Annotated in this window: 56 protein-coding genes (2 of these 56 only partly in view); 30 read left to right on the top strand and 26 right to left on the bottom strand. The window is 67.3% G+C overall.

Going from position 1 to position 56,438, the window contains the following annotated elements; all coding sequences use genetic code 11:
* Nucleotides 1–436, top strand: the 3' portion of a protein-coding gene (locus CPY97_RS07465) for a DUF1206 domain-containing protein (protein ID WP_096421518.1). The gene continues 386 nt to the left of window position 1, outside the view; 436 of the gene's 822 nt are visible here — the last part of the coding sequence; its start codon lies beyond the left edge, outside the window; its stop codon occupies nt 434–436.
* 69 nt (nt 437–505) lie between these two features.
* Nucleotides 506–1,207, top strand: a complete 702-nt coding sequence (locus tag CPY97_RS07460) for a type 1 glutamine amidotransferase (protein WP_096421516.1) — start codon at nt 506–508, stop codon at nt 1,205–1,207.
* Here CPY97_RS07460 and CPY97_RS07455 read toward each other — a convergent pair.
* From CPY97_RS07455 to CPY97_RS07445, 3 genes are read right to left on the bottom strand one after another with little or no spacing between them, the layout of a single operon-like run.
* Nucleotides 1,204–2,319 carry an alanine racemase gene (locus CPY97_RS07455; protein WP_096421514.1) on the bottom strand — a complete coding sequence of 372 codons (1,116 nt, stop codon included), beginning with the start codon at nt 2,317–2,319 and terminating at the stop codon, nt 1,204–1,206. The genes CPY97_RS07460 and CPY97_RS07455 overlap by 4 nt on opposite strands.
* Before the next feature lie 60 nt (nt 2,320–2,379).
* Complete coding sequence (locus tag CPY97_RS07450; protein WP_096421512.1) at nt 2,380–4,161, bottom strand: DEAD/DEAH box helicase; 1,782 nt, start codon at nt 4,159–4,161, stop codon at nt 2,380–2,382.
* Nucleotides 4,162–4,173: 12 nt separating this feature from the next.
* Nucleotides 4,174–5,436 (bottom strand): DNA polymerase IV, encoded by a 1,263-nt coding sequence (locus CPY97_RS07445; RefSeq protein WP_096421510.1) that lies wholly within the window; start codon nt 5,434–5,436, stop codon nt 4,174–4,176.
* A 126-nt stretch (nt 5,437–5,562) separates the two neighbouring features.
* On the opposite strand from CPY97_RS07445, the gene CPY97_RS07440 reads away from it, so the two are divergent.
* The gene (locus CPY97_RS07440) at nt 5,563–6,354 is read left to right on the top strand and encodes an SGNH/GDSL hydrolase family protein (protein WP_096421508.1); all 792 of its coding nucleotides are present in this window, start codon (nt 5,563–5,565) and stop codon (nt 6,352–6,354) included.
* A 6-nt stretch (nt 6,355–6,360) separates the two neighbouring features.
* On the opposite strand, the gene CPY97_RS07435 is transcribed toward CPY97_RS07440, so the two are convergent.
* Complete coding sequence (locus CPY97_RS07435) at nt 6,361–7,383, bottom strand: LacI family DNA-binding transcriptional regulator (protein ID WP_096421506.1); 1,023 nt, start codon at nt 7,381–7,383, stop codon at nt 6,361–6,363.
* 201 nt (nt 7,384–7,584) lie between these two features.
* Here CPY97_RS07435 and CPY97_RS07430 point away from each other — a divergent pair, with 201 nt between their 5' ends.
* The 5 genes from CPY97_RS07430 (at nt 7,585) to CPY97_RS07410 (ending at nt 14,951) form a co-directional block, all read left to right on the top strand.
* Nucleotides 7,585–9,633 (top strand): beta-galactosidase, encoded by a 2,049-nt coding sequence (locus tag CPY97_RS07430; protein ID WP_197702214.1) that lies wholly within the window; start codon nt 7,585–7,587, stop codon nt 9,631–9,633.
* Nucleotides 9,633–10,538 carry a carbohydrate ABC transporter permease gene (locus tag CPY97_RS07425; RefSeq protein ID WP_096421504.1) on the top strand — a complete coding sequence of 302 codons (906 nt, stop codon included), beginning with the start codon at nt 9,633–9,635 and terminating at the stop codon, nt 10,536–10,538. The genes CPY97_RS07430 and CPY97_RS07425 overlap by 1 nt, the downstream gene beginning before the upstream one ends.
* Nucleotides 10,535–11,419 (top strand): carbohydrate ABC transporter permease, encoded by an 885-nt coding sequence (locus tag CPY97_RS07420; protein WP_197702213.1) that lies wholly within the window; start codon nt 10,535–10,537, stop codon nt 11,417–11,419. The genes CPY97_RS07425 and CPY97_RS07420 overlap by 4 nt, the downstream gene beginning before the upstream one ends.
* Nucleotides 11,420–11,496: 77 nt before the next feature.
* On the top strand, nt 11,497–12,822 hold the full coding sequence (locus CPY97_RS07415; RefSeq protein WP_096421502.1) for an ABC transporter substrate-binding protein: 1,326 nt from the start codon (nt 11,497–11,499) through the stop codon (nt 12,820–12,822).
* 68 nt (nt 12,823–12,890) lie between these two features.
* Nucleotides 12,891–14,951 carry an alpha-galactosidase gene (locus CPY97_RS07410; protein WP_231923876.1) on the top strand — a complete coding sequence of 687 codons (2,061 nt, stop codon included), beginning with the start codon at nt 12,891–12,893 and terminating at the stop codon, nt 14,949–14,951.
* 48 nt (nt 14,952–14,999) lie between these two features.
* Here the strand turns inward: CPY97_RS07410 and CPY97_RS13275 are convergent, their stop codons facing one another.
* From CPY97_RS13275 to CPY97_RS13265, 3 genes are read right to left on the bottom strand one after another with little or no spacing between them, the layout of a single operon-like run.
* Entirely contained in the window at nt 15,000–16,250 is a 1,251-nt protein-coding gene (locus CPY97_RS13275) for a hypothetical protein (protein WP_150129222.1), read from the bottom strand.
* Nucleotides 16,247–17,218, bottom strand: coding sequence for an aminotransferase class I/II-fold pyridoxal phosphate-dependent enzyme (locus CPY97_RS13270; RefSeq protein WP_150129221.1), 972 nt, complete (start codon nt 17,216–17,218; stop codon nt 16,247–16,249). Before CPY97_RS13270 ends, CPY97_RS13275 begins: the two co-directional genes overlap by 4 nt.
* Entirely contained in the window at nt 17,215–17,490 is a 276-nt protein-coding gene (locus CPY97_RS13265; RefSeq protein ID WP_150129220.1) for a hypothetical protein, read from the bottom strand. The genes CPY97_RS13270 and CPY97_RS13265 overlap by 4 nt, the downstream gene beginning before the upstream one ends.
* Before the next feature lie 81 nt (nt 17,491–17,571).
* On the opposite strand from CPY97_RS13265, the gene CPY97_RS13450 reads away from it, so the two are divergent.
* Entirely contained in the window at nt 17,572–17,724 is a 153-nt protein-coding gene (locus CPY97_RS13450; protein WP_161494096.1) for a hypothetical protein, read from the top strand.
* 1,310 nt (nt 17,725–19,034) lie between these two features.
* The gene (locus CPY97_RS07405) at nt 19,035–20,258 is read left to right on the top strand and encodes an IS256 family transposase (RefSeq protein WP_096420758.1); all 1,224 of its coding nucleotides are present in this window, start codon (nt 19,035–19,037) and stop codon (nt 20,256–20,258) included.
* A 451-nt stretch (nt 20,259–20,709) separates the two neighbouring features.
* Here the strand turns inward: CPY97_RS07405 and CPY97_RS07400 are convergent, their stop codons facing one another.
* Nucleotides 20,710–21,510, bottom strand: a complete 801-nt coding sequence (locus CPY97_RS07400; protein WP_231923875.1) for a TrmH family RNA methyltransferase — start codon at nt 21,508–21,510, stop codon at nt 20,710–20,712.
* A gap of 135 nt (nt 21,511–21,645) precedes the next feature.
* On the opposite strand from CPY97_RS07400, the gene CPY97_RS07395 reads away from it, so the two are divergent.
* From CPY97_RS07395 to CPY97_RS07375, 5 genes are all read left to right on the top strand, one after another.
* Nucleotides 21,646–22,500 (top strand): Sir2 family NAD-dependent protein deacetylase, encoded by an 855-nt coding sequence (locus tag CPY97_RS07395; RefSeq protein WP_231923874.1) that lies wholly within the window; start codon nt 21,646–21,648, stop codon nt 22,498–22,500.
* Nucleotides 22,501–22,537: 37 nt separating this feature from the next.
* Nucleotides 22,538–23,179 (top strand): histidine phosphatase family protein, encoded by a 642-nt coding sequence (locus tag CPY97_RS07390; RefSeq protein ID WP_096421496.1) that lies wholly within the window; start codon nt 22,538–22,540, stop codon nt 23,177–23,179.
* Entirely contained in the window at nt 23,179–23,670 is a 492-nt protein-coding gene (locus tag CPY97_RS07385) for a YbaK/EbsC family protein (RefSeq protein WP_096421494.1), read from the top strand. The genes CPY97_RS07390 and CPY97_RS07385 overlap by 1 nt, the downstream gene beginning before the upstream one ends.
* Before the next feature lie 22 nt (nt 23,671–23,692).
* Nucleotides 23,693–24,175 carry a hypothetical protein gene (locus tag CPY97_RS07380; RefSeq protein ID WP_096421492.1) on the top strand — a complete coding sequence of 161 codons (483 nt, stop codon included), beginning with the start codon at nt 23,693–23,695 and terminating at the stop codon, nt 24,173–24,175.
* A gap of 87 nt (nt 24,176–24,262) precedes the next feature.
* A complete protein-coding gene (locus CPY97_RS07375) occupies nt 24,263–24,730 on the top strand; it encodes a hypothetical protein (protein ID WP_096421490.1) in 468 nt (155 codons plus the stop codon).
* Between the two features lie 12 nt (nt 24,731–24,742).
* On the opposite strand, the gene CPY97_RS07370 is transcribed toward CPY97_RS07375, so the two are convergent.
* Nucleotides 24,743–25,822 carry a glycosyltransferase family 4 protein gene (locus tag CPY97_RS07370; protein WP_096421488.1) on the bottom strand — a complete coding sequence of 360 codons (1,080 nt, stop codon included), beginning with the start codon at nt 25,820–25,822 and terminating at the stop codon, nt 24,743–24,745.
* Nucleotides 25,819–26,703: an alpha/beta fold hydrolase gene (locus CPY97_RS07365; protein ID WP_096421486.1), complete on the bottom strand. Its 885-nt coding sequence runs from the start codon at nt 26,701–26,703 to the stop codon at nt 25,819–25,821. Before CPY97_RS07365 ends, CPY97_RS07370 begins: the two co-directional genes overlap by 4 nt.
* Nucleotides 26,704–26,833: 130 nt before the next feature.
* On the opposite strand from CPY97_RS07365, the gene treS reads away from it, so the two are divergent.
* A complete protein-coding gene (gene treS, locus CPY97_RS07360) occupies nt 26,834–28,585 on the top strand; it encodes a maltose alpha-D-glucosyltransferase (protein WP_096421484.1) in 1,752 nt (583 codons plus the stop codon).
* Between the two features lie 9 nt (nt 28,586–28,594).
* Nucleotides 28,595–29,290, top strand: a complete 696-nt coding sequence (locus tag CPY97_RS07355; protein WP_096421482.1) for a 3'-5' exonuclease — start codon at nt 28,595–28,597, stop codon at nt 29,288–29,290.
* Between the two features lie 74 nt (nt 29,291–29,364).
* On the opposite strand, the gene CPY97_RS07350 is transcribed toward CPY97_RS07355, so the two are convergent.
* The 3 genes from CPY97_RS07350 to glgA all read right to left on the bottom strand — a co-directional run bounded on the left by CPY97_RS07350 (nt 29,365) and on the right by glgA (nt 31,707).
* Nucleotides 29,365–29,613 (bottom strand): type B 50S ribosomal protein L31, encoded by a 249-nt coding sequence (locus CPY97_RS07350; RefSeq protein ID WP_096421480.1) that lies wholly within the window; start codon nt 29,611–29,613, stop codon nt 29,365–29,367.
* Nucleotides 29,614–29,713: 100 nt separating this feature from the next.
* Nucleotides 29,714–30,496, bottom strand: a complete 783-nt coding sequence (locus tag CPY97_RS07345; RefSeq protein ID WP_096421478.1) for an ABC transporter ATP-binding protein — start codon at nt 30,494–30,496, stop codon at nt 29,714–29,716.
* Between the two features lie 29 nt (nt 30,497–30,525).
* Nucleotides 30,526–31,707, bottom strand: a complete 1,182-nt coding sequence (glgA, locus tag CPY97_RS07340) for a glycogen synthase (protein ID WP_096421476.1) — start codon at nt 31,705–31,707, stop codon at nt 30,526–30,528.
* A 47-nt stretch (nt 31,708–31,754) separates the two neighbouring features.
* On the opposite strand from glgA, the gene glgC reads away from it, so the two are divergent.
* Nucleotides 31,755–32,990, top strand: a complete 1,236-nt coding sequence (glgC, locus tag CPY97_RS07335; protein WP_096423482.1) for a glucose-1-phosphate adenylyltransferase — start codon at nt 31,755–31,757, stop codon at nt 32,988–32,990.
* A 43-nt stretch (nt 32,991–33,033) separates the two neighbouring features.
* Nucleotides 33,034–33,672 carry a phosphoserine phosphatase SerB gene (gene serB, locus CPY97_RS07330; protein WP_096421474.1) on the top strand — a complete coding sequence of 213 codons (639 nt, stop codon included), beginning with the start codon at nt 33,034–33,036 and terminating at the stop codon, nt 33,670–33,672.
* On the opposite strand, the gene CPY97_RS07325 is transcribed toward serB, so the two are convergent.
* Entirely contained in the window at nt 33,669–34,379 is a 711-nt protein-coding gene (locus CPY97_RS07325; protein WP_096421472.1) for a beta-ketoacyl-ACP reductase, read from the bottom strand. The genes serB and CPY97_RS07325 overlap by 4 nt on opposite strands.
* A gap of 47 nt (nt 34,380–34,426) precedes the next feature.
* Here CPY97_RS07325 and CPY97_RS07320 point away from each other — a divergent pair, with 47 nt between their 5' ends.
* From CPY97_RS07320 to CPY97_RS07310, 3 genes are read left to right on the top strand one after another with little or no spacing between them, the layout of a single operon-like run.
* Complete coding sequence (locus CPY97_RS07320) at nt 34,427–34,714, top strand: DUF3099 domain-containing protein (protein ID WP_096421470.1); 288 nt, start codon at nt 34,427–34,429, stop codon at nt 34,712–34,714.
* Nucleotides 34,711–34,968 (top strand): hypothetical protein, encoded by a 258-nt coding sequence (locus CPY97_RS07315; protein WP_096421468.1) that lies wholly within the window; start codon nt 34,711–34,713, stop codon nt 34,966–34,968. Before CPY97_RS07320 ends, CPY97_RS07315 begins: the two co-directional genes overlap by 4 nt.
* Nucleotides 34,965–35,798: an SURF1 family protein gene (locus tag CPY97_RS07310; protein ID WP_096421466.1), complete on the top strand. Its 834-nt coding sequence runs from the start codon at nt 34,965–34,967 to the stop codon at nt 35,796–35,798. The genes CPY97_RS07315 and CPY97_RS07310 overlap by 4 nt, the downstream gene beginning before the upstream one ends.
* A 20-nt stretch (nt 35,799–35,818) precedes the next feature.
* On the opposite strand, the gene CPY97_RS07305 is transcribed toward CPY97_RS07310, so the two are convergent.
* Nucleotides 35,819–37,417, bottom strand: a complete 1,599-nt coding sequence (locus tag CPY97_RS07305; protein ID WP_096421464.1) for an ABC-F family ATP-binding cassette domain-containing protein — start codon at nt 37,415–37,417, stop codon at nt 35,819–35,821.
* Between the two features lie 128 nt (nt 37,418–37,545).
* On the opposite strand from CPY97_RS07305, the gene CPY97_RS07300 reads away from it, so the two are divergent.
* The gene (locus tag CPY97_RS07300) at nt 37,546–38,154 is read left to right on the top strand and encodes a biotin transporter BioY (RefSeq protein ID WP_096421462.1); all 609 of its coding nucleotides are present in this window, start codon (nt 37,546–37,548) and stop codon (nt 38,152–38,154) included.
* A gap of 66 nt (nt 38,155–38,220) precedes the next feature.
* On the opposite strand, the gene CPY97_RS07295 is transcribed toward CPY97_RS07300, so the two are convergent.
* The 5 genes from CPY97_RS07295 to sufB all read right to left on the bottom strand — a co-directional run bounded on the left by CPY97_RS07295 (nt 38,221) and on the right by sufB (nt 42,314).
* Entirely contained in the window at nt 38,221–38,550 is a 330-nt protein-coding gene (locus CPY97_RS07295) for a metal-sulfur cluster assembly factor (protein ID WP_096421460.1), read from the bottom strand.
* Between the two features lie 9 nt (nt 38,551–38,559).
* Nucleotides 38,560–39,318, bottom strand: coding sequence for a Fe-S cluster assembly ATPase SufC (gene sufC / locus CPY97_RS07290; protein ID WP_096421458.1), 759 nt, complete (start codon nt 39,316–39,318; stop codon nt 38,560–38,562).
* A 69-nt stretch (nt 39,319–39,387) separates the two neighbouring features.
* Nucleotides 39,388–39,714 (bottom strand): Rieske (2Fe-2S) protein, encoded by a 327-nt coding sequence (locus CPY97_RS07285; protein ID WP_096421456.1) that lies wholly within the window; start codon nt 39,712–39,714, stop codon nt 39,388–39,390.
* Nucleotides 39,714–40,895, bottom strand: coding sequence for a Fe-S cluster assembly protein SufD (gene sufD, locus CPY97_RS07280; RefSeq protein ID WP_096421454.1), 1,182 nt, complete (start codon nt 40,893–40,895; stop codon nt 39,714–39,716). Before sufD ends, CPY97_RS07285 begins: the two co-directional genes overlap by 1 nt.
* Nucleotides 40,896–42,314 carry a Fe-S cluster assembly protein SufB gene (gene sufB / locus CPY97_RS07275; RefSeq protein ID WP_096421452.1) on the bottom strand — a complete coding sequence of 473 codons (1,419 nt, stop codon included), beginning with the start codon at nt 42,312–42,314 and terminating at the stop codon, nt 40,896–40,898.
* A 223-nt stretch (nt 42,315–42,537) separates the two neighbouring features.
* On the opposite strand from sufB, the gene CPY97_RS07270 reads away from it, so the two are divergent.
* Nucleotides 42,538–43,554, top strand: a complete 1,017-nt coding sequence (locus CPY97_RS07270) for a COX15/CtaA family protein (protein WP_231923873.1) — start codon at nt 42,538–42,540, stop codon at nt 43,552–43,554.
* Here CPY97_RS07270 and CPY97_RS07265 read toward each other — a convergent pair.
* Nucleotides 43,468–44,391, bottom strand: coding sequence for a heme o synthase (locus CPY97_RS07265; protein ID WP_096421448.1), 924 nt, complete (start codon nt 44,389–44,391; stop codon nt 43,468–43,470). The genes CPY97_RS07270 and CPY97_RS07265 overlap by 87 nt on opposite strands.
* Nucleotides 44,392–44,663: 272 nt before the next feature.
* Between CPY97_RS07265 and tkt the strand changes: the two genes are divergently transcribed.
* From tkt to pgl, 6 genes are read left to right on the top strand one after another with little or no spacing between them, the layout of a single operon-like run.
* Nucleotides 44,664–46,757, top strand: a complete 2,094-nt coding sequence (gene tkt / locus CPY97_RS07260) for a transketolase (RefSeq protein WP_096421446.1) — start codon at nt 44,664–44,666, stop codon at nt 46,755–46,757.
* Between the two features lie 50 nt (nt 46,758–46,807).
* The gene (gene tal / locus CPY97_RS07255; protein ID WP_096421444.1) at nt 46,808–47,917 is read left to right on the top strand and encodes a transaldolase; all 1,110 of its coding nucleotides are present in this window, start codon (nt 46,808–46,810) and stop codon (nt 47,915–47,917) included.
* Complete coding sequence (locus CPY97_RS07250) at nt 47,914–49,509, top strand: glucose-6-phosphate isomerase (RefSeq protein WP_096421442.1); 1,596 nt, start codon at nt 47,914–47,916, stop codon at nt 49,507–49,509. Before tal ends, CPY97_RS07250 begins: the two co-directional genes overlap by 4 nt.
* A gap of 50 nt (nt 49,510–49,559) precedes the next feature.
* The gene (gene zwf / locus CPY97_RS07245; RefSeq protein WP_096421440.1) at nt 49,560–51,074 is read left to right on the top strand and encodes a glucose-6-phosphate dehydrogenase; all 1,515 of its coding nucleotides are present in this window, start codon (nt 49,560–49,562) and stop codon (nt 51,072–51,074) included.
* Nucleotides 51,071–52,003 carry a glucose-6-phosphate dehydrogenase assembly protein OpcA gene (locus CPY97_RS07240; protein WP_096421438.1) on the top strand — a complete coding sequence of 311 codons (933 nt, stop codon included), beginning with the start codon at nt 51,071–51,073 and terminating at the stop codon, nt 52,001–52,003. Before zwf ends, CPY97_RS07240 begins: the two co-directional genes overlap by 4 nt.
* A gap of 34 nt (nt 52,004–52,037) precedes the next feature.
* Nucleotides 52,038–52,877, top strand: a complete 840-nt coding sequence (gene pgl, locus CPY97_RS07235) for a 6-phosphogluconolactonase (RefSeq protein WP_096421436.1) — start codon at nt 52,038–52,040, stop codon at nt 52,875–52,877.
* A gap of 69 nt (nt 52,878–52,946) precedes the next feature.
* Here pgl and CPY97_RS07230 read toward each other — a convergent pair whose 3' ends face one another.
* From CPY97_RS07230 to gap, 5 genes are all read right to left on the bottom strand, one after another.
* On the bottom strand, nt 52,947–53,315 hold the full coding sequence (locus CPY97_RS07230) for an RNA polymerase-binding protein RbpA (RefSeq protein WP_096421434.1): 369 nt from the start codon (nt 53,313–53,315) through the stop codon (nt 52,947–52,949).
* Between the two features lie 11 nt (nt 53,316–53,326).
* Nucleotides 53,327–53,575 carry a preprotein translocase subunit SecG gene (gene secG / locus CPY97_RS07225; RefSeq protein WP_096421432.1) on the bottom strand — a complete coding sequence of 83 codons (249 nt, stop codon included), beginning with the start codon at nt 53,573–53,575 and terminating at the stop codon, nt 53,327–53,329.
* A gap of 92 nt (nt 53,576–53,667) precedes the next feature.
* Nucleotides 53,668–54,459, bottom strand: coding sequence for a triose-phosphate isomerase (gene tpiA, locus CPY97_RS07220; RefSeq protein ID WP_096421430.1), 792 nt, complete (start codon nt 54,457–54,459; stop codon nt 53,668–53,670).
* Complete coding sequence (locus tag CPY97_RS07215) at nt 54,453–55,664, bottom strand: phosphoglycerate kinase (RefSeq protein ID WP_096421428.1); 1,212 nt, start codon at nt 55,662–55,664, stop codon at nt 54,453–54,455. The genes tpiA and CPY97_RS07215 overlap by 7 nt, the downstream gene beginning before the upstream one ends.
* A 24-nt stretch (nt 55,665–55,688) precedes the next feature.
* Nucleotides 55,689–56,438, bottom strand: partial view of a type I glyceraldehyde-3-phosphate dehydrogenase gene (gene gap, locus CPY97_RS07210; protein WP_096421426.1) — the 3' portion only. 255 nt of this gene lie beyond the right edge of the window; the window shows 750 of its 1,005 coding nt (coding positions 256–1,005); its start codon lies beyond the right edge, outside the window — the gene reads right to left on this strand; its stop codon occupies nt 55,689–55,691.

Below are 56,438 nucleotides of genomic sequence, written 5' to 3'. Positions count from 1 at the left end.
CATCGGTGGTGGCGGCGACTCTTCCGGGGATGCGCAAAGCGTGACCGCGGCGCTGCTCGAGGCTCCTGCGGGCGTGGTGCTCGTTATCCTGGCCGCGCTGATCGTGCTGGGAATCGGCGTCTACTTCGGGGTGAAGGGCGCAACTCAGGGGTTCCGCGACGACATCGACACCCCGGGCGGAGGCGCAGGGAAAGCGGTCATCGCGCTCGGCATCGGCGGCTACCTCGCGAAGGGTGTCGCCCTCGGTGCCGTCGGGGTGCTCCTCGGCAGCGCCGCGATCGCCTCGGACTCCGCGCGATCGACCGGGCTCGACGGAGCGCTCCGTTCGCTCCTTGAGCTGCCGTTCGGCGGCTGGGTGCTCGGCGCCGTCGGCGCGGGACTGATCGCCTACGGGGTGTACTGCTTCGCCCGTGCCCGCTATGCGCGTCTCGACTGAGCTGTCACGCCGGCCCGCGCCGTTCGGCGGCTCAGCGGCGTGTCGGCCACGACGCTCTACAGTGACCCCATGACCTGGCTGGTGCTGCAACAGATGTGGTTCGAAGGACCCGCGGCAATCGGTGACGTTGCCCACGAGCGCGGCATTGAGCTGCGCATCATTCGGACGGACCAGGGAGAACCCGTCCCGAGCCCCGACGCACTCGACGCCTACGAGGGGCTCATCGTGCTGGGCGGCGCAATGGGCGCTCTCGACGACGAGAAGCATCCCGCTCTCATCGGTGAACGCGCCCTGATGGCGGCCGCCGTCGAACGCGACCTGCCGGTGCTCGGTGTCTGCCTCGGTGCACAGTTGCTCGCGATCGCGGGTGGCGGGGAGCTGCTCGATGGCGACAACGGCAGCGAAGACGGGCTCGGGCCCGTCGAACTCACCGACGACGGCCTCTCCGACCCCGTTCTTGGCCCGGTCGGCCGAGACTTCGAGGCGATGCACTGGCACGAAGACACGTACACGCTGCCCGAGGGGGCCGTGCACCTCGCGCGCAGTGATCGCTACGAGCAGCAGGCGTTCCGGCTCGGATCGTGCCAGTACGGCCTGCAGTTCCACCTCGAAATGGGCTCGGCCGAGGTGCAGTCGCTCCGCGACGACTTCCCCGACGATGCCGACCTCGACCCCGCGCGCACCGACGAGGTCGTGGTCATCGGCCGCGGCGTCTTCGAGCGCTTCTTCGACCGAGCCGCCGAGCTCGCTGAGGAGCGCGCCGGGAGCTAGGTGTTCGCGCCGCGCGCGGCGACCGGCCAGACCTCCTCGGTACCGTCGTCGTCGACGGCGATGAGGTCGTCGACGAGGTTGACCGCCGTGCAGACGTGATTCGGCACGATCCGAACCCGCTCGCCCCACGCCGGTGCCGTCTCGCCCGGCGGAAACGCGATGGTCGCGTGATGCTCCGACAGCGCCACGATGCGCGCATCGGGATGCTCAACGCACCTGCCGAATCCGCTCGCCCACGGCGCCCGGTCGCTCGCGAGCGCCTTGCTACCCGCATCGACGATCAGGCGCAGGCCGCCGTCGTCGTCTTCCCGCCGGCTAACGACGGTCGCCACGACGCTCAGAGCGATGGATTCGGGCCGCACCGCCCCGAGTTCCCACTGCTGGGCGTCGCCCAGCGCATAGACGCCGGGGCGGAGCTCGGTGAGCACGTCGTCCGCGCCTCCGTCGTGTGCGCCGCCTGTCGCGGAGGCATCGGCGGTGGTGGGTGTGGAGCCGCCACTGACCACCGGGCAGGCGAGCCCCTCCGCGAGCACCAAGTCGCGAGCGCCCCGCAGGGCACGCTGCTCATCCGCCGCTGCGGCGTGCATGCCGTCCGGAGAATACGAGTGGCCCGGGAACGTGAACACGCCCACGACCTCGAGCCCGAGGTCGGTCGCTGCGCGCGCCAGCGCGCCCGCGCGTTCGGGGTCGACACCGCTGCGGTGGTGGCCGCTGTCGACCTCGACGGCGACCGTCAAGCGTGACCGGTCGGTGTCTCGGGTGGCCGCCGCGAGCATCCCGAGCCCCTCGAGAGAATCGATGCCGATCCTGAGCCGCACGCCCCGGGCGAGCAGGGCGGCGAGCCGCGCCGCGCGCGGGCCCTCCAGCCACAGCGGGTAGGCGATGAACAGATCGTCGAAACCGTGGGCGGCGAACACTTCCGCCTCCGCCACGGTCGCGACCGTGAGGCCGACCGCGCCGTGGGCAAGTTGGCGGGCCGCGATGTCGGGCGACTTGTGGGTCTTGGCGTGCGGCCGCAGTGCGACGCCTCGCGCCCGCGCGCGGTCGGCCATCGCCGCGAGGTTCTGCTCGAGCACGGCGACGTCGACGCGGGTGTACGGGGTATCGCGCACGCACCCATCCTGCCCGACCCGCCCGGCGACAGCGACACCCGATGCGCGGCGGCGTGAGCGCTAGTGGCTCTGCATCTGTCGGCGCAGGAGGTCGATGCGCGCCTGCAGCTGCGCAACCGTCGCCTGCCCGACCGCGGGCCCCCCGCACACGCGTCGCAGTTCGGCGTGGATGTGCCCATGGGGCTGCCCGGTGAGCTTCGCGCGCAGGCCAACGAGGCTGTTCAGCAGGCTGCGTTGCTCCTTCAGTGACCGGTAGAGCGGCTCAGGCGCGGGCGCCGTCGGTGGCCGTTCGGCGACGCGTCGAGCCTGGCGAGCCTGGCGGTGGCGCAAGAGTTCGTGCACCTCGTCCGGTTCGAGGATTCCCGGCAACCCGAGGAAGTCGAGCTCCTCGAGGCTGCCGACCTCCGCCTGCTGCCCGAACTCGGCACCCTCGTACACCACCTTGTCGAAGGTGACGGTCGAGTCGAGGGCCGCGAAGGTGTACTCGGCGAGCAGGTCATCGCTTGCCTTCTCTTCCCGGTTAGCGTCATCGACGAGCGAGTCGTCGAGCAGCTCACCGTCGCCCGCCCCCTCACGATCGAGCGCGTGGTCGCGCTCACGCTCGAGCTCGTTCGCCAGCCGCAGGATCGGCTTCACGCTCGGAATGAAAATGCTCGCCGTTTCCCCCCGGCGGCGCGCCCGCACGAAACGCCCGATCGCCTGCGCGAAGAACAGCGGCGTGGATGCACTGGTCGCGTACACGCCGACGCACAGTCGCGGAACGTCCACGCCCTCCGACACCATCCTGACCGCGACGAGCCACCGCGAGTCGCCGCGACTGAAGGTCTCGATGCGGTCGGAGGCGCCCGCCTCGTCGCTGAGGACCACCGTGGGCGGCGACCCCGTGATCTGGTGCAGGAGGGCGGCATACGCCCGCGCCGTGGTCTGGTCGGTGGCGATAACGAGGCCGCCGGCGTCGGGCACGTGGTGGCGCACCTCGGTGAGTCGCCGGTCCGCTGCCTCGAGCACCCCGCGCATCCACTGCCCCTCGGGGTCGAGGGCGGTGCGCCAGGCCTGCGAGGTGACGTCGGCGGTGTCGTCCTGACCGAGCACCGCCTCCATCTCGTCACCCGTGGTGGTGCGCCAGCGCATGCGGCCCGCGTAGCTCATGAACAGCACGGGGCGAACGACACCGTCGCGCAGCGCCCGGCCGTAGCCGTAGGTGTAGTCGGTCGCCGACATGCGGATTCCCTCATCGTTCGGCTCGTAGCGCACGAACGGGATGGGCGCGGTGTCGCTGCGGAAGGGCGTGCCGGTGAGCGACAGCCGACGGGTGGCGCCCGAGTACGCGTCGCGGATCGCCTCGCCCCAACTGAGCGCATCGCCGCCGTGGTGCACCTCGTCGAGGATGACGAGGGTGCGCACCTGGTCGGTGAGGGTCTGGTGCAGGTAGGGCTTTGCGGCGACCTGGGCGTAGGTGACGGCGACGCCGTGAAAGGCTCGCGCAATCGCTCCGGACGAGTTGCTGAACGCGGGGTCGAGGCGGATGCCGACCCGGTGCGCCGCGTCGGCCCACTGCTTCTTCAAGTGCTCAGTCGGTGCGACGACCATGACGCGGTCGACCGTGCGGCGCGCCAGCAGTTCGGTCGCCAGCCGCAGCGCGAAGGTCGTCTTCCCGGCGCCGGGGGTTGCCGCCGCGAGAAAGTCGCGCGGTTCGCTCTCGAAGTAGCGGTCAAGGGCCTCCGCTTGCCACGCCCGCAGCCTGCCGGCGGTGCCACGCGCGGCGCGTTCGGGGTAGGACGGTGAGAGGTGCTCTGCCGCGAAGGTGCCGACGTGCGGGGCGGCGCGGAAGGAGGCTGTCACGGTGACAGAACCCTAGTCGAGCGAGCCGACATCCCGACTCGACCGGGCCGAGCGACGCCGGCCCTCCGCGCGCAAGAGGCTTGCTCGCTGAATCGCCGCCGAACCGAATCGTGCGGTGAGCGCATCCATCGTTTCTTCGGTCTCTCGCCAGCCCTCGTCGTCATCCCACAGGCCACGCTCGACCGCGCCGGTCGGCAACAGGTTCTCTGCTCGCACCCCCAGCAACCGGATTCCCCGCCCATCCGCGCCCGCCGCGCGAAAGAGCGCGCGCGCTTCGGCGGCGATTCTCTGCGCGACATCGGTCGGCTCCGCGAGTGTCTGAGACCGGGTCAGGGTCGTGAAATCGCCGAAGCGCACCTTGACCGCCACGGTACGCGCCACCCATCCGCCGGATCGCAGCCGCTTGGCCACCGCGTCAGACAGCCGCAACAGCTCGCGATCGATAAGCGAGAGGTCGCTGAGGTCGCGTTCGTACGTCGACTCGTGACCGATCGACTTCTCGGCGCGCTCAGGCGTGACGCTGCGGGGGTCACGCGCCCACGCGAGGGCGTGCAGCTTTGCCGCGCCCGCCTCCCCCACGGCGCGACGCAGCGCGTCGACCGGCGTCTCAGCAACATCGCCCACTGTGCGCAGGCCGAGCCGCGCGAGCTTTTCCTCTGTGGCCCGGCCCACGCCCCACAAGGCACTGATCGGCAGAGGGTGCAAGAACGCCAGCGTGTCGTCGTGCGGCACGACGAGCAGCCCGTCGGGTTTGGCGCGAGACGACGCGAGTTTCGCCACGAACTTCGTCGATGCCGCGCCGACGGAGGCGACGAGGCCGGTCACTGCGTGGATGCGCTCACGCAGCATGCGCCCGATGTGCCAGGGCGGGCCGAACAACGCCCGCGCTCCGCTGACGTCGAGAAACGCCTCGTCGATGCTCAAGGGTTCGACGAGCGGCGTCACGTCGCCGAGGATCGCCATCACCTGTCCCGACGCCGCCTGGTATCGGTCGTAGTGCGGCTCGAGCACGACCGCGTGCGGGCAACGCCGGAGGGCCACGGCCATCGGCATCGCCGAGTTCACCCCGTACGCCCGCGCCTCGTAGGTCGCCGCGGTCACGACGGAGCGCTGCCCGCGATGGCCGACGATGACCGGCTGGCCGCGCAGTTCAGGTCGCGACAGCAGCTCAACGGACGCAAAAAACGCGTCCATGTCGACGTGCAGGATGCGCGCGCTCGCGTCATCGTTCGGCGTGTCGGTAACCTGCCGCCCCGATCCGTCCTGCTTGCTCACCCCGCGATCCTCTCAGCATCCCCTGACACCACAAGCCGGGGCGACCAGGGTGGACGGCAAGCGGGGCGACGCGCCCGGAACAGACGTCAGTCGCATCCCGCGCGTCGCTCTGCCACCCTGGAGAGCATGTCTCAGCAACACCCCTGGTCGCGCTACGTCGCGATCGGCGACTCGTTCACCGAGGGAATCGGCGACCGTGAACCGCGCAGCCCCGGCGGCCACCGCGGCTGGGCCGACCGCGTCGCCGAGGTCCTGGCCGATCAGACCACCGACTTCGCGTACGCAAACCTGGCGATCCGCGGCCGTCTGCTCCAGCAGATCGCCGATGAGCAGATCGAGCCAGCTCTCGAACTGCGCCCCGACCTCATCAGCATCTCGGGCGGGGGCAACGACATCCTCCGACCCGGAACCGACCCCGACGAGGTGGCCAGCCGCTTCGACGACGCCGTCGTGCGCTTGCGGCGTGATGACGCGACGGTCGTGATGTTCAACGGCCCCGACATCGGCATGACACCGGTGATGCGACGGATTCGCGGCAAGGTCGCCATCTACAACGAGAATCTGCGAGCCGTGGCCGCGAAGCACGATGCGATCGTCGTCGACATGTGGGCACTTCGTCAGTTGCGCGACCCGCAGATGTGGGACCGTGACCGCCTGCATTTCTCCCCCCTCGGGCACCACACCATCGCCATCGCGATGCTCGAGGCTCTCGGCATCGACCACGGCCTCGAACCTCGTCACCCCGAGCCGCTGCCGAAGCAGAGCTGGCGGAAGGCCAGGGTCGACGACATCGGGTGGGCGCGCGAGTACCTCGTGCCGTGGGTGGTGCGGCGCATTCGCCACCAGTCGTCTGGCGATCTCATTCAGGCCAAGCGCCGCACCCTCGCACACCCGCGCGGGCACGAACGCGAGGGCTGAAACGGATCAGGCCGAGTCGCGCCAGACGACCTCTGTCGGCAACAGCACGACGCCGCTGCGGCGCTCACCCGTACGGATCTCGTCGAGCACGAGTTCTGCCGCTCGAGCGCCGAGACGGTCAGCCGGCTGACGCACCGTCGACAGGGCTGGTTGACAGCGCAGCGCCCAGGCGCTGTCGTCAAACCCCACTACCCCCACGTCATCGGGGATGCGCCGCCCATCGGCGCGCAACACGTCGACGGCGCCCGCCGCGATCGCGTCGGAAGCCGCAAAAACGCCGTCGATGTCGGGTGCGCGGTCGAGGAGCCCGCGCATCCCCTCTTGGCCCGAGTGGAACGAGTACAGCGGCACGTCGACGACGAGGGCCGCGTCGAAGTGGTCACCGAGCGCGTCGCGGAACCCGGCCAGGCGATCGCGACCGGAGTCACGGTCGAGAGCCGCCGCGATCATCCCGATGCGGGTGCGCCCGGTCGCAACGAGCCGTTCCGTGATCTGGCGCGCGGACGTGCGGTTGTCGATGCTCACCGAGGGCAACTCGGGTGCGGTGTCGGGGCGGCCGACCAACACGGTGGGGATGCGCAGTCGCTGCAGGGCTTCCGCGATCGGATCGTCTTCGCGTGCCGAGACGACAATGGCGCCGTCGACGAAGCCCCCGCCGAGGTAGGAGACGACGCGCTCAGTGTCGCGGTCTGTGTCGATGATGAGGGAGACGAGTTGGTAGTCGGCCTCGCTGAGGGCCGCGTTCGTACCGAGCAAAATCGCGCCAATGTTCGGATCTTCGACGAACACGGAGTGTGGCTCGTGCACGATGAGCGCGACCGCACCGGAGCTCTGCGTGGCGAGGTTGCGTGCCGCCGTGTTGCGCACGTAACCGACCTTCTCGATGGCGGCCTCGATGGCCTCACGCGCGCTCTGTGAGACGTACGGTTCCCCGTTCAGCACGCGCGACACGGTGCCGCGCGACACGCCAGCTTCTGCCGCGACATCGAAGATTGTCGCGCGCTTAGGGCGTGTTCTCGGCTCGGCCACGGGGCCAGTGTATCCACGGCCGCGACACGCCGACGGGCGCAGGGGGTGTTGACACGGACGCGCGGCCTTTCTATTCTGTGAGCGCTCACAGATCCTTCGGGGTCTTTTTCTTGACACTGTTCTGTGCACGTTCACAGAGCGGATGAGAACGAGGCCCGAGATCGGAGCAACACCGTCGTTGATCGTTCCGAGAGGATCGCTGTGAGCATCACCCCCGTCACCCGCACCGCACCCGAACTGGTGCGCGGCTTCCCCGCGGGTCACGTGCTGCTCGGTTGCGACTACAACCCCGAACAGTGGGATGCGAACGTCTGGCGCGATGACGTGGCACTGATGCGCGAACTCGGCGTCGACCTCGTCGCCATCAACATCTTCGGCTGGGCCCAGCTCGAGAAGCAGCCCGGCGAGTACGACTTCACAGCGCTCGACGAGGTCATCGGTCTGCTCCACGAGGCAGGCATCCGTCTGAACCTCGGAACCGGGACGTCGTCGGCACCACCGTGGCTCTCGCGCATCGAGCCGTCGATTCTCCCTGTCGACGTCGACGGCGTGACCGCGTGGCCCGGCGGCCGCCAGGCGTGGTGCCCGAGTTCGCCGGTGTTTCGCGAGCACGCGCTCGCGCTGGTCGACCGTGTCGCCAAACGATACGGCGAACACCCCGCCCTTGCCCTGTGGCACGTGTCCAATGAGCTGGGCTGCCACAACGCGCACTGCTACTGCGACACGTCGGCCCACGCCTTCCGTCGCTGGCTCGAGGCCCGTTACGGCACCATCGACGCACTCAACCACGCATGGGGCACGGCCTTCTGGAGCCAGCGCTACAGCCAGTGGGGTGACATCTTGCCGCCGCGACGTACGCGCTCGGCCGGCAACCCCGCGCACGCCCTCGACTTCCGCCGATTCAGCTCCGACGCCCTTCTCGACTACTACCGAGCCGAGCGCGCGGTCATCGAAAGGCACTCGTCGGCACCCATCACGACGAACCTGATGGTGACCGCGCACATCCAGACGCAGGACTACTGGGGATGGACGGACGACCTCGACCTCATCGCCAACGATCACTATCTCGATCACCGCCTCTCCGACCCGATCGCCGAGCTCGCCTTCAGCGCCGACCTCACACGCGGCCTCGCGGGCGGCGACCCGTGGATGCTCATGGAATCGTCCACGAGCGCCGTCAGCTGGCAGCCGATCAACCACACGAAATCAGCCACTGAGCTACAGCTCACAGCCCTCACCCACGTCGCCCGCGGAGCCGACAGCATCTGCTTCTTCCAGTGGCGACAGTCGCAGCGCGGCGCGGAGAAGTTCCACTCGGCGCTGCTGCCGCACGGCGGCACCGACTCCGAGGGGTGGCGCTCGTCAGTCGCGCTCTCCGGCATGCTCGACCGCCTGGACGAGGTTGTCGGCAGCCGCGTCGAGGCGCGCGTGGCGATGGTGTTCGGCTGGCAGCAGTGGTGGGCGGCCGAAGGAGAGTCGCACCCGACATCCCTCCTCCGGTACCTCGACGAGGCACACCGCTACGCCCGCGTGTTGCGCGCCCTCGGCGTCACCGTCGACATGGTGCGGCCCGGGGACGACCTCGGCGACTACGCACTCGCCGTCATGCCCACCTTCTACGCTCCGAGCGATGCGGATGTGCACGCCATCCGCTCCGCGGTCGAGGCGGGAACGAGCATCCTCGTCACCCCGTTCAGCGGTATCGCCGACGAGACCGATGCCATCCGCCTCGGGGGCTACCCGGGGGCGTTTCGCGAGCTGCTCGGCATCACCATCGACGAGATGCGCCCCCTGGCAGCCGACAGCGCCGTGCGTCTCGAGAGCGGAGCGGAAGGCAGCATCTGGACCGACAGCATCCGTTTGTCCGGCGCCGGCTCTCACGACACCTTTGCGACCGGCCCCACCGCCGGCTCCCCCGCGATCACGCGGCAGACCCACGGCGCCGCCACCGCGTGGTACGTCGGTACGGTGCTCGCGGATGAATCTCTCGCTCGCCTCCTCACCGAGGTGTGCGAGTCTGCCTCGGTCCCTGTCACCGAGGTCGGTCCCGACGCAGACCTGGTGGTGCGTCGGGGCCCCCACCACCGGTACACCTTCGTGATCAACCACGGCTCCGAGCCGATCACGAGCCCGGTCGCCGGCATCGACCTGCTCACCGCCGAGACGATTGTTGCGGGACACCCGGTCGGCGCCGGCCACGCCATTGTCGTGCGCACCCCCCTCACCGATGAGGAGGCGAAGGAGAACTGATGAGTACCGACGCTCCCACCAGAGGTAAGGCGAAATCGCGCGCGGTGCGTCACCGCGGCGCGCTGCTCGTCTTCCTCGCCCCCTTCGGCCTGTTGTTCACGCTGTTTTACATCGTGCCGATTCTGTATGCGATCTATCAGTCGACGCTCGTCGTCGAGCGTGACGGGACGTTTGGCGCGGCACGCCAGGTGTTCGGCGGGCTCACCCAATACATCGCGGTGTTCCAGAACGACGCCTTCTGGCAGTCCATCGGCCGCGTCATGCTGTTCGGCATCGTGCAGGTGCCGATCATGCTGGGGCTCGCCCTCTTGCTCGCCCTGTTGCTCGATTCACCGCTCGTGCGCGGCGCGAAGTTCTTCCGGCTCGCATTCTTCGCGCCGTACGCCGTTCCCGGCGTCATCGCGGCCATCATGTGGGGCTTCCTGTACTCACCGAACCTCTCGCCCTTCACCGATGTCACCCGGGCCATTCCATTCCTCTCGGGCGAGCTCGTGCTGTGGTCGATCGCGAACGTCGTCACCTGGGTGTACGTGGGCTACAACATGCTGATCATCTACTCGGCGCTGCTCGCGATACCGCAGGAAATCTACGAGGCGGCACGGCTCGACGGAGCGGGACAAGCACGGATCGCGTGGTCGATCAAAATTCCCCTCGTCGTCCCCGCGCTCGTGCTCACCGGAATCTTCTCGATCATCGGAACGCTGCAGTTGCTCGCCGAACCGCAGGTGTTCCGCAGCTTCACCTCCACGGTCACGAGTGACTTCACCCCGAACCTGCTCATTTACTCGACGGCATCGGTGCCGAACGTGTCTCTCGCGGCGGCCATGTCGGTCGTGCTCGCCCTGACCACGTTCATCCTCTCGTTCACCGTGTTGAAGCTCACCCAGCGGAGGACCCAAGCATGAGCGCCCCGACCGCTCGCGCCCGCACGAAGGGCCGCAGTTCCGTACAGGAGTCGATCGCGTCGCGCGTGCTCGCCATGGCCGTCATGGGGATCGCGACGCTGTACTTCCTCACCCCCATCTGGTGGCTGTTCGTCGCGTCGACGAAGACCCGTGGACAGTTCACGACGACGGCCCCGCTGTGGTTCGCCGACTTCAACCTCTTCGAGAACATCCAGGCGCTGTTCGACTACCGCAACGCGGTCTTCCTCCGCTGGCTGCTGAATAGCGCCCTGTACGCGGGCCTCGGTGCCGCCCTCGCCACGCTGTTCGCCGCCATGACGGGCTACGCGATCGCCAAGTACACGTTCTGGGGCCGCAACGCCCTGTTCAATGTGATCTTGGGCGGCGTGCTGGTGCCGGCGACTGCCCTCGCGCTGCCGCTGTTCCTGCTCTTTAGCCAGATCGGGGCAACCAACACGTACTGGGCCGTCTTCCTGCCGAGCCTCGTCAGCCCGTTCGGCGTCTACCTGTCCCGCATTTACGCGGCCGCGAGCGTGCCCGACGAGATCATCGAGGCCGCCCGCATTGACGGCGCTGGCGAGGTGAAGACCTTCTTCACCGTGTCCACCCGGATGATGGCTCCGGCACTCGTCACGATCTTCCTGTTCCAGTTCGTGGCGATCTGGAACAACTTCTTTCTGCCGCTGATCATGCTGCGCGACGAGGCGCTCTTCCCCGTGACCCTCGGGCTGTACGTCTGGAATACCCAGGTCAGCCAGATCCCCGATATCCGTGCCCTCGTGATCATTGGGTCGCTCTTGTCGATCATCCCCCTCATCATCACGTTCCTCGGGCTGCAGCGTTTCTGGCAGTCCGGGCTGGCGAACGGCGGGCTCAAGTGAGCCCGACAGCCGGCGAACCCGCGGCGGGCCCCCTGCGCCCGACCCGCACCCCCACCACCAAGAGAAAGGAAACCCGCATGGCGATCTCCCGCATCGCGCGCACCGGGGCCATCGTGGCCGCGGCAACGCTCGCGCTCACCGCCTGCTCGACCGGCACCGGAGGCGACGGCGCCGCTGGTGACTGCGCTCCGAGCGACGGACCCGTCGAACTGACCTTCACCAGCTGGCTGCCCGGCGTCGAAGAGGCCGTGGCCATCTGGAACGAAGAGAACCCCGACATTCAGGTCAACGTGCAGACCGGCCCGAACGGCCTGGGCGGCACGTACCAGAACTTCTTCAACCAGCTCGCCGCTGGCAACGCGCCCGACCTCGGCCAGATCGAATACGACGCGATGCCGAACTTCCGCGTGCAGGACGGCCTCGAGAACATTGCCGCCTGCGAGGGAATCCTCGACGCGCAGAGCCAGTTCGTCGACTGGACCTGGAGCCAGGTCACCTTCGGCGAAGAGGACGCGGTGTGCGCGATCCCGCAGGACACCGGCCCCATGACCATGTTCTACCGCGCCGACCTGTTCGAAGAGGCCGGTATCGACGTGCCGACCACGTGGGACGAGTACCGTGCCGCGGCTGAAGCGATCCGTGAGGAGGGTGGTTACATCACCAACTTCTCGCAGAGCGACATCAACCAGTTCGCCGGCTTCGTCTGGCAGACCGGTGGTCAGTGGTTCTCGAACGATGGGGACGAGTGGCAGGTCAACCTCACGGGCGACGAGTCGCTCATGGTTGCCGAGTACTGGCAGGGCCTGCTCGCCGACGACCTCGTTTCGGCGAACCCGCCGTGGACCGACGAGTGGAACGCCGCGTTCAACAACTCCGAGGTCTGGACCTGGGTGTCGGCCGTCTGGGGTGCGAACACCATCCTCAGCGGCGCTCCCGACACCGCCGGCAACTGGGCTGTCGCCCCGATGCCGCAGTGGGAGGCTGGCGCCAGCGCTGCCGGTAACTGGGGTGGCTCTACCACCGCTGTGCTGAAGGGCTCTGACCACCCGTACGAGGCGGCACAGTTCGCTCTGTGGTTGAACACCGACGCTGACGCGCTCACCGCCATGAACCGCACCGCCCAGATCTACCCGGCGACCATCGAGGGTGCGAACCTTCCGGTCTTCGCCGAGGGCGTCGAGTTCTACGGTGGCCAGGAGATCTACCAGGTGTTCGCCGAGGCCGGCACCAACGTCGACCCCAACTTCGTGTGGGGCCCGACGATGACGCAGGTCTACAACGACGTGGCTGACGGCTTCTCGGGAGCCATCTCGGGCACCGGTACGCTCATGGACGCGCTGACCGCCGGTCAGCAGTCGACCATCGCGGCCCTGCAGGCAGCGAGCATCCCGGTCCACGAGTAAGCACCATCACACTCCATCACCTCCGTGCCGCGGGTGTCAGCGTTCTGCTCGACGCCCGCGGCACGGGCGTGCCCCGCCTCATTCACGTCGGCGCCGATCTCGGTGACCTCGACGAGTCGGCCCTCATCTCCCTCGCCGCCCCGGCGGCGATTCCGCCGAGCTCCCCCGATCACGCGGTCGTGCCCTCCCTCATAGCTAACCGCTCCGAGGGCTTCGCCGGCTGGCCCGCCGCGCAGCTCCGCCGCGCATCCGCTCCCGCGTCGCGATTCGCCACCCGCTTCGCGACGCGGGCGGCCCAGCGAGACGCGGCCACGAGCATCCGCGTTGTCGTCGACGCTCACGATGACGACGGCGCATTCGCGACCGTCGAATGGATGCTCGCCCTCTCGAACGAGAGCATCGTCACGATCCAGCTCACCGCCGCCGCTCACGCGCAGCCCGTCGAGGTGGCGAGGCTCGCGGCGACCGTGCCGGTGCCCGCCCGCGCGAGCGAGCTGCTCGACTTCACGGGCCTGTGGGCCTACGAGCGCCGCCCCCAGCGCACGCCTGCCCGGGACGGCCTCATGCTGCGCGAGCAGCGCCAGGGCCGCCCCGGCCACGACAGCCCGTTCCTGACGATCGCGGGCACCCCCGGCTTCGGCTTCCGGCACGGCGAGGTGTGGGCGCTGCACCACGCCTGGAGCGGCGACAGCGTCACCGGCCTCGAGAGTCTTGCCACGGGAGACCGCCGCCTCCTCGCGGCCGAACTGCTTGAGCCCGGCGAACTCGTGCTCGCGGCCGGCGAGAGCTATACCGCCCCCGAGACCGTCATCGCCTACTCGGCATCGGGGCTCGACGGCCTGAGCGACCGCTTCCACCCGTACGTGCGGCGCCTCACCCCTCCCGCCGAGCGCCCCCTCGTGCTCAACACCTGGGAGGCCGTCTACTTCGACCAGTCGCTCGAGCGCCTCACCCCGCTCGTTGAGGCGGCGGCCGAGGTCGGCGTTGAACGCTTCGTGCTCGACGACGGCTGGTTCACCGGCCGCACCGACGACAAGCGCGCCCTTGGCGACTGGACCGTCGACGAGTCCCGCTGGCCCGACGGCCTCACCCCGCTCATCGCCGAGGTCACCGCCCGCGGCATGGAGTTCGGCCTGTGGGTCGAGCCCGAGATGGTCAGCCCCGAGAGCGAGCTCGCCCGTGCCCACCCCGAGTGGGTGCTCGCCGGCACCGCGGCCGACGACTCGGGGGCGAGCGTTCCCCCCACCTGGCGCTGGCAGCACACCCTCGACCTCACCTCCGACGGAGCCGCCGACCACGTGTTCGCGGCCCTCGACGCGTTGCTCACCGAGTACCCGATCCGCTTCCTCAAGTGGGACCACAACCGCGCACTGCACGCCGGTTCCGCCGCCGCCCAGACCCGCGCGCTCTACGCGCTCCTCGACCGGCTGCGCGCCGCGCACCCCGACGTCGCGATCGAGTCGTGCGCGTCGGGCGGCGCCCGCATCGACCTCGGCATCGCTCGCCGCGTGCACCGCTTCTGGACCTCCGACACGAACGACGCGCTCGAGCGCCAGTCGATCCAGCGCTACACGGGCATCCTGATGCCCCCCGAGCTGCTGGGCGGGCACGTGGGCTCGGGCCGGGCCCACATCACGGGCCGCACGCACGCACTCTCGCTGCGCCTCATCACCGCCCTGTTCGGCCACGCGGGCATCGAGTGGGATCTCACCCGCGCCACGGCCGAGGAGCGCGCGCAGGTCGCCGAGTGGGCGGCCCTCTACCGCGCCGAGCGCGCGCTCCTGCACGGCGGGCGCACGATGCGCACCGACGAGGCGGGCGATGACCGCCTCGTGCACGCGGTCGTCGATACGGATGCGGACCGCGCGCTGATCGCGCTGGTCCAGCTCACCGCATCCCCCGTCGCGACGCCCCCACGCCTGCGCCTGCCAGGGCTCGGCACTGACCGCGTCTACCGACTCGAACCGGTCGAGCTCGGCACGCCTGCGCACGTGGTGCAGGACGCCCCTCCGGCGTGGTGGCGTGCCGGGTCAATCGAGCTGACGGGCCGCACTCTCGCCGAGTTCGGGGTGCCCGTGCCGCTGCTCGCGCCCGAGCAGGCGATCCTTCTCCGCGCGACTCGAACTTGATCGTGAAATGTATTGAAGGTCGAAAAGTCGAATCCCGCTTGTGGCCTGTCAAAGCCGCGAAATCGCGGCGATGTTGCTAAACGCAAATGCAATTCGTGCAACTGCGAAAAGTAACATAAAACCGACCGGGGTGGCGCCTGTCACGGACAGCCACCAAAGACCCACCGGTACAAGGATGAGATAGATTAGGATTAGCCCTCGAATACCAACTGGGGCGCCAAATCGGACCTTGGCATACGAATACAAGACTCCCGCCCAGGGCTCAGCGAGAAACTGAACAAATAGAAGCACCGTGAGAAATGGCCAGTATTGGCCAGCCTGGCCCGAAAGCCCGTAAATGATAATTGCGAGAACTGAAAACGAGAGATAAGGGTAAGCACTCAGCGGCACATACCATAGCCAGGGCGATCGAACAACACCATCGCCAAACTTCGACAATTCGACGCGCGCAATCGTAATTCCAACTTGCTTCAATGGGACTGCGGCAGCACGCGCAAAAGCGACTGCCACTGCGACAACATCACCAGTTGCGGGTGAAACCCCTGCAGCAATTGTTTGTGCGACAAGAAAAATGCCGACAAAGACTACAGCATCTAGGGCCGCGAGGAGGCGCTCCGATAGCTGGGAAAGGTTCGACGACATCTTTACCTGCAGAGTGAGGCCTGTTTTCCGGCGCAGGCGAAGTGTACGCCACAGAAGCGTACCCACTACAGCAAGAGCTTGAATCGATCCATAAACAAGGATCGAACCCAGTAAACTCGGAAACATGTCTGTGGCAAAAGCAACTATCGCCCCAATTAATGTAAGGGCACCCTGAATAATCGCGGAAGCGAGGTTCTCACCACTGCGATCAGCCGCCTGAAAGGCGCCGTTCAGAAGGGCGTTAAACGGCGTTGCGAGCAGCACTGGAACCTGGGTGAGGGCGAGCCACCAGATAATTTGGGCGGGTGCAACGTCAAAAAACACAAACAGCATTGTTATCAGTGCAAGGACAGGCAAGGAGATGGCCGAAAAAATGGTTGCATAGCCCGCATTGAGCGCAAATGCCGCCGTTCGATCCTCTCCGGCCCTGCGCGCCAGCATAAGGTCTCGCGTCGTGCAGATCATGACGCCCACACCGATCACCATTCCGAGGCCAACCAAGGAAGCCATGACGCCAATTAACGCGGCTGCGCCCACAATTCCAGAGGATTCCGCAAGCAACACGGCGATTGCCGCGACTGCCTGCGGAATAAGCGCGGCGACTACCAGTGGTGCAGACTTGATAATCGCGAGTCTTGGAACAGAATGCGCACTCATTCTTTAAGCGCTTTCACATTGTCACGAGAAACATCAATACGCAAGAGAGATCCCCCCACTTTGTCGAAGTAGCGCTTTCCTTGGACGAGATCAACCAAATGTTCGAAACTTGCAGAATGAACCGCTTTGGAAAAGCAGGTCACAAAAAGATTTGACTGAGAACGAACCACGGGAAGGTCCCATCTAACGAGTTCTCGGACGAGTTGGTCCGCGAGTTCACTCCTTTCCCTTTCGAAAGCCGACAACAAGTTCCTTCCGTGCTTTGAGGCGAGAACCGCCAGCACGCTAACCGAAAAAGCATCCCAAAACCGCGGGTCTTGCTCGGGAGAATCGGATGTCCCTCGAAGTGCGACGACACCACCAAGCCGAGATGCGGCCAGGCCGGCTGTCTTCGAAAGCGTGAAAACTGTCGGCACGCCTTTGGCTGCGAGATTGGCCGAATTGAGCGCAAATTCCGGGCTGAAAGGGTTAGCGTACGCCGCGTCAACTACCAGATGCGCGTGCCCGAAAAGGCTAGGGTCCAACGCGCTCGTCGCTCCGATAGTAAACGGATTGCCCGGCTCCGTGACAACTACCAAATTGTCCTCTCGCAGGGGTCTCGTCCCCTGAAGTTGATCAATCGACGCGTATTCTTGTATGCCAAGACCCAGCCGTTTTGCGATTCGTGCGTAGCCCGGGTAGGACCACCTAGCACAATGAATTTGTTTAATCGAAGCGTGTCTCACCAACTGCAACAGCGCATCCTCGGCACCGCGTGTGTATGTCGTGCGGACCATTGGATTTTGTGACCACGGAAGTGAAGCCTCAACCTCAGCGGGAAGCGTGGCGTACTGATGCCATTCGATACGAGTCAGTTGTTGCACGACAGCTTCCACAAATTCTTGACCGAGGCCAGAATCTGGCAAGGCAAACGTCACTCCCTCGGGCGCTCGAAGCCGAAAATCAAGAGTGTTGTGGTGTGTGGTCACAGTGCAAGTGCGCTACTGATCTTGCGATGCTGACCCAAAGCCCTCCACGCTGATCCTCTTGCGAGTTCTACTTCCGGAACTTCCGTGCGCCCAAGTTCATTCACTTCGTCGAGGGTGTAATTCATTTGTTCCATCAAGAAACGCGTTACCGTCCACATCGAAGATCGCTCCTCATCAAACTCTCCAAAGTTCTGGACGTAATCCGGTATCGATTGAACAAACTCTCGGATGAATTCCTCATCACCCACGCGGTCCGCGTACTCATCCGGCATTATTGAAGCATGGTGCAAATATCTCCCTCCAGGCATAGCTGTACATAATGACATGTAGGACGCTGTCTGAAGGATTAGTTCATGCCAAATAGTATCGACTTCTGGCGTTACCGCAATGCGTCTTCCTGGCGTCGCGGACGTGATTACGAGAAATTTCAGACACTCAACAATCTGCGCATCCAGCAATTCTCGCTCGCGATCATCGATACGGTCAAACAAGTGCTGTACATATGATGGGTGAAGCGCAGGCAGCGATTCTACTCCTAGATCCTTGGGCTAACGATTTGAGGTGGTGGGATGGTTATTGCCATCACACCACCAGGAATCACGTAACTTCGGCGCAGCAATCCATCTCGACTGCGCGAATCTCGGCGAGCTTTTCGTTCTTGATCTGCTCAATCAGCTTTTCCATGACAACCCTCCCTTCGTTCATGAGTCAACAATACCTTTCCGGTCCAGCCCTGCGGGCCCTGTGGAGAAAATATGATTTTGGTTCTCATTCGGTGAATTGCTGCGTGACCGCGCCCCACACTGCGCCTCACTAGACTTGCGCGCGCACTTCTCTCCCGAGGGAGACTGTGAACCGCTGTCCGGTGCATCGCGCGGATAGTCCGGGGACACACGGGCACGGCTCGCGGGACGACCGCAGCACGGCTAGTGTGCCTTCGCGACCGCGTGCGCAATCAGGTGCGTAAACAGGAGGCGCACATCACGGTGTCGCCCAAGAGACGGTTGCTGTCGACATCAGCTGGCGGCGGGTTGTCTGACGCGCTACAGATCTTCTGCCTGTGGCCGTTGCCAACACAGGCGAGGGGGCATCGGCCTTCGATGCTCAAGTGGGGCCGTTTTGGTTCGAGGTTGTGTCAGTTCAGCTTCGTGGCGAGGGCGCGATGCATACGTCGTTCGTGTTTTGAGGGGCGCGTGTGCACTTCCGGATGCGAGGGTTTGGCTAAAGCCTCTCGGCATGTTCGTCAATCCAGGTTCGGAAACGGCGGAACAGAGTTGACCGGGGCCCAGCTTCTTGAGCGGCGATGGGCCAAGTCAACGGAGCGGATCACTGCGCGGATCGTGATGCAAAGCTGGGAGTGCGACGCGTGAGCGCATCTGATGAGTCAGCCGCGGTGGAGTCTTCTTGATCACCGGATCGGCGCGTGAATACGACCCGCGTGTGTTCATCGATCGCAGCGTGAACGTAGTGATCACCGACCGCGCGCCCGTCTATTCGCCTCGACCATAAACCCGCCGTCCGCCGACACCGTCAGGAATCCCGGCAACCTTCTTGATGTCTGCATGCAACACCGAGGGTGATCCAGCTGCACCCGCTGGTTCGCGCATGGCCGAAAAGGAGGAGACACCGCTGTTCATCGAATCAACATCGTGAAGCAGAGGCGCCCTGGCCTGCCAAGACGCGCACCACGGTCGGGTGACGTCCCCTGGGGTGGTGTAATTCTCGGGCTCGAGTGTCGCGTCGTTGACGTGGTGAGCCATCGTGCGATGGTCAGGGAGAACTGTCTAGGAATCTCACGAAAGGACACATACGCACGATGGCTCTTGACCAGTCTGCCCTCCTCGAGTTGCTCGGGGAACTTAAACTCACCGATGTCACCGACCGAATCCGGGTTGCGACCGAGACGCTCTATCAGGAGCTGATCGATGCCGAAGCGGCTGCGTTCATCGGTGCCGCCCCGTTCGAACGCACTCCGGATCGTGTCACGCAACGCAACGGCACCCGCCCGCGCACCCTTGCGACCACTGCGGGCGAGTTGGAGTTGCGGGTTCCGAAGCTGCGGCAGGGGTCGTTCTTCCCGTCGCTGCTGGAGCGGCGCCGCCGAGTCGATCAGGCCTTGTTCGCGGTCGTGATGGAGGCCTACGTTCACGGCGTCTCGACCCGCAAGGTCGACGATCTAGTGAAAGCGCTCGGCGCTGACACCGGCATCTCCAAGAGCGAGGTGTCGCGGATCTGTTCGAACCTGGACGAGGACGTCGCCGCGTTCCGAGACCGGCCACTGGCCGACCAGGCCTACCCATACGTGTTTCTCGACGCGACCTATTGCAAAGCCCGCGTCGGCCGGCGGGTGGTCTCCCAAGCCGTCGTCGTCGCGGTCGGCATCGCCGCCGACGGGCGCAGGGAAGTGCTCGGTTTCGAGGTGGGAGACACCGAATCGCAACCGTTCTGGACCACGTTCCTGCGTTCGTTGAAGGCTCGTGGGCTTGCCGGGGTGAAGCTGGTCATCTCCGACGCCCACACGGGTTTGATTGCCGCGATCGAGACCGTGTTCCACGGCTCGTCCTGGCAGCGATGCCGGGTCCACTTCATGCGCAACGTGTTGGCGAACGTGCCCAAGACTGCAGGCCCCATGGTTGCCTCGATTATCCGCACGATCTTCGCCCAACCCGACGCCGAGCACGTGAACACCCAGTTCGACGAAGTCACGCGCATGCTCACCCGCTCCCACCCCAAGATCGCCGACATGCTCGAGACCGCGCGCGAGGACCTGCTCGCCTTCACCGGGTTCCCGACCGCGCACTGGCGACAGATCTGGTCCACCAACCCACTGGAGCGGGTCAACAAAGAGATCAAACGCCGCACCGATGTCGTGGGCACCTTCCCGAACCCTGCCGCGCTACTGCGCCTGGCCGGGCACGTGTTGATCGAGCAACACGACGAATGGGACGGCGCCGACCGCCGCTACTTCAGCGAACACTCCATGAAACTCCTCAACGCAACAGAACAGGAGGTGGCGATCCCGGAACTGAACGCGGCATAATCACCAAAAGCTGATCCCGCACGGTGTTGAGAAACTCCACCACTCAGAGGGACGTCACCCACGGTCGAAGCGGGAAGCCTGATCTGCAGGGCCAATTTGATTGAGAAACGCTTGCCCGACTTGCGCGCGATGAGCACTGGCGCTCCCTCGCAGGCACGAGCACGGTGTGTGTAGTTGCCGACGACACTTGGCCAGTCGAACAGAACCGCTACACCGGCCTGATGAAACCTGCGCCACCACTTCCACGCTGTGGTGCGCGAGGTTCTCATCCCGGTGTGGCTCCCCCACCAGACGCCCTGCCACACTGCGTTGGACCGAGATCGACCTGCCGACAGGCGTCAGCCGGGCTTCACCGTGAGAAATGAATATTCGCCGCACGAGAGACAACCTTGACAGCTCTACCCGGCCCGGAGTTCCATCCTCATGTCAACAAGAGCCAGAAAGGGGACACCTAGACCTGCAGCGCATAGAGCGCCACGGCGGCAGCGGCTGCCACGTTCAGCGAGTCGACCCCGTGCCCCATGGGGATCGTGACGACCGTGTTGGCGGCGGCCAGCGCGCGCCGGGACAAGCCATCACCTTCCGACCCCACGACGACCGCGACTCGCTCCGGCGCCGCGGCCGCGTACTCCCGCAGACCGACGGCGTCGTCGGCGAGCGCGAGGGCGACAAGCTGGAAGCCAGCCTCCGTGAACAGCGCGCGTGCCGCATCCCATTCGGGCAGACGGGTCCACGGCACCTGCAGCACCGTGCCCATCGACACGCGGACGCTGCGACGGTAGAGCGGGTCGGCGGCATCGGCGGTCACAAAGACGGCGTCGGCGCCGAGGCCCGCGACCGAGCGGAAGATCGCCCCGATGTTCGTGTGGTCGACGACGTTTTCGATGACGACGACGCGGCGGGCGTCGCGCAACAACTCCGCAGGGTCTGGCAGCGCGGGCCGGTGCATGCTGGCGAGCGCCCCGCGGTGCAGGTGGTACCCGGTGAGTTCTTCGAGCAGCGCCGGCGCCCCCACGTACACGGGCACGTCGTGGCCCTCTAGTAACCGCGAAAGCTCGGGCAGCCAGCGCTCCGAGGTGAGCACGCTGCGCGGCTGGTGCCCGGCGGCCAGCGCCCGCCCGATCACGGTGAGTGATTCGGCGAGGTACAGCCCACCCTCGGGCTCAATCGCCCGGCGCAGCGCCACGTCGGTGAGCCGCGCGAAGTCGTCGAGCGCCGGGTCGTCGAGGGTCGTGAATTCGCGAACGTCCACCCCATCCCCCATCTATGTCCTCCGCCCTGCGCATCCGGCGAGTCGGGCCGTCATGACCTGGCAATCAGCCTCGGGAAACATATCCGAAACCGAACGCGTTTACGCTGACGAGCATCCGCGCGATTCGGAGTACCCGTGACGAGCACCGCACCCGCCCTCGCCCTCGGCGACGAGGCCCTCGCTGAGCTTTCCCGCGCCACCGAGCTGCTGAAGGGCCGCCGCATGGCCGTCTTGACGGGTGCGGGCGTGAGCACCGACTCGGGCATCCCCGACTATCGCGGTGCCGGCGCCCCCGTGCGCACGCCGATGACCTTCAGCCAGTTCCTCGCCGACGAGCCGTACCGCAAGCGCTACTGGGCGGGCAGTCACCTCGGCTGGTCGCGATTTGCGACCTCCCGCCCGAATTCCGGTCATCGGATGCTCGCCGAGCTCGAACACGCCGGTCTCGTCACCGGCGTGGTCACCCAAAACGTGGACGGTCTGCACGTGCGCGCCGGTTCCCAGCGTGTCGTCGACCTGCACGGCTCGATGGATCGCGTGGTGTGTCTGCACTGCGGTCAGGCTTTCTCGCGCGACGCGGTCGCGGAGCGCATCAGCGCGCTGAACCCGTGGTTCGACGAGTCGGCGGCCAGCCGCATCAACCCCGACGGCGACGCTGAGGTTGACGACGTGTCGCGTTTCGCGATCCCCGAGTGCACGGTCTGCGGCGGCACCCTGAAGCCCGACATCGTGTTCTTCGGCGAGTTCGTGCCGCCCGTGAAGTTTGAGGAGGCGCGCAGCATCGTCGCCCGCGCCGACGCGCTCGTGGTGCTGGGGTCCTCTCTCGTCGTGAACTCGGGCGTACGCCTCGTGGGACTCGCGCAGAAGCGGCGCATCCCCGTCGTCATCGTGAACCGTGGAGTAACCAAGGCCGATGCGCGCGCGGCCATTAAGATCGACGCGGGCACTTCGGAGACGCTCGCGCTCCTCGGCGACGCGCTCCTCGCCTGACCGGCGCCGCCGAGATCCGGCCGCGCGGAAAGGACCGATGACCGTCTTCGCGCTCGTGCGCCACGGAGAGACCGACTGGAACCGCGCCCGCCGCATTCAGGGCGCGACCGACATCCCACTGAACGATCTGGGCCGCGAGCAGGCGGCGGCCGCTGGGCGGCTGCTGGCCGGGCGCGCCTGGAGTCGCATCGTCGCCTCTCCCCTGTCGCGCGCATCCGAGACCGCGCAGATCATCGCCCGTGAGATCGGCTTCGGCGATATCGAGCACGATGCGGCGTTCGTTGAGCGCAACTACGGCGAGGCCGAGGGTCTCACTGGGATCGAACTGGATGCGCGGTTTCCTGAGGGCGTTAAGGTTCCCGGCCTCGAGGCCCGCGAGGCCGTGGCCGACCGCGTCATTGCAGGCCTGCACCAATTGGCGGATGCGCACCCCGGCGAGGCGATCATCGTCGTCGCGCATGGCGGCGTCATTCGCAGCGTGCTCGAGACCGTGGCACCGGGGCGGCACCGCGAGCCGATCACCAACGGCTCGATCCACTCGTTCCAGCACGCCGATGGCGGGCTCGAGCTCGTGCTGTTCAACGACCCGCTCGACGAGCAATCAATCTTCCCGTACGCCGACGACTACGACGAGCAAAACCCTCTCGCTCACCGCGAGAGCGAGCGCGAGGAGGGCTGATGGCTCCCTCCGGCCTCGAGCGCTTCCGCGCCGCCACCGTGCACCTCGACCTCGACGTGCGCCGCATGCCCGACTCGACGCACACGGCGGCCGAGGCGGCTGCGGTGCTCGGCGTCGCCGAGGGACAGATCGTGAAGTCGCTCGTGTTCGTTGCCGTCCGGGACGGTGCCGACGCGGGCCACGAGGTGGCCGAGCCGATTCTCGTGCTCGTGCCCGGCGACCGACGCGCCGACCTCGCCCTGCTCGCGCAGGCGACCGGGGCGCGCATCGAGAAGGCGGATGCGCGCACGGTGAAATCGGCGACCGGCTTCTCGATCGGGGGCGTTCCGCCCATCGGCCACCCGCATCCCGTGCCCACCTGGATCGACGCCTCGTTCGACCGGTTCGACGTGCTGTGGGCGGCGGCAGGCAGTGCCTACGACAACTTCTCGCTCACCCCGGCCCAGCTCATCGAGTGGTCGGGCGGCCGCGTGGCGGCCGTCTCGTCCTAGAGGCCCGTCCCGCGCGTCCGCCATGATCCCGCAGGATCGCCGCGTTGGTTGGGTCGTCGTGCCGCTGCTTCTCGTCGGCGCGATCGCCTTCGTCTCTCTGCCGCTGCTCGCGGGAGTCGTCGTGACGGCGCTCGCGCCGGGCACGGGCGACCTGCGCATCAGCTCAGGCTGGGCGCTCCTGCACTTCCGGTGGATCTTCCCCGCACTGTACGTTGTCTCCGTTCTGGACGATGTTCTTGTCCGTGCCGCCGTCGTACTGGGCGCACCGCGCCCGCTGGCGCACATCCTCGGCTCAGTCTCCGTCGTCATCGCGCTCGCGGCGATGTACTCCGTGTTCTTCGAGCACCCCAGCGGCGCGGTGGTGGCAACCCTCGTCGGCCTCGTGCTGCTCGTCATCTTCCCGCGCATCCTGCCGCTCCAGCCGACGGATGCACGGACCGACGGTGCCGGCGAGAACAACGACGACGGCAACGGCAACGGCGACGACGGCGACCCGAGGTCTTAGCGGAGTAACCGGAGCTAGTCGTGACATAGCTGGGCGTAGCGGCGGCGTCTACTCGCAGACCGCGGGCGTAGCGCAGTACAGTCAGCCATGGCCCGCACCACCGCACGTCGCACCGTGGCTCGCGCGGGGACACTCGTCGCCCTCGCCCTGATTGCCCCGCACCTCGCCGCCTGCTCCACGGTCGCCGCGGACGACACGCTCGGCGGGCCCGGCCTCCCCGTTCAGTTGCCCGGCGAGTCGTACACCGGCGATGCGATCGACGTTGACGCGCGCCTCATCGTCGGCGACGAGGGGTGCTTTCGCCTGAGCGCGGCGGGCCGCGATCGCTTCGTGATCTGGCCCGCGGGCTTCCGCATGGAGGGCGATGTCGTCATCACGCCCGACGGCGAGCAGATCGAGTCGGGAGACCCCGTCGCGGGCCCGGCAACGCTCATGCCGATAGACGACCTCTTCGCCATTGAAGGACCGGACGGCTATTGGGCCGCGACCGCGGGTTTCTGCCTGACCGGCGAAGACGCGATCATCGTGCTCGACGCCGTCGACCCCTCGTCGTAGTCATCGCGGCCGCTAGCGGCGCGACGCAGCCATTTCTCGCAGAAGCTTTTCGAGCACGGCCGCACTCGCATCCCAGTCGAAGCGCGCCGCCTCGGGGGGAGCAGCGGCGCTGCGTCTCTCCCACTCCCCCGGCTGGGTCAGCCGGCGTACGGCTGCGGCCAGCTCCTCGGCGTCGTCGACCGGAAAGTACAGGGCGGTCTGGCCGCCGATCTCGCGGAAGATCGCCGTGTCGGCGACCACGATCGGCGTTCCGCGCCCCATCGCCTCGACGAGCGGAATGCCGAAGCCCTCCTCGCGCGAGGCGTGCACGAGCGCAGTGGCCCGGTCGAGAAGGGCAGCGTACTCCGTGTCATCGACTCCGTCGTGCACCACGAGCGAGCCGGCGGGCGCCGCGGCGGTGAGCCGATCGCGTTCGGCGGCAGGGATGCGGCTCAGCAGGTGCAGGCGCGCGCCCGGCAGGTGATGCAGCGCCGCCACGAGCGTGTCGACCCCCTTGTACGGCATGAATGAGCCCATGTAGACGAGCTCGACGCCGTCCGGCCGCGTGCGTTCCCGCGCAGGCACAGCATCGGCCGCGTTCGGCACGACCGTGACGGGGCGCCGCGTCAGCCGGTGCCGCGCGATGAGGGCGCGCGTGGTCTCGGAGACCGTGACCACCGCATCCGCCCGATTGAGCAGCAGCCGCTGCGGCCACCACGCGAGGTGGTAGAGCCGCCAGAGCAGGCGCACGGGCGCGGGCAGATCGCGCGGCGGCGTGCGGTGCGTGTAGTAGATGAGGTCGTGCACGGTGAGTGCGAGCGGGTAGCGGCGGCCGAACGCGCCCATCGTCTGCATGGGGCTGAACACGACATCGGGGGCGAGCCGGTTGACCTGCAGGGCGACCAGGGGTTCGCGCGCGCTCGTCGGGCTCGAGATGAGTGTGTGCGGCAGTTCGGGCAGCATCGTCAGCTGACGCTCGTCGCTCACGAGCATCACGAGCTCGTCGTCGGGCCCGAGGCGCCGGGCCAGCGCGGCCGTCAGGGACGCCGTGAAGCGGCTGATGCCGTCGTGCCGTTCGAGCCGGGTGTAGCGGCAGTCGACGGCGACCCTCACGCGAGAAACTCCGCGATCGCGGCGGCCGCCTCGGCCGGCTTTTCGTAGTGAATCAGGTGCCCGACGTCCGCGACCTCGACGAGACGCGCATCCGGGAATCGCGTCACGAGGCGCCGCTGCACCTCGATCGGCGTGATGTCGTCGCGGCGTGCCGCCACCAGCAGCGTGCGCGGAGTGACGCGCTCGGCGAACTCAGACACGTCGTGCGACACGGATGCGCGGAACGCTTCCAGCAGCATGTCGCGGTTCGCGAACCCCGAGAAGTAGCGGTCGTGCTCGGCGTGGATCCAGCGGCGCAGGCCCTTATCGCGGGTCTTCGCCATGGTGACGCTCATGACGCGGGTGATGAGGCGGCTGCGCAGCACGGCGAAACCCGGCTTCTCGGGCAGCACGGCGCCGAGTCGGTAGAACGCGACCGCTCCGCGGGTGAGCAGGCCGCGCGGGCCCGACAGCGCCGGGGCGCCGATCGGGTTCACGAGCACCACGGCGGGTGTCGGGGTGCCCGCCGCCACCGCAGCGCTCACGACGATCGTGCCAAACGAGTGCCCGAGCAGCACGGCGCGGCCGGTGAGACCCTCGGCCTCGAGGAAGGCGGCCAGCCACGCTGCGTAGCCGTCGATGTCGTGTGCGCGGTCGAGGAACGGCGCCGACTGCCCGAATCCGGGCAGATCGGGGGCGAGGATGCGCAGCTGCGGAAGGCGCGCCACCACCGGTTCCAGCCCGTGATGGTCGCCGCGGAAACCGTGCACGACGACGAGGGTGGTCGCCGCATCCTCCGGACCGTATTCGACAAGGTGGGTGTGGGCGCCGAGCACCTCAACGGCTCGCTCGCGGCGTGGAACGGCGGCGAGCAGCGCGGCGTGCGGGGCTGGGGTCGACATCGCGGCCCAGTCTATGGCGCGGGCACTGCCGAGAACGGCTCGTGAAACGGCGGCCCCGCGCGCTCGAAACGGTTCGAGGTGCCGTCTACAGTGGGGTGTTGACCCACCCCGCCGTTTGTCTAGGAGCGCTGTGAACTTCACCGCACCCATCACCCTTCCCGGGCTCACCCTCGACCCGCAGTGGCACCGCCGCAGCGTCTTCTATGAGGTGATGGTGCGCTCGTTCGTTGACTCGAACGGCGACGGCACGGGTGACCTTGCCGGCCTGATCTCGAAGCTCGACTACCTGCAGTGGTTGGGTGTCGACGCGCTGTGGTTGCCGCCGTTCTTCCAGTCGCCGCTGCGCGATGGCGGCTACGACGTCAGCGACTACCGCGCGATCCTGCCCGAGTTCGGCACGATCGACGAGTTCCGCGAGCTTGTGACGAAGGCACACGAGCGCAACATGCGCATCGTCATCGACCTCGTGATCAACCACACCTCCGACCAGCACCCGTGGTTCCAGGCCTCGCGCAGCGACCCCGAGGGCCCGTACGGCGACTACTACGTCTGGAGCGACACCGACGAGAAGTACGAAGACGTACGCATCATCTTCGTCGACACCGAAGAGTCGAACTGGGCATTTGATTCCGAGCGCCGGCAGTTCTACTGGCACCGTTTCTTCTCGCACCAGCCCGACCTGAACTTCGAAAACCCGAAGGTGCACGACGAGATCTTCGACGTCGTGCGGTTCTGGGCCGACCTCGGGGTCGACGGTTTCCGCCTCGACGCGATTCCGTACCTCTACGAATCCGACGGCGGCACGGGCGAGAGCGAGCCCGAGACGCACGCCTTCATCAAAAGGCTGCGCCAGATGGTCGACACCGAGTACCCGGGTCGGGTGCTGATCGCCGAGGCGAACCAGTGGCCGCACGAGGTCGTTGAGTTTTTCGGCACCGACGACGAGCCTGAGTGCCACATGGCCTTCGACTTCCCCGTCATGCCCCGCATCTTCTACGCGCTGCGCAGTCAGCAGGCCACCGAGTTGCAGCGCCAACTCTCGGAAGAGACGAACGCGCCGGAAGGCTCTGCCTGGGGCGTCTTCCTGCGCAACCACGACGAGCTCACGCTCGAGATGGTCAGCGAGGAATACCGCCAGGCGATGTACGGCTGGTACGCCTACGACCCGCGGATGCGCGCCAACATCGGTATTCGTCGCCGTCTCGCGCCGCTGCTCGACAACTCGCGCGCCGAGCTCGAACTCGCCCACGCGCTGCTGTTCAGCCTGAACGGCAGCCCGTTCCTCTACTACGGCGACGAGATCGGCATGGGCGACAACATTTGGTTGCCCGACCGCGACAGCTCGCGCACGCCCATGCAGTGGACCCCCGATCGCAACTCGGGCTTCTCGCACGCAGACCCCGGAAAGCTCTACCTTCCCGTCGTGCAGTCGCTGGTCTTCCACTACAACCAAGTCAACGTCGAGACCCAGCTCGCGCAGCCCCGCTCGCTGCTGCACTGGGTGCGCAACGTCATTCACGTGCGCAAGGCCCACCCGGCGTTCGGCCTCGGCACGATCCGCGTGCTCGAGACCAACAACGAGTCGGTGCTCGCCTTCGTGCGCGAGTACGAGGGCTCTGGCTCGCCAATGGGCGATCGCCCCGAGCGCGTGCTGTGTGTGTTCTCGTTCGCGCACAACCCCACCTCGGCGACGATCGATCTCGGTTCGCCCGACGCGAATGCCGAGCTGTTCGACCTGTTCGGCGGTGCAAAGTTCCCGACGGTCGACGCCGACGGCACGGTCACGCTGACGCTCGGCACCCAGAGCTTCTTCTGGCTGCACATCGAGCGCCCCGTGGCTGGGGCTGCCGGTGTCGGTGTCGGTGTCGGTGGCCAGGCGTAGCCTGCGCCCATGAGCATTTCTGCCCCGGCACTCGCCGTCTTCGACCTCGAGACGACCGGCGTCGACGTGACGACGGCCCGCATCGTCACGGCGTTCGTCGGCGTCCTGAGCGCCGACGGCGCGCTCATCTCGAGCCGCTCGTGGCTTGCCGACCCGGGGGTAGAGATTCCCGCGGGCGCTGCGGCGATTCACGGTGTGACCACCGAGCGCGCTCGGGCGGAAGGGCGCTCAGCCAGCCTCGTCGTGCGCGAAATCGTCGACGAACTCGCCGCACGCGCAGCCGACGGTCTCCCGCTCGTGGTCTACAACGCGCCGTACGACCTGACCCTGTTGAGACACGAAGCGAAGCGGCATCACGCCGGGCCGTTCGTGTCACCGCCGCTCGTCATCGACCCGCTCGTCATTGACAAGGCCGTCGACCGATACCGCAAAGGCAAACGCACGCTGGAGGCCGTCAGCGCCCACTATGGCGTCACCCTCGACGGCGCACACGACGCGAGCGTCGACGCAATCGCCGCGGGCCACGTCGCCCGCGCGCTCATCGAGCGGTGGGCCGACGATCTGCCGGGTACGCTCGCCGAACTGCACGCGCAGCAGGCCGTGTGGCACCAACAACAGGCCGACAGCTTCGAATCGTGGATGCGCGCATCCAAAGACCAGAATTTCACCGCCGATCGCGGCTGGCCGCTGCGGCACTCGTCGTAGCGCTTTTCGCGCATCCGTCCGGTAACGACGAGTGGCCCCGCCGAAGCGGGGCCACTCGCGGGAAGAATCGGGGCTTAGCCGCCGAAATTCTTGAAGCGCTTGTTGAACTTCTCGACGCGGCCGGCCGAGTCCATGATGCGCTGCTTGCCCGTGTAGAACGGGTGCGAGGCGGCCGAGATTTCGACGTCGATGACGGGGTAGGTCACGCCGTCGAGCTCGATCGTCTTGTCGCTCGTGACCGTCGAACGGGTGAGGTAGGTCTCGCCCGACGCCAGGTCGCGGAACACCACGGGCGCGTAGTCGGGGTGGATGTCAGCCTTCATTCGTTGGTCCTTGAGATGTGTCGGAGGTGGATTTCCCCGGATTCGGGGCACGCGGATACGGCCGTTGGGCCGACACACGAGTCTAGCAGAGCGAAAACGATCAGGAGGCGCGTGCCACGAAGCGGTCGCCGTCCCGCCACACGTTCAACCCGACGCCAAATGCCTCACTGAGTCGATCACTCGTGAGGACCTCCTCGAGCATGCCTGCTGCGACGACTCGGCCATGGGCGAGCAGCAGCGCGTGGGTGAAGCCGGCGGGAATCTCCTCCACGTGGTGGGTCACCATCACCATCGCGGGCGAACTCGGCTCGGAGGCGTACGCGCCGAGCAGCTGCACCAGCTCTTCACGAGCTCCGAGGTCAAGGCTCGCTGCCGGCTCGTCCAGCAGGAGCAGCTCGGGGTCGGTCATGATCGACCGGGCGATCTGCACGCGCTTCTGCTCGCCATCGCTCAGCGTGCCGAAGGTGCGCTCGGCGAATTCCTCAAGCTTCCACTCGCGCAAGACGCGGCGGGCGCGCCGCTCGTCGACCTCTTCGTACTCTTCATTCCAGCGGCCGGTGACCGAGTGGGCGGCCGTCATGACGACGTCGAGGACCCGCTCGTCGGCGGGCAGCTGGCGCGCAAGCGCCGTGGAGGCAAAGCCGATACGGGGGCGCAATTCGCGCACGTCGCTGTGTCCCAACTCCTCGTCGAGCACGCGGACGTGACCATTCGAGGGGTGCAGGTGCGAGGCCGCGAGCTGCAAGAGCGTGGTCTTCCCGGCGCCGTTCGGCCCGAGTACGACCCAGCGCTGATCGTCCTCGACCTGCCAGAAAACGCCGTCGAGGATGCGGGTGTCGCCCCGCGTCAGAGAAACATCGTCGAAGTCGAGAACGCGCGCCATGGTGCCTCCAGCCTAGGGCACCGTCGCGGTCAGACGAGGCTGCGGTAGAGCGCGTCGGTGCGTTCCGCGATGCGATCCCACGAGAACATTTCCTCGGCGCGGCGCCTGCCCGCCTCCCCCATCGCGTGCGCTCGGGGCTCGTCCATGACGACCTCCTCGAGGATGCGCGCCAGGTCGCTCACGAATCGCTCCGGATCGAGCGGCGTGCCGGTTCCGTCGTTCACCTGGTCGATCGGCACGAGGCGACCCGTGACGCCGTCTTCGACCACTTCGGGGATACCGCCGGTGTCGGTGCCGACGACCGCCACGCCGCAGGCCATCGCCTCGAGGTTCACGATGCCGAGCGGCTCGTACACACTCGGGCACACGAACGCGGTGGCGTGCGACAGCACGGCCGCGAGTTCCCGTGGGGCGAGCATCCGCTCGATCCAGACGACACCCGTGCGTTCCGTCTGTAGCGCGGCCACCCCGTTCTGCACCTCGCGGAGAATCTCGGGCGTGTCCGGCGCGCCGGCACACAGCACGAGCTGCACGTCCTTCGGCAAGCGGCGGGCAGCCTCGAGCAGGTACGGCAGGCCCTTCTGGCGGGTGATTCGACCGACGAACGCCACGGTGGGGCGGTCGGGATCGATGCCGAGACCGCGCACGGCCTCGTGATCGATCGTGCGCTGCCAGCGCTCCAGGTCGATGCCGTTGTGGATGGTCGTGACCTTCTGCTCGTCAAGCTCGGGGTAGCAGCGCAGAATGTCGCGGCGCATGCCATCGCTCACGGCGATGACGGCGTTAGCCGACTCGAAAGCGGTCTTCTCGATCCAGCGCGAGACGCGGTAGCCGCCGCCGAGCTGCTCGGCCTTCCACGGTCGCAGCGGTTCAAGGCTGTGGGCCGTGACGACGTGAGGCACGTCGTGCAGCAATTGGGCGAGGTGGCCGGCGGCGTTCGCGTACCAGGTGTGCGAGTGCACGAGATCGGCGCCGTCGACGTCTTCGGCAATCGCTAAGTCAACGCCGAGGGTCGCGAGCGCCGGGTTCGCGCTCGACAGCGCACCGGGCACGAGGTAGGCGTGCGTGTCAGCCTCCTGCCGGGGCTGACCGAAGCAGCGCACCCGCACATCGAGGCGCTGCCGTAGCGCGCGCACCAACTCGGCGACGTGCACACCGGCCCCTCCGTAGACCTCCGGCGGATACTCACGAGAAATGACGTCGACGCGCATGCGGATGACCCTAGTACGGCGCTCACCCCTCGCCTACTGTGGGTGTCATGGCCTCTCCCAAGATCTTCGGCATCGTGCTCGCTGGCGGCGAAGGGAAGCGCCTCATGCCCCTCACCGTCGACCGGGCGAAGCCCGCGGTGCCGTTTGCGGGCGGCTACCGCCTGATCGATTTCGCCCTGTCGAACCTGATCAATTCGGGGCTTCGCCAGGTGGTCGTTCTCACGCAGTACAAGAGCCACTCGCTCGACCGTCACGTGTCGCAGACGTGGCGCCTCAGCGGCATGCTGAACGCCTACGTGGCGTCGGTTCCTGCTCAGCAGCGCGTCGGCAAGCGCTGGTTTTCCGGTTCGGCGGACGCGATCTTCCAGAGCCTCAATCTGATTCGCGATGAAAAGCCCGACATCGTCGTCGTGGTCGGCGCCGATCACGTCTATCGCATGGACTTCCGGCAGATGATCGACGCGCACATCGAGAACGGGGCCGGGGCCACGGTGGCCGGAATTCGCCAGCCGATCAGCCTGGCCGACCAGTTCGGCGTCATCGAGACCGACCCCGCGAACCCGCAGCGCATCGCGGCGTTCCGCGAGAAGCCGACCGACGCTCTCGGGTTGCCCGACTCGCCACACGAAATTCTCGCGTCCATGGGCAACTACGTGTTCGACGCCGACGTGCTGATCGACGCGGTGACGCGCGACGCGGACATCGAGAATTCGAAGCACGACATGGGCGGCGACATCGTTCCCGCCTTCGTCGACCGCGGTGAGGCGTACGTCTACGATCTGAACCGCAACGATGTGCCCGGCTCGACCGACCGCGACAAGTACTACTGGCGCGACGTCGGAACCATTGAGTCGTTTTTCGACGCCCACCAAGACCTCATCTCGGCCCTGCCCGTCTTCAACCTGTACAACGCCGAGTGGCCGATCTTTACGCAGCAACTGAACCTGCCACCCGCCAAGTTTGTGCGCGATGCGAAAGGCGAAGTCGGTTCCGTCATCGACTCGATCGTCTCGCTTGGCTCGGTGCTCTCCGGTAGCCACATCGAACGCAGCGTGCTCGGTTCGGGGGTCATCGCGGAGTCCGCCCGCATCGTTGACTCCATCGTGTTCGAGAAGGCTCAGATCGGCGCGGGGGCGGTCGTGGAGCGGGCTATTCTCGACAAGGAGGTCGTCGTCGCCCCCGGAGCGCAGGTGGGCGTCGATCACGCCGCCGACCGAGCCCGAGGGTTCACGGTGACCGAAACCGGAATCGTGGTGGTCGGCAAGGGCCAAACCGTCGCGTAGTGCCCGCCCGCGCCCGCGCGGGCGCAAGGAAAGGGAGGCGAGCGTGGCGCGGTTTCTCGTGGTGCTCGATGTGGACTCCACGCTCATCAACGAGGAGGCGATCGAACTCATCGCCGACGAGGCCGGCTGCGGCGTCGAGGTGGCGCGCATCACGGAGCGGGCGATGGCCGGGGAGCTCGACTTTGCCGACAGTCTCGCGAAACGGGTGTCGACCCTCGCCGGCCTGCCCGTCGAACGCCTCGCGAGCGCCGCATCCCGCATCTCGCTGACCGCCGGTGCGCGCGAGCTCGTCGACGGGGTGCACGCGGCCGACGGAGTGATCGCGGTCGTCTCGGGCGGCTTTCACGAACTACTCGACCCGATCGCCGACGCTCTCGGTCTGGATGCTCACCGCGCGAACCGCTTGGAGGTCGCGGATGCGCGCCTCACCGGCCGCACGACCGGACCCGTCATCGACGCGGACGCCAAGGCCGCCGCGCTCCGCGAGTGGGCCCACCGATTCGGCGTGCCGCTCGCGCGCACGATCGCGGTCGGTGACGGCGCGAACGACCTGGCGATGATGCGTGCCGCACAACTGTCGGTCGCGTTCTGCGCGAAGCCGGTCGTGCGCGAGGGTGCGCACGTCGCAGTCGACGAGCGCGACCTCAGCGCCGTCTTGCCCCTGCTGGGCCTGCGGGGCTAGTGCCCCATGCCCAGGCCGCCATCGACCGGGATCACTGCTCCAGAGATGTAGCCAGCGTCGTCGCCCGCCAGCCAGGTGACGACGCGCGCCACCTCGACGGGAGTCGCGAAGCGTCCGGCCGGAATCGCGTCCTGGTACGCCTTCTGCTGGTCCTCCGGCAGTGCCGCGGTCATGTCGGTCTCGATGAATCCCGGTGCGACCACGTTGGCGGTGATGCCGCGGCCGCCGAGCTCGCGGGTCAGCGAGCGCGCCATACCGACGAGCGCCGACTTCGACGCCGAGTAATTCACCTGGCCGGCCGAGCCGTAGAGGCCGACCACGCTCGAAATCAGAATGATGCGGCCGAAACGCGCCTTCAGCATCCCCTTGGACGCGCGCTTGACGGTGCGGAACGCTCCCGTCAGGTTCGTGTCGATGACGTCGGTGAAGTCGTCCTCGCTCATGCGCAGCAGCAACGTGTCGCGGGTGATCCCCGCGTTTGCCACAACGACCTCGACGGGGCCGTACTGTGCCTCCACCTCGGTGAACGCGGCATCCAGCGATGCGGCGTCGGTCACATCGGCCGTGACGGTCAACGAGCCCTCGGGACCCTCGCCCGACCGCGCGGTCACCGCGACGCGGTGCCCCCCGGCGAGAAACTGTTCCGCGATTGCGCGGCCGATGCCGCGGTTGCCCCCGGTGACGAGAACGGTGCGCTGGGTACTCATAACCATCAAGCCTATTAGCAGGGAAGCGGGGATAGCATCACTTCACGATGAAGCAGAAGGCCGCATCCACGAGCGTGATCACGAGCCTCAGTGACGCTCCCGACGAGGAGCGGAAATCGCGCATGATCAAGTACGCCACCTCGATGGGAATCCGGGTGGTGTGCATCATCGCGTGCTTCTACACGCCCGGCTGGTGGCTACTGATTCCCGCGCTCGGCGCCGTCTTCCTGCCCTACTTCGCCGTGATCGCCGCGAACCAGGTCACCCGCACGGGAGGCGACCAGGTCGAGCGCCCCGGGTCAATTCTGTTCTCGGGCCAGGGCCCCCAGTCGTGATCGGCCTCCCGGGTGAGATCTCCGGGCTGCGCTGCTCGCGAAGCGGGTGCCGTGCCGACGCGGCCTGGGCCGTGAACTGGCGTAATCCGAAAATTCACGACGTCTCCCGCGTGAAGGTGTGGCTTGCCTGCGACGAGCACCGCGACTACCTCTACGACTTCGTCGACCAGCGCGGTTTTCCCGTCGCGATCACCCCGGCGGGCGTCGTCGTCGACCAGCTGCCCGACGTGGTCGGGCAGAATGACACCCCGTGAGCATCCTGCAGATCGCGTTGACGAAGCGGTGGCTCGGCTACTTCGCCGTGACCGTCGTTTTCGCTGTGATCTGTTCACTCTTGGGGGTCTGGCAGTGGAACCGCCGCGAGGAGGCGGTCGCCGCGATCGAGCGGATCGAGAACAACTACGACGCCGCGCCCGTCTCGCTCGACGAAGCACTGCCTGACCGAGACTCCTTCCGCCCCGACGATGAGTGGCAGCCCGTCGCCGTCAGTGGTGAGTACCTGCTCGACGAGCAGCTGCTCGTGCGGGCACGACCGCGCTCGGGGCAGCCCGGCTTCGAGGTCATCGTGCCGTTGCGACTCGACGACGGCGGACTTGTGATCGTGAACCGTGGCTGGCTACCGGTCGGCTCGGCCCAGGACTCCCCCGACGTCGTGCCCGCGGCCCCGAGTGGCAGGGTCGACGTTGTCGGGCGTATCCGCCCGAGCGAGCCCACCATTCCCGGTCGTGGCGCGCCGGACGGCCAGATCGCGACGATCCACCTGCCCACGATCGCGGACAATCTCGGCGACGACGTGGTGGAAGGTGCGTACCTGCAGCTGGCGGATGAATCCCCCTCGCCGGCGACGACCCCGCTGGCCGCGGCGCGCCCCGAGATCAATGAGGGGCCGCACCTCAGCTACACCTTCCAGTGGTACGTCTTCGCCCTTCTGGGGTTCATCGGTTTCGGGTGGGCGATTCGGCAGGAGTTGCGCGTGCTGCGGGCCGCTGAGACCGGCGAACCCGTTCCGCCCCCGAAGCGTCGCCGGGCGGGGCCGACCGACGACGAAGAAGAAGACGCGCTCCTCGACGCCGCTGCTCGCTGACGCCGCGAGTGTGAGGCCGACTACGCGAGCGAGATCAGGTCGGCGTAGTCGGCCGTCCAGAGGTCTTCGACCCCGTCGGGCATGATCAGTACGCGCTCAGGGTTCAGCGCTTCCACCGCACCCTCGTCGTGACTGACGAGGATGACCGCTCCCGAGTAGTTGGCGAGTGCGCCGAGGATCTCTTCCCGGCTCGCCGGGTCGAGGTTGTTGGTGGGCTCGTCGAGCAGTAGCAGGTTCGCCTTCGACACGACGAGCATCGCGAGCGACAACCGGGTCTTCTCGCCGCCCGACAGCACGCCGGCGGGCTTTTGCACGTCGTCGCCGACGAAGAGGAATGAGCCGAGGACGCTGCGCGCCTCCCGCTCGGTGATCGACTCGGATGCGCTCATCATGTTGGCGAGCACGCTGCGGTTCACGTCGAGCGTCTCGTGCTCCTGCGCGTAGTAGCCCACCCGCAGACCGTGCCCCGGTTCGAGTTCGCCCGTGTCGGGCTTGTCGACACCCGCGAGGATGCGCAGCAGCGTCGTCTTCCCGGCACCGTTCAACCCGAGGATGACGACACGTGACCCGCGGTCAACCGCCAAGTCGACGGCGGTGAAGATCTCGAGCGAGCCGTAGCTCTTCGACAAGTTTTTTGCCTGCAGCGGGGTCTTGCCGACCGGGGCGGGCTCCGGAAAGCGGAGCTTGGCCACGCGATCAACCGCGCGCACCTCGTCGAGGCCCGCGAGCATCCGTTCAGCGCGCGCAACCATCTGGTGGGCGGCCGCCGCCTTCGACGCCTTCGCACCGAAGCGCGCCGCCTGCAGCTGCAGGGCGGTCGCCTTCTTCTCGACGTTGACGCGCTCCTTCTTGCGGCGCTCTTCGTCGGCCTCGCGCTGGCGCAGGTAGTGCTTCCAGCCCATGTTGTAGATGTCGATGACCTGGCGGTTGGCATCGAGATAGAAGACACGATTGACGGTCTCCTCGACGAGGTGAACATCGTGGCTGATGACGATCACGCCGCCCGAGTACGCCTTCAGGAAGTCACGCAGCCAGACCACCGAGTCGGCATCGAGGTGGTTGGTCGGCTCGTCGAGAATCATCGTCTCGGCGGCCGAAAACAGGATGCGCGCCAGCTCAATGCGGCGACGCTGACCGCCGGACAACGTCTTCAGCGGCTGGCTGAGAATGCGGTCGGGAAGTGCCAGGTTGCTGGCGATGGCAGCGGCCTCGGCCTCGGCGGCGTAGCCCCCGAGAGACTGGAACTGGTCGGTGAGACGGCTGTAGCGACGCATGGCGCGCTCGGAGATCGCCGGGTCGTCGCTCGCCATGTCCTCGCTCGCGGTCGTCATGTCGGCGACGATCGTGCCGAGGCCGCGTGCATCGAGGATGCGCGTGCGGGCCAACTGTTCGGGGTCGCCGGCGCGCGGATCCTGCGGAAGGTAGCCGATCTCGCCGCCCCGGGTGATGGTGCCACTGGTCGGCAACGAATCGCCCGCGAGAGCTTTGGTGAGCGTCGTCTTGCCCGCCCCGTTGCGGCCGACCAGCCCGATCTTGTCGCCGGCGGCGACGCGGAAGGACACGTTCTCCATCAGCAGGCGTGCGCCGACCCGGATCTCGAGGTCTTGCACAGCGAGCACAGCGAATGTCCGATTCTTTTGTGGGGTTCGATAGGCCCGCTCTGTGGGGGCCAGCGGGATAGTCTACGGGTGTTGGCGCTGTGCGCCGACCGCCACCTACCGACTCCCGACCCCACCCGAGGAGCCCCATGACCAGCCTCTCTCTCGCGGCCCCGCGCCCCGTTCTCATCGACCGCGTCGTCCCTCGCGGAATTGTTGCCGACGTGGCAACCATCACGACAGGTGTCGCTCTCACCGCCGTTCTTGCCCAGGTCGCCGTGCCGCTGTGGCCGGTCCCGGTGACCGGGCAGACTCTGGCGGTGCTTCTCGTCGGCGCGTCGCTCGGCGCTGCCCGAGGCGCCATCTCAATGGCCCTGTACGCCCTCGTCGGCGGCCTCGGTCTCCCGGTGTTCAGCGATGCGTCCTCCGGCTGGACGGTCATCGCCGGCCCGACGGGCGGCTACATCCTCGGCTTCATCCTCGCTGCCGCGATCGTCGGCTGGGCCGCCGAGCGCGAATGGGATCGTGGATGGCTGAAGCCCGCTGTCACCTTCATCGGTGGATCGCTCGTCGTGTTCGCCGTCGGTCTGCCCTGGCTGGCCATGTCGCTGGGGCAGCTCGGACTGCCGAACGACCTGAACAGCGTTCTGATGGCCGGCTTCTACCCCTTCATCATCGGCGGCGTAATCAAGGCAGCGATCGCTGCCGCGATCCTCCCGCTCGCCTGGAAGGCCGTCGGGAACCGCCGCGACTCCTAGCACTCCGCCTCAGACGCGCGAAGGCCCCGCCGGTCATCCGGCGGGGCCTTCGTCGTGTTCGTGGCGCTAGATGCTGAATCCCAGCGCGCGCATCATGTCGCGGCCGTCGTCGGTGATGCGCTCGGGGCCCCACGGCGGCATCCACACCCAGTTGATGCGGAACTGCTTCACGATGCCGTCGAGCGAATTGGCCACCGATTCTTCGATGACGTCGGTGAGCGGGCACCCCGCGCTCGTCAACGTCATCGAGAGGATCAACGCATCGGCTTCGTCATCCCAGGCGAGGTCGTAGACCAGCCCCAGGTCGACGATGTTGACGCCAAGTTCAGGGTCAACAACGTTCTTCAGGCCCTCTTCAACCTCGTCGAACAGGGCTGGTTCGAGTGCGGTAGGCATGGCGGAAGTCTACGCCGTCGCCGCCGCGTAGCGGTCGTAGCCCTCGTTTTCGAGGCGCTCGGCAAGCTCGGGGCCACCCTGCTCGGCGATCTGTCCGTCGACGAAGACGTGCACGAAGTCGGGCGTGATGTAGCGCAGGATGCGCGTGTAGTGCGTGATGAGCAGGACACCGAGGTTGTTCGACTCTTTGGCCCGGTTCACGCCCTCCGAGACGATCTTGAGCGCGTCGACGTCGAGCCCCGAGTCGGTCTCGTCAAGAACGGCGAACTTGGGCTTGAGCAGCTCGAGCTGCACGATCTCGTGACGCTTCTTCTCACCGCCAGAGAAGCCCTCGTTGACGTTGCGCTCGGCGAACGTCTGGTCCATCCGCAGTGCCTCCATCGAGCCGCGGAGGTCCTTGATCCAGGTGCGAACGGGCGGAGCCTCGCCGTCGAGGGCGGTCTTCGCGGTGCGCAGGAAGTTCGAGACCGTGACGCCGGGAATTTCGACCGGGTACTGCATGGCGAGGAAGAGTCCCGCCTTGGCCCGCTCGTCAACGCTCATCTCGAGCACGTCTTCGCCGTCGAGCTCGATCGAGCCCGAGTCGACCGTGTAGCGCGGGTGGCCGGCGATCGTATACGCGAGGGTCGACTTGCCCGACCCGTTCGGGCCCATGACGGCGTGGATTTCGCCCTGATTGATGGTGAGGTTCACGCCGCGCAGGATCGGCTTGGAGCCCTGATCGGTCTCGATGCTGACGTGCAGGTCCTTGATGGTCAACGTAGCCATGGTTCTCAACTCTTCTTTCGGTTCGTGGGGCCCTCTGGCGGGCGCAGATCGGGATGCGGCGGGGCCGGCTTAGGGGGTGATGATCGCGTCAGGGTCGACGTACACGTCGCCGCCGTCGACGGTGACCGTGTACACCGGGACCGGCTCGTACGCCGGGAAATTGAGGGGCTTGCCGGTCGACAGCTCGAACTTCGACCCGTGCGCCCAGCACTCAAGCGTGGAGTCCTCGACGAACCCTTCGCTCAGTGAAATGTCGCCGTGAGTGCACGTGTCGCCGATGGCGTGCACCGCACCGGACGAGTCCTTCACGACGGCGATCGGCTTACCGTCAAGCACGACCTTCTTAGCGGTCGCGACGCCGAGTTCCGATTCGGCGCAGACGCGCTGTGCAGTCATCAGATGCTCTCCACGGCTTCGAGTTCACGCTCCACGGCGGCGATGAGGCGCTGCTCAAGCGACTCTTGACCGATCTTCTGAACGATTTCCAGCAGGAAGCCAAGCACGACCAGGCGGCGGGATTCGCTCTCGCTGATGCCGCGCGACCGCAGGTAGAACAGCTGCTCGTCGTCGAACCGGCCGGTGGCGCTGGCGTGGCCGGCACCGGCGATGTCGCCCGTCTCGATCTCGAGGTTCGGAATCGAGTCGGCGCGCGTGCCGTCGCTGAGCACGAGGTTGCGGTTCGCCTCGTACGAGTCGGTTCCGGTGGCATCCCGTCCGATGAGCACGTCGCCGATCCACACGGTGCGGGCGCCGGCACCGTTCAGTGCGCCCTTGTAGAGCACGTCGCTGACCGTGTGCGGAGCGATGTGGTGCACGAACACCTGCTGCTCGAGGTGCTGGCCGGCGTCGCTGAAGTACAGGCCGTACAGGTTGCCCGTCGCGCCCTCACCCGCGAGAGCCGCCGACGGGTTGACCCGCACGATCGAGCCACCGAGCGAGACAACCACGTGCTTGAGGGTGGCGCTCTTGTCGACGCGGGCGAACTGCGCCGACAGGTGAACGCTCTCGTCGTCCCACTCTTGCAGGCTGACGACCGTCAGGTTGGCCCCGTCTTCGACGACGATCTCGACGTTCTCGCTGAGGCGGGCGCTGCCGCGGTTGTCGATGACGACGATGCCGCGGGCGTTCGGCTTCGCCACGATGACGGTGTGAGATGCGCGCGGTGCGTGATCGGGTCCGGTGCGGTCGATCGTCACCTCCACGCGCTCCTCCGCGGTCAGCGTGACGACGAGGGCCTTCTCGGTACGGGCCCACGCGTTGGCGGACGCGCGGTCTTCCGGCGTTCCTGCGGCACCGATGCGGGCATCCTCGGGGTCCACCCATTCGGCGCTGACGCCGGCGGCCTCGGAGACGGTCGTCGCGATCGGGGAGCCGTCGAGCTCGCCGTCGATCAGGTCGCGGACCCGGTCGACCGGGGTCAGCTTCCAGTCGACCTCACGCCCCGTGACGGCAGGGAACGCCGCGGGGTCGGTCGAGCGGAAGCGCTGGGACCGCGTCTGTACGGGAACGGGCGATCCGGGCCCATGCGAGTGGGCCGCAGCGCCGGGGACGGTCGGTGCGGTATTCGTGGCGGACATTTAGCCGACGGATCCTTCCATGCTCATCTCGATGAGCTTGTTGAGTTCAAGCGCGTACTCCATGGGCAGCTCGCGGGCGATGGGCTCGATGAACCCGCGCACGATCATGGCCATGGCCTCGTCTTCGGGGAGCCCTCGCGACTGCAGGTAGAACAGCTGCTCCTCGCTCACGCGCGACACGGTCGCCTCGTGGCCGAGCTGAACGTCGTCGACGCGGATGTCGATCGCCGGGTAGGTGTCCGATCGCGAAATCGTGTCGACCAGCAGTGCATCACAGCGCACGGTGTTCGCCGAGTGATGGGCGTTCTGATCAACGCGAACCTCGCCGCGGTAGCCCGCACGGCCACCGCCGCGCGCGATCGACTTCGAGACGATCGACGACGTCGTGTGCGGCGCCATGTGGATCATCTTCGCGCCCGCGTCCTGGTGCTGGCCGGGACCGGCGAAGGCCACCGACAGGGTCTCGCCCGTCGCGTGCTCGCCCATGAGGAAGATCGACGGGTACTTCATCGTGACCTTCGAGCCGATGTTGCCGTCGACCCACTCCATCGTCGCGCCCTCGTGAGCGACCGCGCGCTTCGTGACGAGGTTGTAGACGTTGTTCGACCAGTTCTGGATCGTCGTGTAGCGAACGCGGGCGTTCTTCTTCACGATGATCTCGACGACGGCCGAGTGCAAGGAGTCGCTCTTGTAGATCGGAGCAGTGCAGCCCTCGATGTAGTGCACGTATGAGCCCTCGTCCGCGATGATGAGCGTGCGCTCGAACTGGCCCATGTTCTCCGTGTTGATACGGAAGTAGGCCTGCAGCGGGATCTCGACGTGCACTCCCGGCGGTACGTAGACGAACGAGCCGCCCGACCACACCGCCGTGTTGAGCGCGGCGAACTTGTTGTCACCCGCGGGGATGACGGTGCCGAAGTACTCCTCGAAGAACTCGGGGTGCTCGCGCAAGGCCGTGTCGGTGTCCATGAAGATGACGCCCTGGGCCTCCAGGTCTTCACGAATCTGGTGGTACACGACCTCCGACTCGTACTGCGCGGCAACACCCGCGACAAGGCGCTGGCGCTCGGCCTCGGGGATACCCAAACGCTCGTACGTGTTCTTGATGTCGTCGGGGAGCTCTTCCCAACTCGTCGCTTGCTTCTCGGTGGTGCGGACGAAGTACTTGATGTTGTCGAAATCGATGCCCGAGAGGTCACTCCCCCACGTCGGCATGGGCTTGCGCTGAAACAGCTTGTAGCCCTTGAGGCGCTGTTCGAGCATCCATGCGGGCTCGTTCTTCTTCTGCGAGATGTCGGTGACAACCTCTTCGTTGATGCCGCGGCGAGCGGAGGCACCGGCTGCGTCGCTGTCGGACCAGCCGAACTCGTATTGACCGAGCCCTTCCAGTTCGGGGCGGTCGATGAGCACGTCAGACATGTCGCGTTCCTCTCTGTCGCCTGACAAAACCGAGTCGGTCTGCCAGGCATTCCCGCGACCGGCGGGGCCGGGCGCGTTCGGGGCTGATGCTCAAGGAGCACCACGTACACTGGGCTCCAGGCGGGTCGGCGCCCGCGCAGTGTCGCGGTGACGCCCGCGATCAACACTGATGGTGAGCGCTGAAAGTCTACCGCGCTCCCGCTGAGAACGAGGGGTGCACGCTGTGAGTCAGCAGGTCGCGCAGAAGCCGTCGATCGTCCGCCGCTTCGTGGGCTGGCTGCCCACCGAGGTCACCCGCCGCGTGCGCGTCTTTGCGTGGCTCTCTCTCATCAGCCAGACCCTCATTGTCGGCACGGGTGGCGCTGTTCGCTTGACCGGTTCGGGGCTCGGCTGCCCCACATGGCCGCGGTGCACCGAAGAATCGTTCGTCGCCACGCCCGAAATGGGCATCCACGGCGTCGTCGAGTTCGGGAACCGACTGCTCACCTTCGTGCTAATCATCATCGCGATCGTCGCGTTCCTCTTCGTCGTGCGCATGCGCAGCACACGGCCCGAACTGCTGCGGCTCACGGTCGCGCTCGGACTGGGCATCCCTGCTCAGGCCATCATCGGCGGCATCACCGTCTTGACCAACCTGAACCCCTACGTCGTCGGGCTGCACTTCGTGGTCTCTGCTGTTCTCGTGGCGCTCGCGACGGTCTTCGTGGCGCGGGTCTATCGCGGACGGAAGGTCGACACATTTGTCGTGGATGCACGGTTCCGGTTCGTCGCGGCGCTCACGGCGGTCGGCGTCTGGATCACCGTGCTCGTCGGCATCCTCGTCACCGGTTCCGGCCCGCACGCCGGTGATGAGGGCGCCGCGCGCAACGGACTCGATTCCGAACTGTTGCAGCACATCCACTCCTGGCCCGCATACGTGACGGGTGTGCTGTCGCTGCTCTTGCTGGTGTGGGCCTTCCGCGTTCCGCGTCGCGGCCTTCGCATCGCGACGGTCGGACTGGTGGCGACCGAGGCTGTCCAGATCGTCGTGGGCATCTCCCAGGCCCGGCTCGGGTTGCCTGAGCTGCTCGTCGGCATTCACATGGTGCTCGCGTGCGTGCTCGTCGCGGTCATGACGCTGGTGCTCGTGCTGCAGCGTCCGGGAGGACGCGAGCTAGAAGGGCAGCAACGGATCGACGCCGACGGCGACGAAGAGGAGCGTCAGGTACGTGATGCTCGCGTGGAACACCTTCATCGGTGACACGTCGTCGAGACCGCGAGCTGCGCGGCCGTAGAGCCGGTGGCTCTCGACGATGAACCAGCCGCCGGCCAGAACGGCGACGGCGGTGTAGAGCGCCCCCATCGGCGCCACCGGGATGAGCAGCAGCGACATTGCCACGGTGGCCCAGGCGTACAGCACCACCTGAACGCCGACGACGGTGCGCCCGCGCACGACGGCGAGCATGGGCACGCTCGCTTCCGCATAGTCGTCGCGGTACCGCATCGACAGCGGCCAGTAGTGCGGCGGCGTCCAGAGGAATACGACCAAGAACAGGATGATCGGGGCCCAGTCGAGCGACCCGGTCACCGCGCTCCAGCCGATCAGCACGGGGAAACAGCCGGCGATCCCGCCCCAAATGATGTTCTGTTCCGTACGACGCTTCAGAACGAGCGTGTAGATCACGACGTAGAACACAATTGCGGCGAACGCCAGAGAGGCTGCGAGAAGGTTCGTGGTCGCCCAGAGCCACACGATCGAGCCGACGCCGATGACGGTCGCGAACACGGTCGCTTGGCGCGCCGTGAGTTCCCCGGTAACCAGCGGACGGTTCTTGGTGCGGTTCATCAGCCGATCGATGTCGCGATCGATGACCATGTTGAACGCGTTCGCCGAACCGGCAGCGAGCGAGCCGCCGAGAAGCGTCGCCAGAACGAGCCAGATGCTCGGAAGGCCTCCTTGCGCGAGGATCATCACTGGCGCGGTCGTCACCAGCAACAACTCGATCACGCGTGGCTTCGTCAACGCGACATAAGCGGTGACCGTGCGGCGGAGGGAGGGGCGTGGGGGGCTGACGACCTGCTCGAGCGCTGTGTCCATGTCTCCTCTTCACGACGGGCGTCGGTCGCCCGCCATTCTACGGGAGCGTGTCTGGGCGGGCGCCCGGGTGGCTGCCAGCGCGCTCGGAGCGCGCGCCGGGCATCCCTATACTGGGCAGTGCCTGCAGACCGCCGAATTCCGTCTCTCGAACGGGGGTGCCTAGCACCCGGCTGGATCGCGGTTACGGTCGCCGATGACCGGGCACGGCTGAGACGATGCCGGAGGAGCGCCCCTGCCCACCGGCCGATTCGAGGAAAGGCTGTTTCGCCGAGATGACCGAACTGACCTGGAACGACCTGGACACCGCCGCCGTCGACACGGGCCGCCTGCTCGCCGCCGACGCCGTGGAGAAGGTCGGTAACGGCCACCCGGGCACCGCGATGAGCCTGTCGCCCGTCGCCTACCTGCTGCACCAAAAGGTCATGCAACACGACCCGAGCGACCCGAAATGGGTGGGGCGTGACCGCTTCATCCTGTCGGCCGGGCACAGCTCTCTGACCCAGTACGTGCAGCTCTACCTTGGCGGCTACGGGCTCGAACTCGACGACCTCAAGGCTCTGCGTACCTGGGACTCGAAGACGCCGGGCCACCCCGAGTACGGCCACACCGACGGCGTGGAGATCACCACCGGGCCCCTCGGCCAGGGGCTCGCCTCCGCGGTCGGCTTCGCCTACGCCGCGCGCTTCGAACGCGGGCTGCTCGACCCCGACACCCCCGCGGGGGAAAGCCCGTTCGATCACCACGTGTATGTCATTGCGGGTGACGGCGACATTCAGGAGGGCGTGACGTCGGAGGCCGGCTCCCTCGCCGGCCACCAGCAGCTCGGCAACCTCATCGCGATCTACGACTCGAACCAGATCTCGATCGAGGACGACACGAACATCGCCTTCACCGAGGATGTCGCCGGGCGCTACCGCGCGTACGGATGGCAGGTCATCGAGGTCGACTGGAAGAAGTCGGGCGAGTACGTCGAAGACGTCCACGAACTGTATTCGGCGATCGAGGCGGCGAAAGCGGAGACGGCGAAGCCGAGTCTGATCGTGCTGAAGACCATCATCGGCTGGCCCGCCCCGACCAAGCAGAACACGGGAAAGATCCACGGTTCGGCCCTCGGCGCAGACGAACTCGCCGCGACGAAGAAGGCCATGGGGCGCGACCCCGAGGCCACGTTCGTCGTCGACGACGCCGTCATCGCGCACACCCGCCAGGCCGTCGAACGCGGTGCGGAGCGGCACGCTGCGTGGCAGACGCGTTTTGACGCCTGGGCGAGCGCGAACCCGGAGAAGAAGGCCCTGTTCGACCGCATGCAAGCGGGTGAGCTGCCCGACGGCCTCGCCGACGCGCTTCCCGTCTTCGAGGGCGGCACCAGCGTGTCGACGCGCGCCGCGAGCGGCAAGGTGATCAATGCGATCGCGCCGCACCTGCCCGAGTTCTGGGGTGGGTCGGCCGACCTTGCCGAGTCGAACCTGACCACCATCCACGACGGCGGCTCCTTCGCGCCCAGCGAGCACTCGACGAAGGAATGGACCGCCTCGCCGTACGGCCGTGTCATGCACTTCGGCATTCGCGAGCACGCCATGGGCGCCATCCTCAACGGCATCGCGCTGCACGGCCGCACCCGCGTCTTCGGCGGCACCTTCCTCATCTTCAGCGACTACATGCGCCCGTCGGTGCGCCTCGCGGCGCTCATGCGGATCCCGGTCACCTACGTGTGGACGCACGACTCGGTGGCGCTCGGTGAAGACGGCCCGACCCACCAGCCCATCGAACAGTTGGCGTCGCTGCGCGCGATTCCCGGACTCGAGATCGTGCGCCCGGCGGACGCGAACGAGACGGCGCACGCGTGGCTGGCCGTCCTCGAGCGCTTCGACCGTCCGGTGGGCCTCGCGCTGACCCGCCAGAACATTCCGGTGTTCGAGCGTGGCGACGGGGACGCCGAGGGCGACACCCTCGCCTCGGCCCGCCACACGGCTCGCGGCGGGTATGTGCTCGCCGAGGCCGCCAACGGATCGCCCGACGTGATTCTCATTGCCACCGGTTCTGAGGTGCAGTTGGCTCTCGAGGCCCGGACGCGGCTCGCCGCGGAGGGGGTGCACGCCCGTGTGGTGTCGATGCCGAGCGTCGAATGGTTCGACGAGCAGCCGGCCGACTACCGGGAGGCCGTCCTGCCCTCCACGGTGACGGCGCGCGTCGCCGTCGAAGCCGGTCTCGGCCTCACGTGGCACCGATTCGTGGGTGGCCGCGGCCGCATCGTCTCGATCGAGCACTTCGGCGCCAGCGCCGACTACCAGACCCTCTTCCGCGAGTTCGGCATCACCACCGACGCGGTCGTCGCCGCCGCCCGAGAGACCCTCGCCGCCGGCTGACCTCCGCCCTCGCTCCTTTCGCACCGCCACCACTCACACCAAGGATTCTCATGACCAGCACCCCCACCGCCCGGCTCAGCGACGTCGGCGTCAGCATCTGGCTCGACGACCTGTCCCGCGACCGCATCACGTCCGGCGGCCTCGAGCGCCTGATCGCCGAGCGCAACGTCGTCGGTGTCACGACGAACCCGACGATCTTCGCCGCGGCATTGGCGACCGGCACGACGTACGACGAGCAGATTCGCGAGCTTGCCGCAGCGGGCGCCGACGTCACGAGCGCCGTTTTCGAGATCACCACCGACGACGTTGCCGCCGCGAGCGACATCTTCGCCGGGGTCTCGGAGGCCACGGGCGGCCGTGACGGCCGCGTCTCCATCGAGGTCGAGCCGGGCCTCGCACACGACGCCGCTGGCACGGCGCAGCAGGCGCGCGAGCTGTGGGCGAAGGTCGACCGCCCGAACGCCATGATCAAGATTCCGGCGACCGTCGAAGGTCTCACCGCGATCACCGAAACCATCGCCGCCGGCATCAGTGTGAACGTCACGCTCATCTTCAGCCTTGAGCGCTACCGCGCTGTCGTCGAGGCGTACCTGGCCGGTCTCGAGAAGGCGAAAGAAGCCGGACACGACCTGGCGAGCATCCATTCGGTTGCGTCGTTCTTCGTCTCGCGCGTGGACTCAGAGATCGATGCGCGCCTCGTCGCGATCGGCTCGCCGGAGGCGCTCGCGCTCAAGAGCAAGGCGGGAATCGCGAACGCCCGACTCGCCTACGAGGCATTCGAGGAGCTCTTCGCCAGCGATCGCGCGCGCGCCTTGCTCGATGCCGGCGCGAACGTGCAGCGCCCACTGTGGGCGTCGACCGGCGTCAAGGACCCGGCGCTGCCGGACACCCTCTACGTGACGCAACTGGCTGTCGCGCACACCGTCAACACCATGCCCGAGAAGACGCTTGAGGCGACCTTCGACCACGGCGACATCACCGGCGACACCGTGAGCGGAAGCTACGACGAGGCCCGTGAGGTTCTCGCCGCTCTCGATGGGCTCGGCATCTCGTACGACGAGGTCACGGCAAAGCTCGAGAAGGAGGGCGTCGAGAAGTTCATCGTGAGCTGGAACGAGCTGCTCGATACCGTGAGCGCCGCGCTCGAGGCGGCGCGATGACGGCCGTCGTCGAAGCGCGCGGTGACGCGCTGGCGGCGATCGAGGCGCACGTTCCGACGCTCGTCGCCGATCGCGTCGCGAGCCGCATCACCGGTGGCGACGCAAGCCTCTGGGGTAAGGCCGCCGAAGCCGAGGCGAGCATCCGCCTCGGCTGGACCGAGGCCGTCACCGTGTCGCGACCGCTCGTCGCCGAGATCACGGCGCTACGCGAGCAGCTCGCCGAGCGTGGCGTCGACCGCATCGTGCTGTGCGGCATGGGTGGCTCGTCGTTGGCACCCGAGGTCATCACCCGCACCGCGGGTGTGCCGCTCGTCGTGCTCGACTCGACCGACCCCGATCAGGTGGCCTCAGCCGTCGACCGCGACCTTGACCGCACCGCGGTCGTCGTGTCGTCGAAGTCGGGTTCGACCATCGAAACAGACAGCCAGAAGCGCGCGTTCGAATCCGCGTTCCGCGCGGCCGGCATTGACCCGGCCGAGCGCATCATCATCGTGACCGACCCCGATTCGCCGCTGCACAAGGCGTCCGACGAGGCCGGATACCGCGTGTTTACTGCCGACCCGACCGTCGGCGGCCGCTACAGCGCGCTCACCGCCTTCGGCCTGGTGCCGAGCGGTCTGGCCGGCGTCGACCTGGACGCGCTGCTCGACGAAGCGGATGCTGCGTCGCTGCCGCTCGCCGTCGACTCGGAGTCGAACCCCGGCCTGCGGCTCGGCGCCGCAATCGCGGGAACCTCCCCCCGTCGCGACAAGCTCGTCATCGTCGCCGACGGAACCCACATCGTGGGGCTGGGCGACTGGGTCGAGCAGCTCGTCGCCGAGTCGACCGGTAAAGACGGCACCGGCATTCTGCCCGTCGTCGTCGGCGTCGACGCCCCCGAGCTCACCTCGGGCGCCGCTGACGTTCAGGTGCTGCGGCACGTCGCCGACCGCAAAGCGACGCGCGAGGTCGCCGATCATGAGATTGAGGTGTCGGGTTCGCTCGGCGCTCTCCTCATGACCTGGGAGTACGCGACCGCTATTGCCGGGCGGCTGCTCGGCATCAACCCCTTCGACCAGCCCGATGTCGAAAGCGCCAAGGTCGCCGCGCGTGGCCTGCTCGATCACCGGCCCGAGCCGGTCGCACCGGCGGTCATCGACGGCGGGATCGCCGTCACTGGCCCGGATGCTCTGGTCGCCGGCACGACATCGGTCGCCGATGCCGTCGCGCGGCTCCGCGACGCGGTCCCAGCCGACGGCTATATCGCTGTGCAGGCGTACCTCAACAGGCTTGCCCACCCGGAGCTCGAGGCGATCCGCCACGCGCTCGCCGCGCAGTCCGGCCGTCCGGTCACCTTCGGCTGGGGTCCGCGCTTCCTGCACTCGACGGGCCAGTACCACAAGGGCGGCCCCGCACACGGCGTCTTCCTGCAGATCGTGGGAACCCCGGCGAACGACCGCGAGATCGAGGGTCGACCCTTCACCTTCGGGGAACTGATCGCCGCCCAGGCGGCCGGAGACGCCCGCGTGCTCGCCGACCACGGACGCCCGGTTCTGACCCTCACCGTCGCCGACGACGACGCGATCGCCGCGCTCATCGCCGCGATCGTCTGACCCTCCGGACGGAGCACCACGTGACCGCACCACACCGGATCGCGGCGGGGATGAACCCGCTACGCTCCCCCGACGACCGGCGGCTGAATCGCATCGCCGGTCCCAGCAGCCTCATCATCTTCGGCGTGACGGGTGACCTATCTCGCAAAAAGCTGATGCCGGCCGTCTACGACCTCGCAAACCGCGGACTCCTCCCCCCGGGCTTCGGCCTCGTCGGGTTCGCGCGCCGCGAGTGGGAGCGCGACGACTTCGAGAAGGTCGTGCACGATGCCGTGCGGCAGTACGCACGCACCCCCTTCGATGAAGAGGTGTGGCGGCAACTGCGGACGGGCATCCGCTTCGTTCAAGGTGACTTCGACGACGACGATGCGTTCGCGAGACTGTCTGACACCATCGACGAGCTCGACCGCGAGCGCGGCACGATGGGCAACCACGCCTTCTACCTGTCGATCCCGCCCAAGTCGTTCCCCGTGGTCACGGAACAGCTACGCCGCAGTGGCCTCGCGGAGGCGAAGCCCGGCCAGTGGCGACGGGTCGTCATCGAGAAGCCGTTCGGCAGCGATCTGACGACGGCACGCGAACTGAACAACGTGGTCGAGTCGGTGTTCCCGCCGGACTCGGTGTTCCGCATCGACCACTACCTCGGCAAAGAGACGGTGCAGAACATCCTCGCGCTGCGCTTCGCCAATATGCTTTACGAGCCGATCTGGAACGCCAACTACGTCGACCACGTCCAGATCACGATGGCCGAAGACATCGGCGTCGGCGGGCGGGCCGGCTACTACGACGGCATCGGCGCGGCCCGCGACGTCATCCAGAACCACCTCCTTCAGTTGCTCGCCCTCACCGCGATGGAAGAGCCGGTCTCGTTCGACGCCGCCGACCTGCGCGCGGAAAAAGAAAAGGTGCTCTCGGCCGTGCGGCTGCCGAAAGACCTCGCCGCCGGCACGGCGCGCGGCCAATACGCGAGCGGCTGGCAGGGCGGCGAGTGGGTTCCCGGCTTCCTCGAAGAGGACGGCATGAACCCCGAGTCGGTCACCGAGACCTACGCGGCCATGCGACTCGACATCAACACGCGACGGTGGGCGGGCGTGCCCTTCTACCTGCGAGCGGGCAAACGACTCGGCCGCCGCGTCACCGAGATCGCGGTCGTCTTCAAGCGTGCCCCGCAATACCTGTTCGCCGAGTCGCAGACCTCCGCGCTCGGCCAGAACGCACTCGTCATCCGGGTGCAGCCGGACGAGGGCGTGACGATCCGCTTCGGGTCGAAGGTGCCGGGCGCGGGCATGCAGGTCCGCGACGTGACGATGGACTTCGGATACGGTCACGCCTTCACCGAGGCGAGCCCCGAAGCCTACGAACGACTCATTCTCGACGTGCTGCTCGGTGATCCGCCGCTATTCCCCCGGCACGAGGAGGTCGAACTCAGCTGGAAGATTCTCGACCCGATCGAAGAATTCTGGGCGACGCAGGGCCAGCCCGAGCAGTATGCGCCGGGCACCTGGGGTCCGGCGTCGGCCGACGCGTTGCTGGCACGCGATGGACGCGTCTGGAGGCGACCATGATCATCCCCCTGCCCGACACGACCGCGAGTGCCGTCTCAAAGGCGCTCGTGCGCATCCGCGAGGAAGCGGGCGCCGTGGCCCTCGGCCGCGTGCTGACGCTCATCATCGCCACCCGCATCGGCCACGAGGAGGACGCAATCGCGGCCGCCAATGAGGCGTCGCGCGAGCATCCCATGCGCATCATCGTGGTCGCGACCAACGGCGCCGACGCCGAATCGCGTCTCGACGCCGAGATTCGGGTCGGCGGCGACGCCGGTGCCAGCGAAGTCATCATCCTGCGCGCGCACGGCGACACGGCGACAGACCAGCGCGGCCTCGTGACGGGGCTCTTGCTGCCGGACGCCCCCGTCGTCACGTGGTGGCCGGAAGAGTGCCCGAGCGCCGTTCATCACACGCCGCTCGGCTCGTTGGCGCAGCGACGCATCACTGACTCGGCGTCGAACGAACGACCACTGGATGCGCTTCGTCGCGTCGCCGACGGCTACCAGCCCGGCGACACCGACTTTGCGTGGACGCGCCTCACCCTCTGGCGTGCCCAGCTCGCTACCGCCCTCGACCAACCCCCGTTCGAGCCCATCACCCGTGTTGAGGTGTCGGGAGCCGATGACTCGCCCTCGACCGTGCTCCTCGCTGCCTGGCTGCAGACTCGGCTCGGTGTGCCGGTCGACGTCGACGTCGCCGACGGCAACCCCTCGACCGGCATCCATCGCGTTGTCTTGCACCGTGACAGCGGTCCGATCACGCTCGACCGGAGCGAGCCCGGCATCGCCACCCTCACACAGCCGGGTCAGCCGACACATGAGATTGCCCTCCCCAGAAGGCCGCTTCGGGAATGCCTCGCGGAAGAATTGCGTAGGCTCGACCCCGACGACGCCTTCGGCGACGTGATCCTCAGCGGCTTCGGCGCGCTGGGGGCGACGACGCCCTAGCGCCTCCCCCGCACCGGAAAGGCACCACAGCACTGTGAGCACCGATCGCCGCGTTCTCGTCCACCCCGACCGCACGACCCTTGCGGGCAGCGTGGCGGCTCGGTTCATCACGAAGATGATCGACCTCATCGAAGACGAGGGCGAGGCCCACGTCGTCTTGACGGGCGGGTCAGTTGGTATCGAGGTGCTGGACGCCATCGCCCACTCCCCCGCCCGCGACAGCCTCGACTGGTCGGCCCTTCACGTTTGGTGGGGCGATGAGCGGTGGCTCCCCCGGGGCGACGACGAGCGCAACGAAACCCAAGCCCGGCACGCGCTCCTCGATCACGTCGCCATCCCCGACGAGAATGTTCACCCGTTCCCGGCGAGCGACGATGGCCTCGACCTGGAGGAGGCGGCGGGCCGATATGCCGACGAGTTGCGTGCGCACGCGCGCGACGGTGCCGAGCATCCGACATTTGCGATCCTGTTCCTCGGCGTCGGGCCTGATGGACACATCGCCTCGCTGTTCCCGGAGCGGCCAGGGCCGCTCGTCGACGACCGCACCGTCATCGCTCTCGACGATTCGCCGAAACCGCCGTCAGGGCGCCTCAGCCTCACCCTGCCGGTGATCCGCAATTCCGAGCGGGTGTGGCTCGTGCTCGCCGGCGCCGACAAAGCCCCCGCTCTCGGTCTCGCTCTCGCGGGGGCGAACCCAGCTGATGTGCCCGCGGCCGGCGCGCAGGGCACCAAGCGCACTGTTTTCTTTGTCGACCAGGACGCGGCGACCGACGTTCCCGAGTCCCTGACGACGCCGCCGAGCTACTGGACGGGCGCAATGGACCAGCAGGACTGGATGCCCTCGGAGTGGACGCCGAGTAGCCCTCGCGGCTGAGCAGACGGCACCGCACGACAAACGCGCCGGCCCGAGAGCTCGGACCGGCGCGTCTCGCGTGGTAAGCGGCTAAGACGAGGCCTTCGCCGTGCCGCGACGCTCGCGCAGCTTCTGCAACGCCTCGTCGAGAATCTGCGCCGCCTCCTCTTCCGTGCGACGCTCCTTCACGTAGGCGAGGTGCGTCTTGTACGGCTCGTTCTTCAAGAGCGCGGGCGGGTTATCCTTGTCGCGACCGGCGGGCAGACCCGACTGCGGCGAGTCGATAACGTCGGGGATCTCCTCGTCGGGCAGGTTCGCGGCGAAGTAGCGAACCGTTTCGTTGCCGAGGGCGTCCCAGTACGACACCGCGACCCGCTCGGCGTGAATTCCGCGGTCTTGTTCGCCCATCGGGCCGGAACCGACGCGGGATCCGCGGATCGCGCTTCCTCCTGACACCATGTGGGTGCTCCTTACAGTCCGGTGAACCGGGTGATGAGCCCGAGGATCACGATCGTCGACACCCAGACCAGCGCGAGCAGGATCGTGATGCGGTTCAAGTTGCGTTCGGCCACACCCGACGCCCCGAGGTTCGAGGTCACGCCGCCGCCAAACATGTCAGACAGCCCGCCGCCGCGACCGCGGTGCAGCAGGATCATGAGGGTGAGCAGCAGGCTGGTGATGCCCAGGAGGACCTGGAGCACGACCTGAAGGATTTGCACGGATGACGCCTTCCGGGGGTGGGGAACGAAGAACAACTCTAGCGCAGGCGCAAGCGGCCCGTCGGAACGGGCTACCCGCGCGGAGGTCAGGCTTAGGCGGTGCCGACGTGGTTGCGGAAGCGCGCGATCGCCGCGAACTCGTCCACATCGAGGCTTGCCCCGCCCACCAGGGCGCCGTCGACATCCTTCTGTGCCATGAAGCCGGCAATGTTGCCCGACTTCACGCTGCCGCCGTACAGGATGCGCGTGGCCGCGGCCGCGTCCTCGCCCCACTTCTCGGCGATGGTCGCCCGCAGCGCTCCGCAGACCTGCTGAGCCTGCTCCGGGGTGGCGGCCTGACCGCTGCCGATTGCCCAGACGGGCTCGTAGGCCACGACGATGTCGGAACCGGCGTCCACGGAGTCGAGCACCGCGGTCAGTTGCGACACCGGGACGGCCGACGCTCCGTGAGTCTCCAGGTCTTCCGCCGTTTCGCCGACGCACACCACCGGAACCACGCCGTGCTTGACGGCCGCGGCGGTCTTGCGCGCCACGACCTGGTCGTCTTCGGAGTGATACTGGCGACGCTCGGAGTGGCCGACGATCACGTAGTGGCAGCCGAGCTTCGCCAGGAACTGACCCGAGACCTCGCCCGTGTAGGCACCCGAGTCGTGCTCCGAGAGGTCTTGCGCGCCGTAGCGAACATCGAGCGAGTCCGCGCCGACGAGCGTCTGCACGCTGCGCAGATCGGTGAAGGGCGGGAACACCGCGACCTCGACCTCGCTGAACGGGTGACCCTTGTCACGAAGCGTCCACGCCAGCTTCTGCACGGTCGCGATCGCCTGCAGGTGGTCGAGGTTCATCTTCCAGTTCCCCGCAATCAGCGGGATGCGTGTGTCTACCATCCGAGGACCTCCAGTCCGGGAAGTGCTTTGCCCTCGAGGAACTCGAGGCTCGCGCCACCACCGGTCGACACGTGGCCGAACTGGTCGTCGCGGAAGCCGAGCGCGCGCACGGCGGCGGCAGAGTCGCCCCCTCCGACTACGCCGAGCCCGTCGAGGCGGGTGAGGGCGGCGGCAACCGCCTGGGTTCCGGCCGCGAACGCCGGGAACTCGAACACGCCCATGGGGCCGTTCCAGAACACGGTCCGCGACGAAGCGATGAGCTCGGCGAATCGCTGCGCCGTCTCGGGTCCGATGTCGAGCCCGATGCCGGCAGCGCCAACTGGTCCATCTTCCAGTCGGTCAGCCGCGAGCACGCTGTGCTCGGCGTCGGCGGCGAAACGGTCAGCCACGACCACGTCGGTCGGCAGCACGATCTCCACGCCGCGCTTCTCGGCGTCGGCCAGGTAGCCGCGCACCGTCTCGAGCTGGTCGTCTTCGAGCAGACTCGCACCGATCGACATGCCCTGTGCCTTGAGGAACGTGAACAGCATGCCGCCGCCGATGAGGAGGCGATCAACGCGAGGCAGCAGGTGAGCGATCACGCCCAGCTTGTCGGACACCTTCGAGCCTCCGAGCACGACCGTGTACGGCCGCTCGGGACTCTCGGTGAGTCGGTCGAGCACGTCGAGCTCCGTCGCGATGAGCGAACCCGCTGCGCTCGGCAGAGCTTCGGCGAGTTCGTAGACGCTCGCCTGCTTGCGGTGCACGACGCCGAAGCCGTCGGACACCATCACATCGCCCAATTCGGCTAGGCGCGCGGCGAACCGAGCACGATCATCCGGGTTTTTGCTGGTCTCGTCCGCCGAGAATCGCAGGTTCTCGAGTACGGCCACCGCCCCGTCGGCAAGGCCGTCCACGGCCTCCCGGGCCGCGTCACCGACCGTGTCGGTCGCGAAGGTGACGGGCGCACCGAGAAGCTCGCTCAGTCGCTGTGCCGCCGGGCGCAGGCTGTACCGAGCGTCGGGTGAGCCGTCGGGGCGACCCAGGTGGGAGATCACGATCACCTTCGCGCCGCGGTGCACGAGCGCGTTGATGGTCGGCAAGGATGCTCGGATGCGGCCGTCGTCGGTGACCTGACCGTCTGCCAACGGCACGTTCAGGTCGCAGCGCAGAATGACGCGCTTGCCGGCGAGGTCGCCGAGGGATTCGATGGTGCGCAGAGCCACGACGGCTGCCCTCAGCCCCGACGCCTAGAGGCGCTCGGCGACGTACTCGGCGAGGTCGACGAGGCGGTTCGAGTAGCCCCACTCGTTGTCGTACCACGACGACAGCTTGACCTGGTTGCCGTTGACCCGAAGCAGGCCCGCATCGAAGATCGACGAGTGCGGGTCGGTCACGATGTCGCTCGAGACGATGGGGTCCTCCGTGTACTTGAGGATGCCCTTCATGGGACCCTCAGCGGCGGCCTTGTACGCGGCGAGGATCTCGTCGGCCGACACCTCGCGGCTCGCCTCGACCGTGAGGTCGGTGATCGAGCCCGTCGGAACCGGCACGCGCAGCGCGAAGCCGTCGAGCTTGCCCTTCAGCTCGGGGAGCACGAGGCCGATGGCCTTGGCTGCACCGGTCGAGGTCGGAACGATGTTAAGGGCCGCGGCACGGGCGCGACGCAGGTCGCTGTGCGGGCCGTCCTGGAGGTTCTGGTCGGCGGTGTACGCGTGCACCGTCGTCATGAGGCCACGCTCGATGCCGAACTCGTCATTGAACACCTTGGCGAGCGGTGCGAGGCAGTTCGTCGTGCAGGACGCGTTGGAGATGATGTGGTGGTTCTCGGGGTCGTAGTCTTCGTGGTTCACACCGACAACGAACGTGGCGTCTTCGCCACTGGCCGGGGCTGAGATGATGACCTTCTTCGCGCCAGCATCGAGGTGCTTCTTGGCAGCCTCGGCCTTCGTGAAGAAGCCGGTCGACTCGATGACGATGTCGACGCCCAGCTCGCCCCA

The organism is Microcella alkaliphila, from assembly GCF_002355395.1.
In the GTDB taxonomy this organism is placed as follows: Bacteria; Actinomycetota; Actinomycetes; order Actinomycetales; family Microbacteriaceae; genus Microcella; species Microcella alkaliphila_A.
The sequence above is the reverse complement of the archived record's forward strand: the minus strand, read 5'-3'. Positions and strand labels throughout refer to the sequence as shown.

What these genes read in the sequence shown, in the direction of transcription:
- CPY97_RS07390 (WP_096421496.1), top strand. Translation starts at nt 22,538, where the DNA reads ATGACCGTCTTCGCGCTCGTGCGCCACGGAGAGACCGACTGGAACCGC.
- CPY97_RS07295 (WP_096421460.1), bottom strand. Translation starts at nt 38,550, where the DNA reads ATGCCTACCGCACTCGAACCAGCCCTGTTCGACGAGGTTGAAGAGGGC.
- CPY97_RS07320 (WP_096421470.1), top strand. Translation starts at nt 34,427, where the DNA reads ATGAAGCAGAAGGCCGCATCCACGAGCGTGATCACGAGCCTCAGTGAC.
- sufC (WP_096421458.1), bottom strand. Translation starts at nt 39,318, where the DNA reads ATGGCTACGTTGACCATCAAGGACCTGCACGTCAGCATCGAGACCGAT.
- CPY97_RS07285 (WP_096421456.1), bottom strand. Translation starts at nt 39,714, where the DNA reads ATGACTGCACAGCGCGTCTGCGCCGAATCGGAACTCGGCGTCGCGACC.
- CPY97_RS07355 (WP_096421482.1), top strand. Translation starts at nt 28,595, where the DNA reads ATGAGCATTTCTGCCCCGGCACTCGCCGTCTTCGACCTCGAGACGACC.
- CPY97_RS07440 (WP_096421508.1), top strand. Translation starts at nt 5,563, where the DNA reads ATGTCTCAGCAACACCCCTGGTCGCGCTACGTCGCGATCGGCGACTCG.
- CPY97_RS07415 (WP_096421502.1), top strand. Translation starts at nt 11,497, where the DNA reads ATGGCGATCTCCCGCATCGCGCGCACCGGGGCCATCGTGGCCGCGGCA.
- CPY97_RS07325 (WP_096421472.1), bottom strand. Translation starts at nt 34,379, where the DNA reads ATGAGTACCCAGCGCACCGTTCTCGTCACCGGGGGCAACCGCGGCATC.
- CPY97_RS07425 (WP_096421504.1), top strand. Translation starts at nt 9,633, where the DNA reads ATGAGTACCGACGCTCCCACCAGAGGTAAGGCGAAATCGCGCGCGGTG.
- zwf (WP_096421440.1), top strand. Translation starts at nt 49,560, where the DNA reads ATGAACCCGCTACGCTCCCCCGACGACCGGCGGCTGAATCGCATCGCC.
- CPY97_RS07300 (WP_096421462.1), top strand. Translation starts at nt 37,546, where the DNA reads ATGACCAGCCTCTCTCTCGCGGCCCCGCGCCCCGTTCTCATCGACCGC.
- CPY97_RS13275 (WP_150129222.1), bottom strand. Translation starts at nt 16,250, where the DNA reads ATGAGTGCGCATTCTGTTCCAAGACTCGCGATTATCAAGTCTGCACCA.
- CPY97_RS07230 (WP_096421434.1), bottom strand. Translation starts at nt 53,315, where the DNA reads ATGGTGTCAGGAGGAAGCGCGATCCGCGGATCCCGCGTCGGTTCCGGC.
- CPY97_RS07375 (WP_096421490.1), top strand. Translation starts at nt 24,263, where the DNA reads ATGGCCCGCACCACCGCACGTCGCACCGTGGCTCGCGCGGGGACACTC.
- tal (WP_096421444.1), top strand. Translation starts at nt 46,808, where the DNA reads ATGACCAGCACCCCCACCGCCCGGCTCAGCGACGTCGGCGTCAGCATC.
- CPY97_RS07265 (WP_096421448.1), bottom strand. Translation starts at nt 44,391, where the DNA reads ATGGACACAGCGCTCGAGCAGGTCGTCAGCCCCCCACGCCCCTCCCTC.
- CPY97_RS07405 (WP_096420758.1), top strand. Translation starts at nt 19,035, where the DNA reads ATGGCTCTTGACCAGTCTGCCCTCCTCGAGTTGCTCGGGGAACTTAAA.
- CPY97_RS13450 (WP_161494096.1), top strand. Translation starts at nt 17,572, where the DNA reads ATGCCAAATAGTATCGACTTCTGGCGTTACCGCAATGCGTCTTCCTGG.
- CPY97_RS07240 (WP_096421438.1), top strand. Translation starts at nt 51,071, where the DNA reads ATGATCATCCCCCTGCCCGACACGACCGCGAGTGCCGTCTCAAAGGCG.
- sufD (WP_096421454.1), bottom strand. Translation starts at nt 40,895, where the DNA reads ATGTCCGCCACGAATACCGCACCGACCGTCCCCGGCGCTGCGGCCCAC.
- CPY97_RS13265 (WP_150129220.1), bottom strand. Translation starts at nt 17,490, where the DNA reads ATGCCGGATGAGTACGCGGACCGCGTGGGTGATGAGGAATTCATCCGA.
- sufB (WP_096421452.1), bottom strand. Translation starts at nt 42,314, where the DNA reads ATGTCTGACGTGCTCATCGACCGCCCCGAACTGGAAGGGCTCGGTCAA.
- CPY97_RS07365 (WP_096421486.1), bottom strand. Translation starts at nt 26,703, where the DNA reads ATGTCGACCCCAGCCCCGCACGCCGCGCTGCTCGCCGCCGTTCCACGC.
- tkt (WP_096421446.1), top strand. Translation starts at nt 44,664, where the DNA reads ATGACCGAACTGACCTGGAACGACCTGGACACCGCCGCCGTCGACACG.
- tpiA (WP_096421430.1), bottom strand. Translation starts at nt 54,459, where the DNA reads ATGGTAGACACACGCATCCCGCTGATTGCGGGGAACTGGAAGATGAAC.
- glgA (WP_096421476.1), bottom strand. Translation starts at nt 31,707, where the DNA reads ATGCGCGTCGACGTCATTTCTCGTGAGTATCCGCCGGAGGTCTACGGA.
- CPY97_RS07380 (WP_096421492.1), top strand. Translation starts at nt 23,693, where the DNA reads ATGATCCCGCAGGATCGCCGCGTTGGTTGGGTCGTCGTGCCGCTGCTT.
- CPY97_RS07345 (WP_096421478.1), bottom strand. Translation starts at nt 30,496, where the DNA reads ATGGCGCGCGTTCTCGACTTCGACGATGTTTCTCTGACGCGGGGCGAC.
- CPY97_RS07420 (WP_197702213.1), top strand. Translation starts at nt 10,535, where the DNA reads ATGAGCGCCCCGACCGCTCGCGCCCGCACGAAGGGCCGCAGTTCCGTA.
- CPY97_RS07460 (WP_096421516.1), top strand. Translation starts at nt 506, where the DNA reads ATGACCTGGCTGGTGCTGCAACAGATGTGGTTCGAAGGACCCGCGGCA.
- CPY97_RS07385 (WP_096421494.1), top strand. Translation starts at nt 23,179, where the DNA reads ATGGCTCCCTCCGGCCTCGAGCGCTTCCGCGCCGCCACCGTGCACCTC.
- glgC (WP_096423482.1), top strand. Translation starts at nt 31,755, where the DNA reads ATGGCCTCTCCCAAGATCTTCGGCATCGTGCTCGCTGGCGGCGAAGGG.
- CPY97_RS07250 (WP_096421442.1), top strand. Translation starts at nt 47,914, where the DNA reads ATGACGGCCGTCGTCGAAGCGCGCGGTGACGCGCTGGCGGCGATCGAG.
- CPY97_RS07350 (WP_096421480.1), bottom strand. Translation starts at nt 29,613, where the DNA reads ATGAAGGCTGACATCCACCCCGACTACGCGCCCGTGGTGTTCCGCGAC.